Source organism: Pseudomonas sp. NPDC089406 (assembly GCF_044900265.1).
In the GTDB taxonomy this organism is placed as follows: domain Bacteria; phylum Pseudomonadota; class Gammaproteobacteria; order Pseudomonadales; family Pseudomonadaceae; genus Aquipseudomonas; species Aquipseudomonas fakonensis.
On sequence record NZ_JBJDNC010000003.1, the window covers coordinates 176,038 to 231,401 of the forward strand.

53 protein-coding genes (2 of these 53 only partly in view) are annotated in these 55,364 nt (G+C 64.7%); 18 read left to right on the forward strand and 35 right to left on the reverse strand.

Translation table 11 applies throughout. The annotated features are described in order from the left end of the window. On the forward strand, window positions 1-1,208 hold the 3' portion of the coding sequence (locus ACI2KK_RS03415) for an HDOD domain-containing protein (RefSeq protein ID WP_404667870.1). The gene continues 154 nt to the left of window position 1, outside the view; only the last 1,208 of its 1,362 coding nucleotides appear in the window; the start codon falls outside the window, past its left edge; the stop codon is at window positions 1,206-1,208. Between the two features lie 169 nt (window positions 1,209-1,377). Here ACI2KK_RS03415 and ACI2KK_RS03420 read toward each other — a convergent pair whose 3' ends face one another. Together ACI2KK_RS03420 and desA are read right to left on the reverse strand one after the other, a co-directional pair. Next, on the reverse strand, window positions 1,378-2,361 hold the full coding sequence (locus tag ACI2KK_RS03420; protein WP_404667927.1) for a GGDEF domain-containing protein: 984 nt from the start codon (window positions 2,359-2,361) through the stop codon (window positions 1,378-1,380). Window positions 2,362-2,502: 141 nt separating this feature from the next. Further along, entirely contained in the window at window positions 2,503-3,687 is a 1,185-nt protein-coding gene (gene desA / locus ACI2KK_RS03425; RefSeq protein ID WP_217887104.1) for a delta-9 fatty acid desaturase DesA, read from the reverse strand. 151 nt (window positions 3,688-3,838) lie between these two features. Here desA and dibA point away from each other — a divergent pair, with 151 nt between their 5' ends. Continuing rightward, a complete protein-coding gene (gene dibA, locus ACI2KK_RS03430; RefSeq protein ID WP_369988632.1) occupies window positions 3,839-5,734 on the forward strand; it encodes a phosphodiesterase DibA in 1,896 nt (631 codons plus the stop codon). 5 nt (window positions 5,735-5,739) lie between these two features. Here the strand turns inward: dibA and ACI2KK_RS03435 are convergent, their stop codons facing one another. The 11 genes from ACI2KK_RS03435 to tcyJ all read right to left on the reverse strand — a co-directional run bounded on the left by ACI2KK_RS03435 (window position 5,740) and on the right by tcyJ (window position 16,390). Beyond that, window positions 5,740-6,975, reverse strand: a complete 1,236-nt coding sequence (locus ACI2KK_RS03435) for a HipA domain-containing protein (RefSeq protein WP_404667871.1) — start codon at window positions 6,973-6,975, stop codon at window positions 5,740-5,742. Between the two features lie 14 nt (window positions 6,976-6,989). Then, a complete protein-coding gene (locus ACI2KK_RS03440; RefSeq protein ID WP_404667872.1) occupies window positions 6,990-7,217 on the reverse strand; it encodes a helix-turn-helix domain-containing protein in 228 nt (75 codons plus the stop codon). Window positions 7,218-7,366: 149 nt separating this feature from the next. Beyond that, window positions 7,367-8,011 carry a methionine ABC transporter permease gene (locus ACI2KK_RS03445; protein WP_125466000.1) on the reverse strand — a complete coding sequence of 215 codons (645 nt, stop codon included), beginning with the start codon at window positions 8,009-8,011 and terminating at the stop codon, window positions 7,367-7,369. Next, complete coding sequence (locus tag ACI2KK_RS03450) at window positions 8,001-9,110, reverse strand: methionine ABC transporter ATP-binding protein (RefSeq protein ID WP_404667873.1); 1,110 nt, start codon at window positions 9,108-9,110, stop codon at window positions 8,001-8,003. Before ACI2KK_RS03450 ends, ACI2KK_RS03445 begins: the two co-directional genes overlap by 11 nt. A 1-nt stretch (window position 9,111) precedes the next feature. Further along, window positions 9,112-9,912 (reverse strand): MetQ/NlpA family ABC transporter substrate-binding protein, encoded by an 801-nt coding sequence (locus tag ACI2KK_RS03455; protein ID WP_404667874.1) that lies wholly within the window; start codon window positions 9,910-9,912, stop codon window positions 9,112-9,114. After that, window positions 9,905-11,293 (reverse strand): LLM class flavin-dependent oxidoreductase, encoded by a 1,389-nt coding sequence (locus tag ACI2KK_RS03460; RefSeq protein WP_404667875.1) that lies wholly within the window; start codon window positions 11,291-11,293, stop codon window positions 9,905-9,907. The genes ACI2KK_RS03455 and ACI2KK_RS03460 overlap by 8 nt, the downstream gene beginning before the upstream one ends. Then, window positions 11,293-12,474, reverse strand: a complete 1,182-nt coding sequence (locus ACI2KK_RS03465; RefSeq protein WP_404667876.1) for an SfnB family sulfur acquisition oxidoreductase — start codon at window positions 12,472-12,474, stop codon at window positions 11,293-11,295. Before ACI2KK_RS03465 ends, ACI2KK_RS03460 begins: the two co-directional genes overlap by 1 nt. Before the next feature lie 146 nt (window positions 12,475-12,620). Next, window positions 12,621-13,862 (reverse strand): SfnB family sulfur acquisition oxidoreductase, encoded by a 1,242-nt coding sequence (locus tag ACI2KK_RS03470; RefSeq protein WP_404667877.1) that lies wholly within the window; start codon window positions 13,860-13,862, stop codon window positions 12,621-12,623. 306 nt (window positions 13,863-14,168) lie between these two features. Further along, window positions 14,169-14,927 carry an L-cystine ABC transporter ATP-binding protein TcyN gene (gene tcyN, locus ACI2KK_RS03475; protein ID WP_369988626.1) on the reverse strand — a complete coding sequence of 253 codons (759 nt, stop codon included), beginning with the start codon at window positions 14,925-14,927 and terminating at the stop codon, window positions 14,169-14,171. Between the two features lie 3 nt (window positions 14,928-14,930). Then, window positions 14,931-15,599 (reverse strand): cystine ABC transporter permease, encoded by a 669-nt coding sequence (tcyL, locus tag ACI2KK_RS03480; protein ID WP_217840855.1) that lies wholly within the window; start codon window positions 15,597-15,599, stop codon window positions 14,931-14,933. Beyond that, window positions 15,596-16,390: a cystine ABC transporter substrate-binding protein gene (tcyJ, locus tag ACI2KK_RS03485; protein WP_404667878.1), complete on the reverse strand. Its 795-nt coding sequence runs from the start codon at window positions 16,388-16,390 to the stop codon at window positions 15,596-15,598. Before tcyJ ends, tcyL begins: the two co-directional genes overlap by 4 nt. Before the next feature lie 365 nt (window positions 16,391-16,755). Between tcyJ and epsC the strand changes: the two genes are divergently transcribed. Both epsC and betT read left to right on the forward strand, forming a co-directional pair. Further along, complete coding sequence (gene epsC, locus ACI2KK_RS03490) at window positions 16,756-17,694, forward strand: serine O-acetyltransferase EpsC (RefSeq protein WP_404667879.1); 939 nt, start codon at window positions 16,756-16,758, stop codon at window positions 17,692-17,694. A 312-nt stretch (window positions 17,695-18,006) separates the two neighbouring features. Then, window positions 18,007-19,968 carry a choline transporter BetT gene (betT, locus tag ACI2KK_RS03495; protein ID WP_404667928.1) on the forward strand — a complete coding sequence of 654 codons (1,962 nt, stop codon included), beginning with the start codon at window positions 18,007-18,009 and terminating at the stop codon, window positions 19,966-19,968. Between the two features lie 119 nt (window positions 19,969-20,087). Here the strand turns inward: betT and tauD are convergent, their stop codons facing one another. From tauD to tauA, 4 genes are all read right to left on the reverse strand, one after another. Then, window positions 20,088-20,921 carry a taurine dioxygenase gene (tauD, locus tag ACI2KK_RS03500; protein WP_404667880.1) on the reverse strand — a complete coding sequence of 278 codons (834 nt, stop codon included), beginning with the start codon at window positions 20,919-20,921 and terminating at the stop codon, window positions 20,088-20,090. A 164-nt stretch (window positions 20,922-21,085) separates the two neighbouring features. Beyond that, window positions 21,086-21,925 carry a taurine ABC transporter permease TauC gene (tauC, locus tag ACI2KK_RS03505; protein ID WP_404667881.1) on the reverse strand — a complete coding sequence of 280 codons (840 nt, stop codon included), beginning with the start codon at window positions 21,923-21,925 and terminating at the stop codon, window positions 21,086-21,088. Next, window positions 21,922-22,710: a taurine ABC transporter ATP-binding subunit gene (gene tauB / locus ACI2KK_RS03510; RefSeq protein ID WP_404667882.1), complete on the reverse strand. Its 789-nt coding sequence runs from the start codon at window positions 22,708-22,710 to the stop codon at window positions 21,922-21,924. Before tauB ends, tauC begins: the two co-directional genes overlap by 4 nt. A 116-nt stretch (window positions 22,711-22,826) precedes the next feature. Beyond that, window positions 22,827-23,798, reverse strand: coding sequence for a taurine ABC transporter substrate-binding protein (tauA, locus tag ACI2KK_RS03515; RefSeq protein WP_404667883.1), 972 nt, complete (start codon window positions 23,796-23,798; stop codon window positions 22,827-22,829). 570 nt (window positions 23,799-24,368) lie between these two features. Here tauA and ACI2KK_RS03520 point away from each other — a divergent pair. The 8 genes from ACI2KK_RS03520 (at window position 24,369) to ACI2KK_RS03555 (ending at window position 31,597) form a co-directional block, all read left to right on the forward strand. Continuing rightward, complete coding sequence (locus ACI2KK_RS03520; protein WP_404667884.1) at window positions 24,369-25,703, forward strand: OprD family porin; 1,335 nt, start codon at window positions 24,369-24,371, stop codon at window positions 25,701-25,703. Between the two features lie 165 nt (window positions 25,704-25,868). After that, window positions 25,869-26,507 carry a peroxiredoxin gene (locus ACI2KK_RS03525; protein WP_217887120.1) on the forward strand — a complete coding sequence of 213 codons (639 nt, stop codon included), beginning with the start codon at window positions 25,869-25,871 and terminating at the stop codon, window positions 26,505-26,507. A gap of 347 nt (window positions 26,508-26,854) precedes the next feature. Then, window positions 26,855-27,448 (forward strand): NADPH-dependent FMN reductase, encoded by a 594-nt coding sequence (ssuE, locus tag ACI2KK_RS03530; RefSeq protein WP_369988614.1) that lies wholly within the window; start codon window positions 26,855-26,857, stop codon window positions 27,446-27,448. Between the two features lie 95 nt (window positions 27,449-27,543). Then, complete coding sequence (locus ACI2KK_RS03535) at window positions 27,544-28,509, forward strand: sulfonate ABC transporter substrate-binding protein (protein ID WP_404667885.1); 966 nt, start codon at window positions 27,544-27,546, stop codon at window positions 28,507-28,509. Window positions 28,510-28,568: 59 nt separating this feature from the next. Then, window positions 28,569-29,717, forward strand: coding sequence for an FMNH2-dependent alkanesulfonate monooxygenase (gene ssuD, locus ACI2KK_RS03540; protein WP_404667886.1), 1,149 nt, complete (start codon window positions 28,569-28,571; stop codon window positions 29,715-29,717). Window positions 29,718-29,727: 10 nt separating this feature from the next. After that, the gene (gene ssuC / locus ACI2KK_RS03545) at window positions 29,728-30,525 is read left to right on the forward strand and encodes an aliphatic sulfonate ABC transporter permease SsuC (protein WP_404667887.1); all 798 of its coding nucleotides are present in this window, start codon (window positions 29,728-29,730) and stop codon (window positions 30,523-30,525) included. Next, window positions 30,525-31,337: an aliphatic sulfonates ABC transporter ATP-binding protein gene (ssuB, locus tag ACI2KK_RS03550; protein ID WP_404667929.1), complete on the forward strand. Its 813-nt coding sequence runs from the start codon at window positions 30,525-30,527 to the stop codon at window positions 31,335-31,337. The genes ssuC and ssuB overlap by 1 nt, the downstream gene beginning before the upstream one ends. Before the next feature lie 44 nt (window positions 31,338-31,381). Next, window positions 31,382-31,597: a molybdopterin-binding protein gene (locus ACI2KK_RS03555; RefSeq protein ID WP_008095172.1), complete on the forward strand. Its 216-nt coding sequence runs from the start codon at window positions 31,382-31,384 to the stop codon at window positions 31,595-31,597. A gap of 142 nt (window positions 31,598-31,739) precedes the next feature. Here ACI2KK_RS03555 and ACI2KK_RS03560 read toward each other — a convergent pair whose 3' ends face one another. From ACI2KK_RS03560 to ACI2KK_RS03575, 4 genes are all read right to left on the reverse strand, one after another. After that, window positions 31,740-32,375: a TetR/AcrR family transcriptional regulator gene (locus ACI2KK_RS03560; protein ID WP_404667888.1), complete on the reverse strand. Its 636-nt coding sequence runs from the start codon at window positions 32,373-32,375 to the stop codon at window positions 31,740-31,742. Continuing rightward, on the reverse strand, window positions 32,375-33,952 hold the full coding sequence (gene gshA / locus ACI2KK_RS03565; RefSeq protein WP_404667889.1) for a glutamate--cysteine ligase: 1,578 nt from the start codon (window positions 33,950-33,952) through the stop codon (window positions 32,375-32,377). The genes ACI2KK_RS03560 and gshA overlap by 1 nt, the downstream gene beginning before the upstream one ends. Before the next feature lie 241 nt (window positions 33,953-34,193). Then, entirely contained in the window at window positions 34,194-34,577 is a 384-nt protein-coding gene (locus ACI2KK_RS03570) for a PaaI family thioesterase (protein ID WP_404667890.1), read from the reverse strand. Continuing rightward, on the reverse strand, window positions 34,577-36,904 hold the full coding sequence (locus tag ACI2KK_RS03575; RefSeq protein WP_404667891.1) for a Tex family protein: 2,328 nt from the start codon (window positions 36,902-36,904) through the stop codon (window positions 34,577-34,579). Before ACI2KK_RS03575 ends, ACI2KK_RS03570 begins: the two co-directional genes overlap by 1 nt. A gap of 228 nt (window positions 36,905-37,132) precedes the next feature. On the opposite strand from ACI2KK_RS03575, the gene ompR reads away from it, so the two are divergent. Next, complete coding sequence (ompR, locus tag ACI2KK_RS03580) at window positions 37,133-37,873, forward strand: two-component system response regulator OmpR (RefSeq protein WP_217887130.1); 741 nt, start codon at window positions 37,133-37,135, stop codon at window positions 37,871-37,873. Window positions 37,874-37,977: 104 nt separating this feature from the next. After that, a complete protein-coding gene (locus ACI2KK_RS03585; protein ID WP_369988602.1) occupies window positions 37,978-39,291 on the forward strand; it encodes an ATP-binding protein in 1,314 nt (437 codons plus the stop codon). A 276-nt stretch (window positions 39,292-39,567) separates the two neighbouring features. Here the strand turns inward: ACI2KK_RS03585 and rimK are convergent, their stop codons facing one another. Then, complete coding sequence (rimK, locus tag ACI2KK_RS03590; protein WP_084942096.1) at window positions 39,568-40,473, reverse strand: 30S ribosomal protein S6--L-glutamate ligase; 906 nt, start codon at window positions 40,471-40,473, stop codon at window positions 39,568-39,570. Then, window positions 40,470-40,952 carry an ATP-dependent zinc protease gene (locus ACI2KK_RS03595; protein WP_217840835.1) on the reverse strand — a complete coding sequence of 161 codons (483 nt, stop codon included), beginning with the start codon at window positions 40,950-40,952 and terminating at the stop codon, window positions 40,470-40,472. The genes rimK and ACI2KK_RS03595 overlap by 4 nt, the downstream gene beginning before the upstream one ends. Window positions 40,953-41,061: 109 nt before the next feature. Here ACI2KK_RS03595 and ACI2KK_RS03600 point away from each other — a divergent pair, with 109 nt between their 5' ends. Then, window positions 41,062-41,463 carry an RNA-binding S4 domain-containing protein gene (locus ACI2KK_RS03600; protein WP_217840834.1) on the forward strand — a complete coding sequence of 134 codons (402 nt, stop codon included), beginning with the start codon at window positions 41,062-41,064 and terminating at the stop codon, window positions 41,461-41,463. 118 nt (window positions 41,464-41,581) lie between these two features. Here ACI2KK_RS03600 and ACI2KK_RS03605 read toward each other — a convergent pair whose 3' ends face one another. Next, a complete protein-coding gene (locus ACI2KK_RS03605; protein ID WP_404667892.1) occupies window positions 41,582-42,382 on the reverse strand; it encodes a phosphatase PAP2 family protein in 801 nt (266 codons plus the stop codon). A 109-nt stretch (window positions 42,383-42,491) separates the two neighbouring features. Here ACI2KK_RS03605 and hslO point away from each other — a divergent pair, with 109 nt between their 5' ends. Both hslO and ACI2KK_RS03615 read left to right on the forward strand, forming a co-directional pair. Further along, window positions 42,492-43,391 (forward strand): Hsp33 family molecular chaperone HslO, encoded by a 900-nt coding sequence (gene hslO / locus ACI2KK_RS03610; RefSeq protein WP_404667893.1) that lies wholly within the window; start codon window positions 42,492-42,494, stop codon window positions 43,389-43,391. 179 nt (window positions 43,392-43,570) lie between these two features. Beyond that, window positions 43,571-45,118, forward strand: a complete 1,548-nt coding sequence (locus tag ACI2KK_RS03615; protein WP_404667894.1) for a phosphoenolpyruvate carboxykinase — start codon at window positions 43,571-43,573, stop codon at window positions 45,116-45,118. Between the two features lie 302 nt (window positions 45,119-45,420). Here the strand turns inward: ACI2KK_RS03615 and ACI2KK_RS03620 are convergent, their stop codons facing one another. Then, entirely contained in the window at window positions 45,421-45,864 is a 444-nt protein-coding gene (locus tag ACI2KK_RS03620; protein WP_404667895.1) for a hypothetical protein, read from the reverse strand. Window positions 45,865-45,992: 128 nt separating this feature from the next. Here ACI2KK_RS03620 and ACI2KK_RS03625 point away from each other — a divergent pair, with 128 nt between their 5' ends. Beyond that, window positions 45,993-46,427, forward strand: a complete 435-nt coding sequence (locus ACI2KK_RS03625) for a thioesterase family protein (RefSeq protein WP_217887136.1) — start codon at window positions 45,993-45,995, stop codon at window positions 46,425-46,427. Here the strand turns inward: ACI2KK_RS03625 and ACI2KK_RS03630 are convergent. The 10 genes from ACI2KK_RS03630 to ACI2KK_RS03675 form a co-directional block, all read right to left on the reverse strand. Beyond that, entirely contained in the window at window positions 46,417-47,070 is a 654-nt protein-coding gene (locus ACI2KK_RS03630; protein WP_404667896.1) for a response regulator, read from the reverse strand. The two genes, ACI2KK_RS03625 and ACI2KK_RS03630, sit on opposite strands and share 11 nt — an antisense overlap. Window positions 47,071-47,222: 152 nt before the next feature. Then, window positions 47,223-48,296: a chemotaxis response regulator protein-glutamate methylesterase gene (locus ACI2KK_RS03635; protein WP_404667897.1), complete on the reverse strand. Its 1,074-nt coding sequence runs from the start codon at window positions 48,294-48,296 to the stop codon at window positions 47,223-47,225. Then, window positions 48,293-49,093, reverse strand: coding sequence for a CheR family methyltransferase (locus tag ACI2KK_RS03640; RefSeq protein ID WP_404667898.1), 801 nt, complete (start codon window positions 49,091-49,093; stop codon window positions 48,293-48,295). The genes ACI2KK_RS03635 and ACI2KK_RS03640 overlap by 4 nt, the downstream gene beginning before the upstream one ends. Before the next feature lie 3 nt (window positions 49,094-49,096). Then, a complete protein-coding gene (locus ACI2KK_RS03645) occupies window positions 49,097-49,609 on the reverse strand; it encodes a chemotaxis protein CheW (protein WP_404667899.1) in 513 nt (170 codons plus the stop codon). A 12-nt stretch (window positions 49,610-49,621) separates the two neighbouring features. Then, window positions 49,622-51,241, reverse strand: a complete 1,620-nt coding sequence (locus ACI2KK_RS03650; RefSeq protein ID WP_404667900.1) for a methyl-accepting chemotaxis protein — start codon at window positions 51,239-51,241, stop codon at window positions 49,622-49,624. Beyond that, entirely contained in the window at window positions 51,220-53,220 is a 2,001-nt protein-coding gene (locus ACI2KK_RS03655) for a chemotaxis protein CheA (RefSeq protein ID WP_404667901.1), read from the reverse strand. Before ACI2KK_RS03655 ends, ACI2KK_RS03650 begins: the two co-directional genes overlap by 22 nt. A 4-nt stretch (window positions 53,221-53,224) precedes the next feature. Then, complete coding sequence (locus ACI2KK_RS03660) at window positions 53,225-53,554, reverse strand: STAS domain-containing protein (RefSeq protein WP_404667902.1); 330 nt, start codon at window positions 53,552-53,554, stop codon at window positions 53,225-53,227. Then, complete coding sequence (locus ACI2KK_RS03665; protein WP_217840820.1) at window positions 53,554-53,919, reverse strand: response regulator; 366 nt, start codon at window positions 53,917-53,919, stop codon at window positions 53,554-53,556. The genes ACI2KK_RS03660 and ACI2KK_RS03665 overlap by 1 nt, the downstream gene beginning before the upstream one ends. 20 nt (window positions 53,920-53,939) lie before the next feature. After that, window positions 53,940-55,028: a methyl-accepting chemotaxis protein gene (locus ACI2KK_RS03670; protein ID WP_404667903.1), complete on the reverse strand. Its 1,089-nt coding sequence runs from the start codon at window positions 55,026-55,028 to the stop codon at window positions 53,940-53,942. A 330-nt stretch (window positions 55,029-55,358) separates the two neighbouring features. After that, window positions 55,359-55,364 carry the 3' end of a glycine zipper domain-containing protein gene (locus ACI2KK_RS03675; RefSeq protein ID WP_217840818.1) on the reverse strand. The gene runs 474 nt beyond the window's last position, so the window shows 6 of its 480 coding nt (coding positions 475-480); the start codon falls outside the window, past its right edge — the gene reads right to left on this strand; it ends in the stop codon at window positions 55,359-55,361.

Below are 55,364 nucleotides of genomic sequence, written 5' to 3' on the forward strand. Positions count from 1 at the left end.
GCAAACCGGACCTGATCATCGCGGCCCGCGAATTGCCCAGTGGTGATGGCCTGGACCTGTTGCGCAAGGTGCGCTCCGGCACCGACAAGCCGAGTTTGCCGTTCATCCTGCTGAGCGAGCGCAGCGACCCGGCGAGTGTGAAGGAGACCCTGCGCTTTCACCCGACCGAGTACCTCAGCAAACCGGTGAACCTGGACAAGCTGCGCAAGCGCCTGGAGGTGCTGCTGGTGGGCGAGGGCGAGGCGGTCGCCTGCCCGGTGCCGGCGTTATCGCCCGGGGCCAGGCTGGCGGATTACCTGGAGCAGCGCCGGGCCACGGCCGATGGCGGCCCGCTGTTCGCCGATGTGCAAAAAGCCATCAAGCGTGCGCTAGACCCCCAGGGGCTGAACCTCAAGGTACTCGAAGAGGAAGTGCGCGATGACCCGCAGATCACCGCCGTGCTGATCGCCGCCGCCAACAGTGCAGCCTTGCACCGCGACGCCCCCGCGCAGACCTTGTTGCAGGCACTGAACAAGCTGGGCAGCACCCAGAGCATGAACCTCATCCTCGGCCTGACCCTCAAGCGCAGTGCGCGCCTGAGCGACCCGCTGCTGTCGCAGCATGCCGCGCACTACTGGAACCTGTCGCTGCACACCGCCGAGTACGGCCGCACCCTGGCGCGCCTGCTGGAAGTGGATGAAGGGCGCTGTTATTGCGCCGGGCTGCTGCATTGCCTGGGCGATTTGGCGGTGCTGCGAACCCTGCAGGAGTGGCGCCTGGCAGGGGGCGAGCTGGACGAGGACCAGGTGCAGCTGTCGCTCAACGAGTTCGGCGCGCCGTTCGGTTCGGCGCTGCGTACCCGCTGGCGCCTGCCGCTGAACCTGCGCGAGCTGATCGCTGCGGTGTACCAGCTCGGTGGCGGGGTATATTCCCGGGAGATCCTGGCCATGAACCTGTCCGGGCAGATGGCCCGGCTCAAGCCCAGTGAAGGGCTGGAGAAGGTCGCAGGTGGCAAGACTGCGCGGCTGCTCAAGCTCGGGTTGCCCGAGTTGACCCGGCTGCGCAAGGTCAACCCCCATGCGGTTGCCGAGGAAGAAGCGGCCAAGGCCAAGGCGGCTGCCGAGGAGGACGCCGCGCGGCTGGCCAAGGCTGCTGAGCCGGAGGAGGCCGAGACGCCGCCGCCTGAAGCTGCGCCAATGCCCGAAGAGGGTGACGGCAAGCAGGTGTGAAGATGCAAAAAACCCGGCCATGGCCGGGTTTTTTGTAAGTCCCTCAAGGGGGGTAAAACGCTGAGTGCCTCGGAGGGCTACGGGGCGACGATAGAAAATCCAGATAAGGCTGTCAAATCTTCAGTTGTGGGCTCGCAGGTCAGTTCTTATGCCTGTCCGCTTGTAGCCATCAGCCTCTGATGATCTGGTTCTTGCCCTGCCGCTTGGCCTGGTACATCGCCGCATCGGCCCGGGCGAACAGGGTGTCGAGGGTTTCGTCGTCGTCGGTCAGCCCGGTCAGCCCCTGGCTCACGGTCACCCCGTAGGTCTGCTGCCCGTGGGTAAAGCTCAGGCGCTGGATTTCGCGCTGCAGGCGTTCGGCGATCTGCTCGGCCACCTGGGCGCTGCAGCCAGGGAAAACAGCCGCGAACTCTTCACCGCCAATGCGCCCGAACAAGTCGCCACGGCGTAACACGGCCTTGCCGCTGTCGGCGATGCGTTGCAGTACCTGGTCGCCTTCCTGGTGGCCGTAGCTGTCGTTGATCTGCTTGAAGTCGTCGATGTCCAGCAGCAGGAACGCCATGGGCGTGCCGTCTTCGCGGGCGTTGTCGAAGGCTTGCTGGGCACATTCGAAGAAGTGCCGGCGGTTGCTGCTCTGGGTGAGTACGTCCGTGGTGGCCAGGCGCTGCAGTTCGCCTTCGAGCTGTTTCTTCTCGGTGATGTCCTCGGCGATGCCGACGATGATTACCCGCTGGTCACCTTCGCGCTGCTGGTTGATGTAGCACTTGTCGCTGAGCCAGCGCACTTCACCGGCGGCATTGAGAATGCGGTACTCGCGGTCCTCGACCGTACCTTTGACCAGCACCTGGGCCAGGCTGTGCTCGGCGTACTCGAGGTCGTCCGGGTAGATCGCGTCGCGCCACTCGTTGTAGTCGGCCAGCACCAGGCTGGCCGGGCGGCCGAAAATGCGTTCGAAGGCCGGGCTCACGTAGAGCACCTGGCGGGTTTCCCAGTCGAAGGCCCACAACACCGCGTTGACGCTGTCGAGCAGCGAGGAATACAGCTGCTCGCGCTCGCTCAGGCGCGCCACTTCACCTTGGGCGTGGAGCAGGGCGAGCAGGGTCTGGGCGGCTTCCGGGCGGGGAGTGCCGGTGGTGGGGTGGTCTTTGGCCATGAGCACGAAACAGGTCTCGACAAAGGGCGTGCGGCCACTGACCGGCCCGCCACGCTGGGCGATATGCCGAGTTTGAGTCGTATTTCGGGGGGGAAGTTCCGCTTGGCACGCCCCATGACGGGGCGTGCCGATCAACGGCGGTCAGGCGCCGGTAGGGCGCAGCGAGTAGGTTTTCAGTTGGGCGGCGAAATCGCGCAGCGACTGGATGCCACTGGCCTCGGCTTCGTGGACCCAGTCTTTTATGGCCGCGAGCATGTCGTGGCCGTTGGCGCTGGTACGGGCCCAGATTTGCTGCAGCGCCAGGCGTTTCTCGTAGATGGTCTTGAGCGCCTGGCTGTGGGCCAGCATCGACTCGATGCGCAAGTGGTGGCGGTCCTGCAGCAGGCTGGTTTCCCGCGACAGCAGGCGCTTGGCGCGGCGGAAACGGTGGCGCACCGAGGCGTCTACCTTGTCCAGCTCTTGCTTGACCAGCGGGCCGATCACCAGCTTGCGGTACTGGGCCATGATCTGGAAGCGGTTGTTGAGGATGGCCATGGCGGTGTCCATGTCCAGCGAAGCCTTGCCCTCGACCCGGTGGGCGATGGGCGCGACACGCTGCACCTTGGCCAGGCGCAGCAGGCTCAGCAGGCGGATCCACATCCAGCCCATGTCGAACTCCCAGCGGCGCACCGACAGCTTGGCCGAGTTGGGGTAGGTGTGGTGGTTGTTGTGCAGCTCTTCACCGCCAATGATGATGCCCCAGGGCACCAGGTTGGTGGCCGCATCGCGGCACTCGAAGTTGCGATAGCCCACCGCGTGGCCCAGGCCGTTGACCACACCTGCGGCCCAGAACGGGATCCAGGCCATTTGCACTGCCCAGATGGTGATGCCGATGGTGCCGAACAGCAGCAGGTCGATCACCGCCATCAGCGCGATGCCGCCGAGCTTGTAGCGCGAATAGACATTGCGCTCGAGCCAGTCGTCCGGGCAGTTCTTGCCGTAGATGCGCAGGGTTTCTTCGTTGCGCGCCTCTTCGCGGTACAGCTCGGCGCCCTTGCGCAGCACTGTGGCCAGGCCTTTGTGTACCGGGCTGTGGGGGTCGTCGGGGGTTTCGCACTTGGCGTGGTGCTTGCGGTGGACGGCGGTCCACTCGCGAGTGTTCTGCGCCGTGGTCAGCCACAGCCAGAAGCGGAAGAAATGCTTGAGGCCTGCGTTGAGCTCCAGCGCGCGGTGCGCCGAATAGCGGTGCAGGTAGATGGTCACGCTGACGATGGTCAGGTGAGTCATCAGCAAGGTGACGCCGACCAGTTGCCAGGCCGACAAGTCGAGCAAACCGTAGTACCACATGGCGGGAAAGACCCTCGGAAACACAGGGGAAACAACGTCGGCATTATCCCTTGGCAGGCAAATAAAACCAGTCGCCCTTTTTGATAGGAAGTCACAGGGTGTTTCAGCCTTTATAATGCCCCTTCCTTTTTCATGGGCTCATCCACCCGACATGTCTGTTTCCGTTCGCGACGCCTTGCGCATGGCCGCGCTCTACCTGGTGCTTTCGATGCTCTGGCTGGGGCTGTCCGAGCTTGTGTTGCAGAGCATGTCCGATGACCCGTTGGCGCTCACCGTTGGTCGGCAGATCAACGTGGTGGTGTGGGTGCTGCTCAGCGCCTTGCTGATTTTTGTCTCGCGCGCCCGCCTGCTCAACTTCATCGGCATCGGTGCGCGCCTGCGCAGCGAGGACCGTGAGCGCCTGCGCATGGCCGCCGCGGTGTTCGACAGCACGCTGGAAGGGGTGCTGGTGACCGACCGCAATGGCCTGATCGTGCACGTGAACCGGGCTTTCATGCGCATCACCGGCTACCAGCAGGACGAAGTCATCGGCCAGCGGCCGAACAAGTTCAAGTCGGGCCGCCATGGCGCGCCGTTCTACCAGCAGATCTACGCCACCCTGAGCGAGAAGGGAGAATGGAGCGGCGAAATCTGGAACCGCCGCAAAAGCGGCGAGATCTACCCGCAATGGCAGACTATCTGCGCCATTCGCGACGATGGCGGCGACCTCAGCCACTACGTGGCGGTGTTCAGCGACATCAGCGCGATCAAGCACAGCGAGGAAGAGCTGGCCTACCTGGCCCACCACGACCCGCTGACCGGCCTGCCCAACCGCCTGCTGTTCAACGACCGGGTCGAGCAGGCGCTGGCGGCAGCGCAAGCGAACAAACGCGGTTGCGCCCTGCTACTGCTTGACCTCGACCATTTCCAGAGCATCAACGACGGCCTTGGCCACACCATTGGCGACCAGTTGCTCAAGCAGGTGGGCGAGCGCCTGCGCGAGGTGCTGGGCAGCGGTGTGACCCTGGCCCGGCTCGGCGGCGACGAATTCGGCGTGCTGGCCGAGAACTGCCAGCAGGTGGGCCAGGCCGGCAAACTGGCCCAGGCCATCATCGAACGGCTGCGCGAACCCTTCGAATGCGACGACCACCGCCTGTTCATCAGCGCCAGCATCGGCATCAGCCTGTTCCCCAGCGACGCGCTGGGCGCCGAGCAACTGCTGCGCAACGCCGACTCGGCGCTGTTCAAGGCCAAGGGCAATGGCCGCGCCTGCTATGCGTTGTACACCGAGGAACTGACCGCCCATGCCCAGCACCGGGTGGAAACCGCCGGCGAGCTGCGCCGGGCGCTGGAGCAGGAAGAGCTGCGGGTGTTCTTCCAGCCAGTGCATGACCTGCGCAGCGCGAAGATGATCGGTGTCGAGGCCCTGGTGCGCTGGCAGCACCCCTCGCGCGGGCTGGTGCCGCCGGGGGAGTTCATCCCGATCGCCGAGCGCACCGGGCTGATTGCCGAGATCGATGCCTGGGTGCTGCGCCAGTCGTGCCGGCAAATGGTGCGCTGGCAGGCCGAAGGCAAGCGCCTGGACTTCGTTGCGGTGAACATCTCCAGCCGGCTGTTCGGCCAGCACGAGCTGTACCGTCAGGTGGCCGAGGTGCTGCACGAAACCGGCCTGGACCCGGCGTTGCTGGAGCTGGAAGTCACCGAAAGCGCGGTGATGGAAGAGCCCGAGGTGGCACTGGAGCAACTGCACCGCCTGCGCGAACTGGGCATCAACCTGGCCATCGACGACTTTGGCACTGGTTATTCATCGCTGCTGCGCCTCAAGCGCCTGCCGGTGCAGAAGCTCAAGATCGACCAGGGCTTCGTCGCCGGCCTGCCGTTCGACGATGACGACATTGCCATTGTGCGGGTGATCATCGCCCTGGCCCGCAGCATGGGCATGCAGGTGCATGCCGAGGGGATCGAACAGGCCGAGCAGGCCAGTTTCCTGCTGGAGCAGCAGTGCCAGCTGGGGCAGGGGTATTGGTTCGGGCGGCCGGTGCCGGCTGCGGATCTGCACTGGGGCTGACGGGGTCAGGCGCTCAGGCGTTGTGTCATGTCCCGTATCACTCCGTGGACGATTCGCCTGAGCAAGCGGGCCTCTCCGGCGTTCAGGGTGTGTACATGGGTTTCGAGAAGCTGCCTGGCCGCGTTCTCAACCCCCGGAACCAGTTCGTCGATGATCCGCTTCCCAAGGGGAGCGCTGATGCCAATGGCCTCGCCCAGGCTCAGTGCACTGGCCCTGGTGAGCTGTTCATGGGTGCGCACGCCATCAGGTTTCCATACCAGTTCTGCGTCCAGCCAAGGGGCGGCAGTGTTACCGTACACTGCGGTGCACAACAGGTCGTAGTGGGGTGCGAGATAGCACGCGTCGGCCTGTACGAAAAACGAAAGGTTCTTCAAGTGAGCGTCGTTGTTCCCCACCAGCAGATTGAATATCAGCCAACGGAACAGCCGAATTCGGGTCCTGGCCTTGTCACGTACATGTCCCAGTATCTCGCGCAGCGTTGCGACGGTTGCCCGCTGGTATTTGAAACCCTTGTCCAGGGAAAGCAGCTGGCAGGCATCCAGCACATGCAGCCGTTCCAGCTGGTCGTGCTGCCAGTGGCGATCAAAGCGCTCGATCAAGTAGACCGCCTCGGGCACGCGTTTTAGTGAAACATCGGGGACATCGAGCTTCATTTCCCGTGCCAGGCGCATCACGAACCATTCGTTGGCGGCGGTCGCATCGTACAACTCGCGTTGTGGATGGTCGGGTTTGAGAATGTGGGTCGAAGGTGTGCAGCCTTCCGGCTCGAACAAGCCGCTTTCGCCGATCACCAGGGCCAGCTTGTGCTGCGCGCCGGCCAGTGACATCCGTTTCGGTGCGCCGGTGGTCAGGGCTACCCGCGGCAGGTTGCGAATTCGTGCGCTGAGTTCTTCGTCGCTCAGCGGCTTGAGCCCCTCTTGCTGAGGCGTCTCGGGGTTGCCGAGCAGGGTTATCGCGCCTGCAGATTCTGCCCCGTAGTAACCGAGCAAACCAAAGGCATCGGCAAATTCGAGCCTGGCATCGCTCGCCAGCAACTGGCGTGCATGTTCCTCGGGCAAAAGGTTGTCGAAAAACCACTGCACAGGGCGTTGTGACGAACCATCGACAATCTGCGCTGAAGATCGGGGGAGTGCCGGCGACAAGTCGAATGCGTTGCTGTCCGAGAGCCACCCTGCGGTGTACTCCAGGCTCCATACGCCGGCATCGTCGCGCAGTGTGGCGACATGCCGGGCGTTGATCATGATCTGGAGCGTTCTCATTGCTCAGGGAGATCCACGTAGAGACGTATTCCGAGCTCCTCAAGGACCTGGAGCACGCTGGCAATGGACACGCTGCCTTTGCCTTTCTCGATGTCCCTGAGCAGTACATGGCTCTTGCCGATGACCAATGCCAGGTCGGACTGGGTGATGCCTTGGGTTTTTCTGACTGTTCGCACGGCGTTACCCAGGTCGCTGGCAGTGCCGATCTGTCTGAGCGAATTCATGGGGGCGATCTCGGGTTCAACGAAAGAATAGCTTCGATTATGTCGGTTGATTCGGCGATTTCAAGAAAAGCGAAATTTTAATTTAGGTTTTGTCTGCAAAAAGCCTTGGCGGCCATTAAGCGAAATAATAATTTAGTTTTAGCGGTTCCTCAGCGCTTGTTCAACCCTTTGGCCAACCGGTCACCACCCAGCTGTATCACCGCCACCAGTGCCACCAGCATGACGATCACGGTCAGCATGATCTGGCTGTCGAAGCGCTGGTAGCCGTAGCGGTAGGCGATGTCTCCCAACCCGCCGGCGCCGATCGCCCCGGCCATGGCCGAGGAGTTGATCAGGGTCACCAGGGTGATGGTGAAACCGCCGACGATACCCGGCAGCGCCTCGGGCAGCAGCACGTGCCAGACGATGTGCCAGCGCCGGCAGCCCATGGCCTGGGCGGCTTCGATCAGGCCGTGGTCGACTTCGCGCAGGCTCACTTCGGCAATGCGCGCGAAGAACGGCGTGGCCGCGATGGTCAACGGCACCACCGCCGCCCACACACCATAGGTGGTACCGACCACCAGGCGGGTGAAGGGGATCAGCGCCACCATCAGGATCAGGAACGGGATCGAGCGGAACAGGTTGACGATGGCGCCCAGCACCCGGTTCAGGGCCGGCGCCTCGAAGATGCCGCCCTTGTCGCTGGTGACCAGCAGCACCGCCATGGGCACGCCCACCAGCAATGCCACCAACGACGACACGCCGACCATCAGCAGGGTGTCGAGCAAGCCTTGCAGCAAGCGGTCAATCCACATGGCCCAGTACCTCCACATCGGCCGCCCGGCGGCGTGCGCGTTCCAGTAGTTGATGAGGGGCCAGCGGCGAACCGCGCACCGACAGGATCAGCTGCCCCAAGGCGTGCTCGCCGATGGTCTGCACGCCACCCTGCAGCAGGCGCACCTGGCCGCCGAGGTCGTTGAACAGGGCGCTCAGGTCTGGTTCGCCGAGCACCTGCAGGCGCAACACCACGGCCGCGTCGCGGCTCACCGGGCTGGCCCGCAGGCTGGCCTGCAAGGCCGCCGGCAGTTTCGCCTGCAGCGGCGCCAGCAGGGTGCGGGTGACCTCGTGGCGCGGTGTGCCGAACACCTGCCAGACCTCGCCTTGCTCAACCACTTCACCGCGTTCCAGCACCACCACGCGGTGGCAGATGTCACGGATCACCGCCATCTCGTGGGTGATCAGCACCACCGTCAGGCCCAGGCGCTGGTTGATGTCGCGCAGCAGGTCGAGGATGGAGGCCGTGGTTTCCGGGTCCAGCGCCGAGGTGGCCTCGTCGCACAGCAGAATCTCGGGGTCATGCACCAGCGCGCGGGCGATGCCGACGCGCTGCTTCTGCCCGCCGGATAACTGCGCGGGGTACACCTGATGCTTGTCGCCCAGCCCCACCAGCTCCAACAGTTCACGCACCTTGCGCTGGCGCTCGGGCTTGCCGACGCCGGCCACCTTCAGCGGCAGCTCGACGTTCTGCCACACGGTCTTGGCCGACATCAGGTTGAAGTGCTGGAAGATCATGCCGATGCGCCGGCGCAGGGCCACCAGTTGGTCTTCGTTGAACGGCGCGATGTCCACCTGGTCGATCAGCACCCGGCCCTGGCTGGGTTGCTCCAGGCGGTTGATGGTGCGCAGCAGCGACGACTTGCCGGCGCCGCTGCGGCCGATGATGCCGAAGATTTCGCCGCGGCGGATGTTCAGGTCGATGCCATGCAGCGCAGGCTGCGCCTGGCCGGGGTAGGTCTTGCCCAGGCCGATGAAGCGCACCTGGGCTTCATTGACCTCAGGGCGCAGGGCCTGCTCCCGTGCCGGTGGCGGCGCAGCTTGCGTGACGGGTGCGCGCAGGGCGCTGGCCTGGCTCATGTCAGCCTTCCCAGCCGGCCTGGTACAGCGTGCCATGGGCCTTGTCCAGGGCGGCGCGTACGGCGGGCGAGTGCTGGTAGATGTCGATGAACCTGGCCAGGCGCGGGTCGTTTTTCTCTTGCGGGCGGATGACGAACTGGATCACGTACTCCTTGTTTTCCAGGCCGTCGAACAGCAGCGCGGAGGTGGCATCGAAGGTGTTGGCCAGGCGGATGTAGGCCGGGTAGCCCTGCACCAGGTCGGCGTCGTCGTAGGCGCGCACCAGTTGCACGGCTTCGACCTGCAGAATCTTGATCTTCTTCGGGTTGGCGACGATGTCGTCCTCGGTGGCCTTGTAGCCGACACCCGGCTTGAGGGTGATCAGCCCGGCCTTGGCCAGCAGTTGCAGGCCACGGCCGCTGTTGATCGGGTCGTTGGCGATGGCCACGCTGGCCCCTTCGGGCAGTTCGGCGAAGCTTTTGTACTTCTTCGAATACAGGCCGACATTGTTGATGATGCCGGGGGCGTAGGGCACCAGGTCGAAGCCGGCGGCGGCCTTGGCGTTTTCCAGGAACGGGATGTGCTGGAAGTAGTTCACGTCGATGTCGCCGCTGTTGAGGCTGACGTTGGGCGCGATCCAGTCGCTGAACTCGATCAGCTTCACTTCAAGGCCCTGCTTGTGGGCCTCTTCGACTGCGGCTTCCAGCGGGATGGCAAAGGCCGCTGTGGTACCGATCTTCAGCGGTTCGGCCGCCAGCGCAGTGGCGGACAGGCCGAGGGCCAGGGCGATGGCCGCGACGGGCCGGAACAGTTTTTCAAGCATGGCGCAGGGCTCCAGTCGGGGCAGGGGTATGGGTGTTGCGGTAGCCGGCGCCGGGGTGGTCGGCGGGCAGGTGCGGTTGGTTGGCGAACAGCTTTTCGCGCAGGGTGCCGTCGGCGTAGGCGGTCTTGTAGCGGCCGCGCTGCTGCAGTTGCGGCACCACAAGGTCGATGAAGGCTTCGAAGCTTTCCGGGGTGACGGTGCGGGTCAGGTTGAAGCCGTCCAGGCCGGTGTCGTCGACCCAGCCGATCAGTTGCTCGGCCACCTGCTCGGGCGAGCCGATGAGGGTCACGTAGCGCCCGCCCAGGGCGTGCTGTTGCAGCAGGCGGCGGCGGGTCCAGGCGTTGTCCTGCAGCTGGCGGGTGGCGGACTGGATGGCGTTGCCCTGGCTGAAGCCGATCGGCTCGTCCAGGCCGTAGGCGGCAAAATCGATACCGGTAGAGGCGGCGAAGTGGGCGACGCCGGCCTCGGGGCTGGCATGGCGCAGGTACTCGGCGTGCAGCGCCTGGGCCTCATGCTCGGTGGGCGCGACGATCACCGTGATGCCCATGAACACCTTCACCGCCTGCGGGTCGCGGCCGGCTGCGGCAGCGGCGGCGCGCACCTTGTCGACCTGGGCGCGGGTGGCGGCCTTGTCCTGGCCGCTGATGAACACGCACTCGGCGTGGTTGCCGGCAAACGCCAGCCCGCGCGCCGAGCTGCCGGCCTGGAACAGCACCGGGGTGCGCTGCGGCGAGGGTTCGCACAGGTGGTAGCCCTCGACGTCGTAGAACTCGCCGTGGTGGCTGACCTTGTGCACCTTGTCGGGCTGGGCGTACACCCGTTGCGCGCGGTCGGCGACCACCGCGTCGTCCTCCCAGCTGCCTTCGAGCAGCTTGTACAGCACCTGCAGGTACTCGTCGGCCTGGTCGTAGCGCCGGTCGTGCTCGGGCTGCTGGCGCAGGCCCATGGCCCGGGCGGCGCTGTCGAGGTAGCCGGTGACGATGTTCCAGCCCACCCGGCCGTTGCTCAGGTGATCGAGGGTGGAGAGCCGCCGGGCGAACAGATAGGGCGCCTCATACGTGAGGTTGGCGGTCAGGCCGAAGCCCAAATGCCGGGTGACCGCCGCCATGGCCGACACCAGCAACAGCGGGTCGTTGACCGGCAACTGGATCGACTCCTTCAGCGTCACGTCCAGCGACTGGCCGTAGATGTCGTAGGTGCCGACGATATCGGCGATGAACAGCCCGTCGAACAGCCCGCGCTCCAGCAGTTGGGCCAGGTTGGTCCAGTAATCGAGGGTCTTGTACTGGGTCGAGGTGTCCCGCGGGTGGGTCCACAGGCCGTGGTTGATGTGCCCGATGCAGTTCATGTTGAAGGCATTGAGCAGTATCTGCTTGGCCATCAGATGGTCCCCCGACGCGGCGGCTTCTCGTCGTTGAGGTAGTAGTTGCCGATGGCGTGGTACTTCCAGCGCACCGGGTCGTGCAGGGTGTGCACCCGGGCGTTGCGCCAGTGGCGGTCGAGGTTGTGCTCGGCCAGGGTGGCCTGGCTTCCGGCCAGTTCGAATAAGGTGGTGCCGGCCGCAAGCGAAATCTCGGTGCTGATCGCCCGGGCTTCTGCCACGGCGATGGACGCAGCGGCGAGTGTCTCGGCGTTGCTGTCGGCCTGGGCCACATCGAGGATTTCACCGGCCCGCTCCAGCAGCGCTTCGGCCGCGTGCAGGCGGATGGCCAGGTGGCCGAAGCTCTTGAGCGTCAGCGGGTCGTCGCTGGCTTTTTCGAGCCCCGAGTCGACCCAGGGCCGGCTGCGGGTGCGCACGAAGTGCAGGGCATCTTCGAAGGCGGCGCGGGCGATGCCGGTGTCGATGGCGGCGTGGAGAATCTGCGCCAGCGGGCCGACCGTGGTCGGGCGCTCGAAGGCGCTGCCGAACGGCACCACGTCTTCGGCGGCCACCGCCACGTTGTCGAACAGCACCGAGCCGCTGCCGGTGGTGCGCTGGCCGAAGCCGCTCCAGTCGTCGATCACTTCCAGCCCTGGGCTGTTCGCAGGCACGAAGGCCAGGTGCTGGGCATCGTGCTCGTCGAGTACCAGGGTGGGGATGCGCTGGGCGTACAGCGCGCCGGTGCAATAGAACTTGCGGCCGTTGATGCGAAAGCCTTCGCCGTCGCGGGTCAGGCGGGTGCTGCGCTCGTGAGCGGTCTTGGTGCCGATTTCGGCCAGGGCGTTGCCGAAGCGCCGGCCGGCCAGCACTTCGGCGTACAGGCGCTGTTGCTGCTCGGGGCTGGCATTCACCCGCAGCACTTCCAGGGCGTAGTAGTGGTTCTGCGGGATCTGCCCGATCGAGGCGTCGGCCTGGGCAATGCGTGCGACCACCTTGGCCAGGGTGGCGCTGGATACGCCAGCGCCGCCAAAAGCTTTGGGCACACTGATGCCCCACAGCCCGGATTGCACGAACAGGTCGAGTTCGGCGTGGGGCAGGCGGCGTTCGCGGTCGCGGGTGGCGCTTTCGGTGCGCAGTTGCTTGGCGATTTCTTCGGCGACTTCCAGGGCCTGGGCGTCGCTGGTGATAAGGGATGCGGTCATGGTGCTCTCCGGGCACAGGGGGCGCTTTGCGCCCCTTCGCGGGTAAACCCGCTCCCACAGGTACAGCACTGCTTTCAGGATCGGTGCGATCACTGTGGGAGCGGGTTCACCCGCGAAGGGCTGCGCAGCAGCCCCAAGGCTTTCAATCAGATCCAGGAATGGCGGGCGGGCAGGGTGCCGTTGAGGTAGTAGGCGCCGACCGCGTGGTACTTCCAGCGCACCGGGTCGTGCAGGGTGTGCACCCGGGCGTTGCGCCAGTGCCGGTCGAGGTTGAACTCGGCAAGGGTCGCGCGGCTGCCGGCCAGCTCGAACAGCTTTTCGCTGGCCTGCAGGGCAATCTCGGTGGTGAGCACCTTGGCTTCGGCCACGGCAATCGAGGCGCGGGCGGCGGCAGCGGCGTCGACGGGGCCGGCATTGACCTCGTCGAGCACCCGCGCGGCCTTGCGCAACAGCGCCTGGGCGGCATGCAGGTCGAGCTTCAGGCGGCCGATGTCGGCGATCACGTAGGGGTCATCGCTGGCGCGCTCGACCTTGGCCTCGATCCATGGCCGGGATTTTTCCCGCACGAATTGGATGGCATCGTCGATGGCGGCCTCGGCAATGCCGGCATCGATGGCGGCCTGTACCAGTTGCGAGGTGGCGCCCTGGATGTTCGGCACATCGCGCTGGCGCCAGTTGTCCAGCACCAGGTCGGCATCCACCGGCACCTGGTCCAGCAACACGGTGCCGCTGGCGGTGGTGCGCTGGCCGAAGCCCGACCAGTCGTCGACGATGCGCAGTCCCGGGCTGCCCCGGCGCACGAAGGCCAGGCGCTGGCGGCCTTCATCGTCCAGCGCCTTGACCGTCACCCAGTGGGCGAACAGGGCGCCGGTGGAATAGAACTTTTCACCGCTGATGGCAAAGCCCTCGCCCTTGCGGGTGATACGGGCTTTGAGCGTCAGGGTGTCCTTGGTGCCGCGCTCGGGCCCGGCATTGCCGATGCGCCAGCCGTCGAGCACGCTGCGGAAGATGGCTTCTTTCTGCGCCTCGGTGGCGGTCAGGCGCACCAGCTGCAGCATGCCGAAGTGGTTCTGCGGGATCTGCCCCAGGGCCGGGTCGGCGGCGCTGATCAGGCGAAATACTTCGGCGGTGGTTTCGAAGGAGACTTCCGGGCCGCCATAGGCCTTGGGCACGCTGATGCTGCCCAGGCCACTGCGGGTGAACTGCTCGATTTCAGCCCAGGGCAGTTTGCGCTGCTGGTCGCGGCGGGCGGCCTGCTGGCGGGCGACCTCGGCCAGTTCGCGGGCGGCTTGCAGGGCCTGGGCGTCATTGCGCAGCACCTTGGCCGGCAGCAGCAGGGGCGAGCTGTCGATATCGCTGGTAAACGGGGTAGTGGGTTGGCTGGACATCAGTGCCGCTCCCTGGCTGCACTCAATGCCCTGGCGTTGCGCACTGGGGTGATTGTGATCCTGACCATCGGTGACCTCACAAAATAGTTGGCGTCGCCTGGTGGTGGCGACGGACGATTGGTGGTCCGGTGGTCCGGTTCATATACCCTAATGGCTTATTAAAAGTTTATGAATTAACTTTTTGGAATATTGATAGAAGGGGAGTGGTGATGGGCGTGAGGGCCAAATCGCCGGCAAGCCGGCTCCTACAGGGGTACTCGATTCCACTGTAGGAGCCGGCTTGCCGGCGATGAGGGCGGTACAGGCTTACTCGGAGGCGGCGGTGCCGAGGAACTTGCTGAGGAACTGCCGGGTACGCTCTTGTTGAGGGTTGGCGAACAGCGCCTTGGCCTCCCCCTGCTCGACGATCACGCCCTTGTCGAAGAAGATCACCCGGTTGGCCACATCCCGGGCAAAGCTCATTTCGTGGGTGACGATGACCATGGTGCGTTTTTCTTCGGCCAGGCCGCGGATAGTCGCCAGCACCTCACCCACCAGCTCCGGGTCCAGCGCCGAGGTGGGTTCGTCGAACAGGATCACCTCCGGCTCCATGGCCAGCGCCCGGGCAATCGCCACGCGCTGTTGCTGGCCGCCGGACAGGCGCCGCGGGTAGGCGTCTTCGCGCCCGGCCAGGCCGACCTTGGCCAGCAGTTGCCGGCCCAGGGCGATGGCTTTTTCGCGGGGGGTCTTCTTGACGATCACCGGGCCCTCGATGACGTTGTCCAGGGCGGTGCGGTGGGGGAACAGGTTGAAGTTCTGGAACACGAACCCGGCCTGCTGGCGCAGGCGGCGGATCGCGTTCTGCTGGCCGCCCAGCGGGCGGTTGGCATCGATGCTGATGTCGCCGATCTGGATACGCCCGGCGTCGGGGGTTTCCAGCAGGTTCAGGCAGCGCAGGAAGGTGGTCTTGCCCGAGCCGCTGGGGCCGATGATGGCCACCACTTCGCCGGGCTGCACGGTCAGGTCGATGCCGTTGAGCACGGTCTGGCCCTTGAACCGCTTGGTCAGGCCTTCTACTACGATCATCTGTCAGTGCTCCTGGTCGTGCTGGTTGACCCGCGCTTCCATGCGGTTCTGGAAGTGCGCGAGGATGCTGCAGAGCACCCAGTAGATCACGGCCACCGCCACGTACATGGTGAACACTTCGAAGGTGCGCGCGGTAATCAGCTGCGCCTGGCGGAACAGCTCGGGCACCTGGATGGTAGCCGCCAGGGCGGTATCCTTGACCAGCGAGATGAAGCTGTTGCCCAGCGGCGGCAGCGCGGTGCGCAGCGCCTGGGGCAAAATCGCCCGGCGCATCGCCTGGGTGCGGGTCATGCCGATGCTGGCGGCGGCTTCCCACTGGCCGCGGTCGATCGAGGAGATCGCCGCGCGCAGGATTTCGCAGATGTACGCCGCCATGTTCAGCGACAGGCCGATCAGCGAGGCCGGGATCGGGTCGAGCTCGATACCGATCTGCGGCATGCCGAAGTAGATCACGAACAATTGCACCAGCAGCGGCGTGCCGCGAAAGAACGACACGTAGATACGCGCCAGCCAGTCCAGCGGCAGGATCTTCGACAGGCGCATCAGTGCCAGGGCAAAGCCCAGCAGCAGGCCGAAGAACATGCCGCCGACGCTGAGCAGCACCGTGTAGCCCGCGCCCTTGAGCAAAAAGGGCGCGGAGTCTTGAACGAGTTGCAGGCTCTCAGCAATCATTTGGTGACATCGGCACCAAAGTATTTCTCGGACAGCTTGGCCAGGGTGCCGTCAGCCTTGAGCTTGTCGATAGCCTTGTTGATGGCCGCCAGCAGCTCGGGCTCGCCCTTGCGCAGGGCCACGCCGCTTTCCAGGCGCGAGAAGGCTTCGCCGGCAAGCTGGGTGTCCTTGGCTTTTTGCGCGTATTCCAGCGCGGCCAGGCGGTCGATCAGGATGGCGTCTATACGGCCGTTGCGCAGGTCGGCGAACTTGCTCGGGTCGTCTTCGTAGGTGCGCACGTCAGCCTGCGGCACGTCCTTTTTCACCCACTGCTCGTAGTTGGTGCCCAGGCCCACACCGACCTTCTTGCCGGCCAGGTCTGCGGCTTTCTGGATGTTCAACTGCTCGGCCTTTTTCTTCAGGATCAGCGCCTGGATGCCAGAGATGGTGTAGGGCTCGGAGAAGTCGTACTTCTTCTTGCGCTCGTCAGAGATGGTCACCTGGTTGATCACCACGTCCAGGCGCTTGGACTCGAGTGCCGCGAGGATGCCGTCCCACTTGGTCGGCTGGACCTTGGCCTTGACTCCCAGCTCCTTGGCCAGCAGCTGCGACAGCTCCACTTCGAAGCCGGTCAGCTTGCCGTTTTCGTCCTGGAAGCTGAACGGTGGGTAGGTGCCTTCCAGGCCGACGTTGATCACGCCCTTTTCCTGGATGGTCTTCAGCTGTTCGCCGGCGAAGGCCTGGCCGAGCAGGCCGGTGCCCAGCAACAGGGCGAGGCTGGCGTTGAGAAGAGGTTTGGCGAATCTGGACATGTGTGGCCCCGCGCTTGTTGTGGAAGTAGTGGGTGGCAACTATAAAGCTGGGCCCTATAGGCCCGGAAATAATAAAAAAGCCGGTTGTTATTCCATGACTGCAGATTGCCATCCCGTGGCAGGGTTGAGGGTAGCCACGAATGGGCGCCCCGTCAGCGTTGCTTATGCCTGACTTAGCGCAGGATGGAATAAAGCGTTGTTTTTTCCAAGAGGGGGAATTGACGTATCGTGCATTGCATGTGGTCAGTTCCGGCCCTTTCGCGGGCAAGCCCGCTCCCACAGGGATCGTGTGGGAGCGGGCTTGCCCGCGAAAGGGCCGGTACAGGCAATAACAAGACAGATTGCCCACCCGGCAGGAGAACACCGTGAGCGAACACCCATCAACCGGCCAATGGCAGTTGCCCGGCATTGTCAGTGGCCTGCGCAGCGCCCGTGAGCAGTGGCGCAGCCGCAATGGCCGCAGCAGCGGCGAGCAGGGCGGGCGCGAGCTGCCGTCGCGCGAGGCGCTGCGCCAGATCCTCGAGCAACTGTGCGGTGCGCTGTTCCCCATGCGCCTGGGCCCGGTGGACCTGCGCGAAGAGAGCGAAGACTTTTACGTTGGCCACACGCTGGATACGGCGCTTACCGCGCTGCTGGCCCAGGCGCGCCTGGAACTGCGTTACGCCGCCCGCCACGGCAACACCGAGGTGGCGGACGTGGACGCCCACGCCCTGCGCCTGATCCAGGATTTTGCTGCCGCCCTGCCGGGCCTGCGCGTGCTGCTGGACACCGACGTGCTGGCCGCCTACCACGGCGACCCGGCGGCGCGCAGCGTCGACGAGGTGCTGCTGTGCTACCCGGGCATCCTGGCGATCATCCACCACCGCCTGGCGCATCACCTGTACCGCGCCGGCCTGCCGCTGCTGGCGCGTATCAGCTCGGAGCTGGCGCACTCGGCCACCGGCATCGACATCCACCCCGGCGCGCAGATCGGCCAGAGCTTCTTCATCGACCATGGCACTGGGGTGGTGATCGGCGAGACCGCGATCATCGGGGAGCGGGTGCGCATCTACCAGGCCGTTACCCTGGGCGCCAAGCGCTTCCCCAGCGACGAGTCGGGCACCCTGCACAAGGGCCTGGCACGCCACCCGATCGTCGAGGACGACGTGGTGATCTATGCCGGTGCGACCATCCTTGGGCGCATCACCATCGGCCAGGGTTCGACCATTGGCGGCAACGTCTGGCTGACCCGCAGCGTGCCGGCAGACAGCAACATTACCCAGGCCAATCTGCAGCTGGATTGTGAGGGCAAAAAAGCGCTCTAGCCTGGTGGGTATGGCACGTGGGAGCGGGCTTGCCCCGCGATTGTGATGGTCGGCCTGACATCGCAATCGCGGGGCAAGCCCGCTCCCACAATGTATCTGGCGCATCGCTCCGCCCGGCGGCATTGGGTCGCATTGAAATCCATTCCATGTTTAACTTGAACGCTTGTTCAATGAAAAACGCTGGTCCATTGCCGGTGTTCAACAGGAGGGATTGCCTTTGCTGAACCCGTTCAATCCGTACCTTACGTCGTTCGACGGGGTGCGCCACCCATGAGTGCACCAACCCCATCCCTTGCCAGCGGCAAGATCCGCATGAACCCCCCGGTGTTCTACTTCGCGGCAAGTTTCATCCTCATCTTCGGCCTGGTGGTCATCGCCTTCCCGCAAGCCTCCGGCGAGTGGCTGCTGGCCGCGCAAAACTGGGCGGCCAACACGGTCGGCTGGTACTACATGCTGGCCATGACCCTGTACCTGGTGTTCGTGGTGGTCACCGCGCTGTCCGGTTACGGCAAGATCAAGCTGGGCGCCGACCATGACGAACCCGAGTTCAGCTACCTGTCCTGGGCCGGCATGCTGTTTGCCGCCGGCATCAGCATCACGCTGTTCTTCTTCTGCGTGTCGGAACCTCTGACCCACATGCTGCAGCCGCCGGTGGGCGAGGCCGGCACGGCCGAGGCCGGGCGCCAGGCGATGCAGATCCTGTTCCTGCACTGGGGCCTGCACGGCTGGGGCGTGTTCGCCTTCGTCGGCATGGCCCTGGCCTACTTTGCCTACCGCCACAACCTGCCGCTGGCGCTGCGCTCGGCGCTGTACCCGCTGATCGGCAAGCGCATCAATGGGCCGATCGGCTACGCGGTGGACGGCTTTGGCATCATCGCCACGGTGTTCGGCCTGGGCGCCGACATGGGCTTTGGTGTGCTGCACCTGAACGCAGGCCTGGACTACCTGTTCGGCATCAGCCACAGCCAGTGGGTGCAAGTGCTGCTGATCACCCTGATGATGGGCGCGGCGGTGGCCGTTGCCGTGGCCGGGGTCGAGAAAGGCGTGCGGGTGATGAGCGACATCAACTTGTTCCTGGCCTGTGCGCTGCTGCTGTTCGTGCTGTTTGCCGGGCCCACCCAGCACCTGTTCAACACCCTGATCCAGAACCTCGGTGACTACCTCGGTGCCTTGCCGCGCAAGAGCTTCGATGTGTACGCCTATGGCGAGCAGCGCGACTGGCTGGGCGGCTGGACGGTGTTCTACTGGGCCTGGTGGATTGCCTGGGCGCCGTTCGTGGGGCTGTTCATCGCGCGTATTTCCCGCGGGCGCACCATCCGCGAGTTCGTCTTCGGCGTGCTGCTGATCCCGCTGGGCTTCACCCTGGCGTGGATGTCGATCTTCGGCAACAGCGCCCTGGACCAGGTGATCAACCACGGCATGGCTGCGCTGGGCCAGTCGGCCCTCGACAACCCGTCGATGAGCCTGTACCTGCTGCTGGAAACCTACCCCTGGAGCAAGACGGTGATCGCCGTGACGGTGTTCATCAGCTTCGTGTTCTTCGTCACCTCGGCCGACTCCGGCACGGTGGTGCTGTCGACGCTGTCGGCCAAGGGCGGTGGTGCGGATGAAGACGGCCCGAACTGGTTGCGCATCTTCTGGGGCGCCATGACCGCGCTGATCACCAGCGGCTTGCTGTTCGCTGGGAGCATCGATTCGCTGAAATCTGCCGTGGTGCTGACCTCGCTGCCGTTCTCGCTGATTTTGCTGTGCATGATGTGGGGGCTGCACAAGGCCTTCTACCTCGAGAGCCAGCGGCAGATCGCGCAGATGCACTCGCTGGCACCGTTCGCCCAATCGCGGCGCGGCCGCGGCGGCTGGCGCCAGCGCCTGAGCCAGGCGGTGCACTTCCCGTCACGGGACGAGGTGTACCGCTTCATGGACGACGTGGTGCGCCCGGCGATTACCGAGGTGCGCGAGGTGTTCGAGCAGAAGGGCCTGGTGCTGGTGACCCAGGACGACCCGAGCCACGACAACGTCAGCCTGAAGGTTGGCCATGGCGAGGAGCAGCCGTTCATCTACCAGGTGCAGATGCGCGGCTACTTCACCCCGTCGTTCGCCCTCGGTGGGCTGGGCACCCAGGACTTGAAGAACCGCCGCTATTACCGCGCCGAGGTGCACCTGAGCGAAGGCAGCCAGAACTACGACCTGGTGGGCTACAGCAAGGAGCAGATCATCAACGACATCCTCGACCAGTACGAGCGGCATATGCAGTATCTGCATCTGGTCCGCTAATACCTGTACCGGCCTCTTCGCGGGCAAGCCCGCTCCCACAGGAAACGCACAGTTCCTGAATGCTGTGCAACACCTGTGGGAGCGGGTTTACCCGCGAAGAGGCCGGAACAGGAAACGCTTCAGAACGGCGCATCCCCCAGGATCGTCGCCCGGTGCATCACCCGCCGATTGGGCCGGTAGTCATCCACCGCAAAATGCTGGGTCACGCGGTTGTCCCAGAACGCCACGTCGTTCTCCTGCCAACGCCAGCGAATGCTGAACTCCGGCCGCGTGGCGTGGGTGAACAGCAGCTTCAGCAACGCCTCGCTTTCCAGCTCGCTCAATTCGTTGATCCGCGTGGTGAACCCCTCGTTGACGAACAACGCCTTGCGCCCGCTCACCGGGTGGGTGCGCACCACCGGGTGCGACAGCGGCGGGTTGTTGCGCCGGGTGGCTTCCCAGCGTGCCAGGTCTTCGGCGGTGGTGCCGAAGCGCTCCAGCGGGAACGACTTGGTGAAGTCGTGGGTGGCGGTGAGCCCGTCGAGCAGTTGCCGTAGCGGCGCCGACAATGCCTCGAAAGCCGCGATGCCGCTGGCCCACAGGGTGTCGCCGCCAAAGGCCGGCAGCTGCTTGGCACTGAGCACCGCACCCAGCGCCGGGGTTGGCAGGAAGGTCACATCGGTGTGCCACACGGCGTTGTCGCGCACGTCGGTCACTGCGGTGTCGAGGATCAGCACCTGTGGCGTTTCCGGCACGTTGGGGTAGATCGGGTGAATGTGCAGGTCGCCAAAGCGTGCGGCGAAGCGTGCCTGCTGCTCAGGGGTGATCGGTTGGTCGCGGAAAAACAGCACCTGGTGCTGCAGCAGCGCTTGTTCGATGGCGTCGCGCTGGGCTGCGGTGATTTCGCGGCTGATGTCGACGCCGCTGATTTGCGCGCCGAGGGCGGGGCTCAAGGGGGTGATGGTCAGGCTCATGCTCGGTCTCATCTGAAATTGTGCAGTCTTTGTAGGAGCGGCCTTGTGTCGCGAAAGGGGCGCGCAGCGCCCCCAGGTTTTCAGCATCGCAGCAGAAAATGCCGGGGCCGCGTTGCGGCCCTTTCGCGACACAAGGCCGCTCCTACACCGGGTCGATCCAGGGGTCAGTGGCTCTGGCCGTGCCAGGGCACCAGCTTGCGCTGCAGGGCGCGCAGGCCCATTTCCAGGGCGAAGGCGATCAGCGCAATCAGCAGGATGCCCAGCACCACCACGTCGGTGACCAAAAACTGCGCCGCCGACTGCACCATGAAGCCCAGGCCGCTGGTGGCGGCGATCAGTTCGGCGGCCACCAGGGTCGACCAGCCCACACCCAGGCCGATGCGGATGCCGGTGAGAATGTCCGGCAGGGCGCTGGGCAGGATCACGTGGCGGATCAGCTGCGCCTTGCTGGCGCCCAGCGACTGCGCGGCGCGCAGCTTGGCCGGGTCGACCGTGCGCACGCCGGTGGCGGTGGCGATGGCGATCGGGGCAAAGATCGCCAGATAAATCAGCAGCACCTTCGACAGCTCGCCGATGCCGCACCAGATCACGATCAACGGCAGGTAGGCCAGCGGCGGGATCGGCCGGTAGAACTCGATCAGCGGGTCGAGGATGCCGCGGGCCACGCGGTTGTAGCCGATGGCGATGCCCACCGGGATGGCAGTCAAGGTTGCGGCTATCAGCGCCAGGCCGATGCGCCCAAGGCTTGCGCCCAGGTGCTGCCACAGGCTGGCATCCATGTAGCCCTGGGTGAGCAGGCTCCAGCCCTTGGCGGCGATGTCGGCGGGCGAGGGCAGGAACAGCGGCTCGACCCAGCCGGCGGCGGTGACCAGCCACCAGGCCACCAGCAGGCTGGCCAGGGTCAGGGTGCTGATCCAGCGGGTGGACAGGCTGCGCGCCGGCTTGGCAGCAGGCGGCAGGTGGGGTTCGCGTTTGCCGGCAAGCGGCAGGTCCAGGCTGCTCATGGGCGCTCCTGCAGGCTTTGGCGTTGGGAGAACACGCGGGCCAGTACGTGCTCGCGGGTTTCGATGAAACGTGGGTCGGACTTGATCGCCCGGGCCGGTTCACCGGCGGCGTAGCGCTGGCCGAAGTCCAGTCGCAGGCGCTCGACCACGCGCCCCGGGTTGGGCGCCAGCAGCACCAGTTCGGTGGCCAGGAACACCGCCTCTTCGATGTCGTGGGTGATCAGGAACACCGGCTTTGCGGTGCGCTGCCACACCTGCAGCAGCAGCTCTTGCATCTGCTCGCGGGTGAAGGCGTCGAGGGCGCCGAATGGCTCGTCCATCAGCAGCACTCGCGGGTCGGCGGCCAGCGCCCGGGCCAGGCCCACGCGCTGTTTCTGCCCGCCAGACAGCTGCCAGATGCGTCGTTCGGCGAAGCCGTCCAGGTCGACCAGCTTGAGCATTTCGCGGGCCTTGGCCTCGCGCTGCGGGCGGGGCACGCCGGCAAGCTGCAGGCCGAAGGCGACGTTGCCCAGCACGTTCTGCCAGGGCAGCAGGGCGTCGTCCTGGAACACCACACCGCGTTCGGCGCCGGGGCCTTGCACCGGCACGCCGTCCAGGCTGATGCGCCCGGCGCTGGGGCTGACGAAACCGGCGATCAGGTTGAGCAGTGAGGTCTTGCCGCTGCCGGAAGGCCCGAGGGCCACCAGCAGCTGGCGAGGGCCCAGCGCGAGGTTGATGTCGGCCAGCACCGGGGTGCTGGCGCCGGGGTACTGTGCGCTGATGCGCTCCAGCTCGAGCAAGGCCATGACGGGCTCCGGTCTTCGGGCGAAAGGTCGCCGGTCTGAAGTGATTTCAATGGGGCTGCTTTGCAGCCCTTTCGCGGCGCAAGGCCGCTCCTACATCAGGCCGTCGCGGCCTGGGTTCAGTTGGGCAGGTACTGCTTGCTGACGTAGGGCGCGTAGTCCGGCAGCACCGCGTCGACCTTGCCCTGTTGCTTGAGGAAGGTGGCAGTGTCGGTCAGCGCCTGGGTGGTCGGCGCGCCGAGGGCGTTGGCCTGGTCGGCGGCCAGCGGGTAGACGTTGCCTTGCAGCAGCAGCGGGATGTCAGCCGGCTTGGCGCCGGACAGCTTGGCCAGCTTGGCGACGTTGTCCGGGTTGGCCAGCCAGGCTTGCGGGTCCTTTCGGTAGTCGGCGTAGGCGTCGAGGGTCACCTTGGCGAAGGCCTTGACCACGTCCGGGTGTTTGGCGGCGAAGTCCTTGCGCACGATCCAGGCGTCGAAGGTGGGCGCGCCTTTGGCGGCCAGTTCACCCGAGGTGATCAGCACCTTGCCGTTTTCCTTGGCCACGCCCAGGGCCGGGTCCCACACGTAGGTGGCGTCGATGTCGCCGCGCTTCCAGGCGGCGATGATCGCCGGCGGGGCCAGGTTGAGGATCTGCACCTTGGACGGGTCGATGTTCCAGCTCTTGAGCGCAGCCAGCAGGCTGTAGTGGCCGGTGGAAACGAACGGCACGGCGACCTTCTTGCCGATCAGGTCCTGCGGGGTCTTGATGCTGTCGCGGGCCACCAATGCTTCGCCTGCGCCAATCTGCGTGGCGATCAGAAAGGTTTCCACCGGCAGCTTGCGGGTGGCGGCGGCGGCCAGGGGGCTGGAGCCGAGGTAGCCGATCTGCACGTCGCCGCTGGCCACCGCGGTGATCACATCGGCGCCGTTGTCGAACTTGCGCCAGTCGATGCTGGCCTTGCTGGCTTTTTCGTAGTCGCCGTCCACCTGGGCCACCTTGGCCGGGTCGACGGTGGTCTGGTAGGCGACGGTCAGGTCGGCAGCCTGGGCCAGCCAGCTGGCGCTGGCGAGGGTCAGGGCGGCGAACAGGCGCAGCGGAGTGTGCGGGATCATGGTGGACCTCTCGTCAGGCAATTGGGTTGGATGACGAAAAGGCTAAATGATCTAATAAATGTAAAATAAATAACTTTTTTGCATTAGCTTAAAAGCCAATAGCTGTAGCGCTGTGGGCTGCATCTGTGGGAGCGTGCTTGCCTCGCGACGGGGCCGGCAAAGGCGCTATCGCGGGGCAAGCCCGCTCCCACGATGCGCCTTTCGGGTGGCGTAACCGGGAGACCCTGCTAGCCTCTTTCGGCCGTGCCTTGGGGATCCTGGCGCACGCCAGGCAGGCAAACGTTTTCACATAACCTAAAGGTATGATTGACCTCGTCGATACAACTTTAGGTAGTAAAGGTTCCAAAGTTATTCCGTAAAAATCTTAGAGATTCACAAAACGGTCATTTTGGATTTATAGGATTGTCATTATCCTGTAGCGCAGGTGGCGGGTTAGACCAAAGTCGCGAATCGACCGTTAGCGGTTGACTAAGCGGTCACGCTTTTGGGCTAAATCGCCAATCCGGGTGAGTGGGGCCTCAGATCCTGCCACTTGAGACGCACAAAAATTAGAACGTAGAGGAGCAAAGCATGTACAAGTCCAGCCTGGCCCTGGCCGTGGCAATGGGGGTTCTCGCCCAACAAGCAGGCGCTGCCGGTTTCATCGAAGACAGCAAGCTGTCGGTGAGCTCGCGCACCATGTACTTCAACAACGACACTCGCGAAAACAACGTGAAGGACAACCGTGAGTCGGGTCAGGGCTTCAAGCTCGACTACATCTCCGGTTTCACTGAAGGTACCGTTGGTTTCGGTGTCGACGCTCAGGCTCTGTGGGGTATTCACCTCGACGGCGGCCGTGGCAAGCACCCGGACAACAGCAGCTTCTTCCCAAGCGACAGCGACGGTTCGGCCGCCAGCCAGTGGGCTCGTTTCGGTGCCAACGCCAAGGCTCGCTTCTCGAAGACCGAAGCTCACTTCGGTAGCGCTCTGGCGCCAATGCTGCCAATCCTCGTTTCCAACGATGGTCGTCTGCTGCCGCAAACCTTCGAAGGTGCAACCATCACCTCGAAAGAAATCGACAACCTGACCATCAACGCCGGTCAGCTGACCCACGCCATGGGCCGTGCTTCGAGCAACCGTACTGGCCTGTCGGTCAACGGCGCGACCGCTGACAGCAACAAGTTCCGCTACGGCGGCCTGGACTACAAGCTCACTCCAGACCTGACCCTGCAGTACTACTACTCGAACCTGGAAGACTTCTACAAGCAGCACTTCCTGGGTGCTACCCACGTCTTCAAGATCGCTGACGACCAGTCGTTCAAGACCGACCTGCGCTACTTCGACAGCAGCAGCGACGGCAAGAACGGCGACGGCGGCGCCTACGCCTTCAACAATAACAGCGGCTATGCCAAGCACGCCGGTGAAGTTGACAACAAAACCTGGTCCGCCATGTTCACCTACACCTTGGGCGGCCACGCGCTCATGCTGGGTCACCAGCGTGTCAGCGACGACGGCGGCTTCGTCTGGCTGAACCAAGGCTCTGTGCGCGACGGTAACGGCCGTCCGGAAGGCGCCGGCGGTGCGAGCTTCTACCTGTTCACCGACAGCATGATCAACCAGTTCGCCAAGGCCGGTGAAAACACCACCTTCGGTCAGTACTCGTATGACTTCGCTGGCCTGGGCGTACCTGGTCTGAAGGCTTCGGTTGCTTACCTGCGTGGTGAAGACGGCCGCAATGCCAACGGCAACGGTACCTTCAGCGAGTGGGAACGCGACGCGCGTATCGACTACGTGCTGCAGCAAGGCACCCTCAAAGGCCTGGGCTTCAGCCTGCGCCAGGGCGTCTACCGTGGTACTGGCGCCAGCTCCCTGGCTGACCAGGACCAGACCCGCTTCATCGTGAACTACACTTACAGCTTCCTGTAAGCCGTAGCCTCACAAAAAAAGCCTCGCCTAGTGCGAGGCTTTTTTGTGCCTGCGTTTTCGTATGCAATTAAGTTATAAATAAATCGATATTTATTCTTTTTGTTTTCATTCGAGAACAGGCACATTGAACCCATACAGGCCAGACACAGCACAGGAGCCGCTTCCATGAGCCTCAAACTCGGCGACATCGCCCCAGACTTCGAACAGGATTCCAGCGAAGGCAAGATCCGTTTCCACGAGTGGCTGGGCAACAGCTGGGGCGTGCTGTTCTCCCACCCGGCCGACTTCACCCCGGTGTGCACCACCGAGCTGGGCCTGACCGCCAAGCTCAAGGATGAATTCGCCAAGCGCGGGGTCAAGGCCATTGCCCTGTCGGTGGACCCGGTGGACTCGCACCACAAGTGGATCGAGGATATCAACGAGACCCAGAACACCGTGGTCAACTTCCCGATCATCGCCGACGCCGACCGCAAGGTGTCCGACCTGTACGACCTGATTCATCCCAACGCCAGCGACACCCTCACGGTGCGCTCGCTGTTCGTCATCGACCCGAACAAGAAGGTGCGCCTGACCATCACCTACCCGGCCAGTACCGGGCGCAACTTCAACGAGATCTTGCGGGTGATCGACTCGCTGCAACTGACCGACAACCACAAGGTGGCCACGCCAGGTAACTGGCAGGACGGCGACGACGTGGTGATCGTGCCGTCGCTCAAGGACGAAGACGAAATCAAGCAGCGCTTCCCGAAAGGTTACCGGGCGGTGAAACCCTACCTGCGGCTGACCCCGCAACCGAATCGTTGATGCATTCCTCGTTGTATTGCTCTTAGCCATAGCAGGGATTTTCGGGCCGTTTCGACGGCCCTTTTTTATGGCTGGACGCCGGACCCTCTGTAGGAGCGGCCTTGTGTCGCGAAAGGGCCGCGAAGCGGCCCCGAGATCTTGGTTTCATGCAGGATCGTCGGGGCCGCTTTGCGGCCCTTTCGCGACACAAGGCCGCTCCTACAGTGATTGATCTGTATAGTCTGTAATCGAATAAACAAATGAAAAAATATGATTTATAGATATATATAACAAGCTGTTAATGTCACTTCCATCCAGCGGGGCCAACCCCTCGCGGCCCTGCAAACGAATCGAAGGAAGCGCTTTCAATGCTGGTTGTTTCTGTCGGTGGTAGCCCCAGTCTTCGTTCACGCTCCGGCGTGCTGCTCGAGCGTTCGCGCGACTGGCTGCAAGAGCGCGGCGTTGAAGTGGTGACCTTCCAGGTGCGCGAATTCAGCGCCGAAGACCTGCTGCACGCGCGCTTCGACAGCCCGCAGGTGCGCCACTTCAACGAGCTGGTGGCCCAGGCCGATGGCCTGGTGGTCGCCACCCCGGTGTACAAGGCCTCGTTCGCCGGCGCCCTTAAGACCCTGCTCGACCTGCTGCCCGAGCGCGCCCTGGAGCACAAGGTGGTGCTGCCGGTGGCCACCGGCGGCAGCATCGCCCACATGCTCGCCGTGGACTACGCCCTCAAGCCCGTGCTGTCGGCCCTCAAGGCGCAGGAGACCCTGCAAGGGATCTTCGCCGACGACAGCCAGATCGCCTACGGCGAAGGCGGCAAGCCCGCACAGTTGTCGCAAGCGCTGGAACAGCGCCTGCTGGATTCGCTGGAAACCTTCCACAGCGCCCTGGCGCGCCGGCCCAAGCCGGTTGCCCCGGGCGTGTTGAACGAACGCCTGCTCAGCGCCCGCTGGAGCATCTGAGCCACCGCCACACCCGCTTCACCGTTGTCCCACCTTACTCGCCCGTCAACGAGGCAAGCAGGTGCTACCCGAACCCACTCGCACAGGAGAGCGCCATGCGCACAGTCTTCTTGCGTCGCGGTCTGGTCGCCCTGTTTGCGGCGGCTGTGTCCTTCGGCGCCATCACCCAAGCCCAGGCCGAGAGCCTGCGCATCGGTTACCAGAAATACGGCACCCTGGTGCTGCTCAAAGCCAAGGGCTCGCTGGAAAAGCGCCTGAAAGCGCAGGGCATCGACGTGCAATGGACCGAGTTCCCCGGCGGCCCGCAGCTGCTCGAAGGGCTCAATGTCGGTTCCATCGACTTCGGCGTTACCGGCGAAACCCCGCCGGTGTTCGCCCAGGCCGCTGGTGCCGACCTGCTGTACGTCGCTTATGAGCCGCCAGCGCCCCACAGCGAGGCGATCCTGGTGCCCAAGGGCTCGCCGATCCAGTCGGTGAAGGAGCTCAAGGGCAAGAAGGTCGCCCTGAACAAGGGCTCCAACGTGCACTACCTGTTGGTGCGCGCCCTGGAAGACGCAGGCCTGAAATATAGCGACATTCAGCCCGTGTACCTGCCACCGGCCGACGCCCGCGCCGCCTTCGAACGTGGCAGCGTCGATGCCTGGGTGATCTGGGACCCGTACCAGGCCGCCGCCGAACAGCAGCTGCAGGCCCGCACCCTGCGTGATGGTAAGGGCCTGGTCGACAACCACCAGTTCTACCTGGCCACCCGCAACTACGCCACCCAGCACCCGGCGGTCATCAGTGCGCTGATCGACGAAGTACGTGCGGTGGGCGAATGGTCCCAGGCCAACCCGCAGCAGGTCACCGACCAGGTGGCGCCGCTGCTCGGCCTGCCCGCCGACATCACCCTGACCTCGGTGAAACGCCAGGGCTACGGCGCTGCGCCGCTGACCCCGGAGGTGATCGCCGCACAGCAGAAGATCGCCGACACCTTCCAGGCCCTGAAGCTGATTCCCAAGCCCTTGAGCATCAAGGACGTGATCTGGACACCCCCGGCCAAGGTCGCCAGCGCGCCTTGAACCCTTTGCCTGCGCCGGGGCGCCGCCCCGGCCTTGCCACCCTTGAGGAGACAACTCCAATGAGCCTGAACATCTTCTGGTTTCTTCCCACCCACGGTGACGGCAAGTACCTGGGCACCAACGAAGGCGCCCGCGCCGTCGACCATGGCTACCTGACGCAGATCGCCCAGGCCGCCGACCGCCTCGGTTTCGGTGGCGTGCTGATTCCCACCGGGCGGTCCTGCGAGGACTCCTGGCTGGTCGCCGCGTCGTTGATCCCGGTGACCGAGCGCCTGAAATTCCTCGTGGCCCTGCGCCCGGGCATCATTTCGCCGACCGTTGCCGCGCGCCAGGCCGCGACGCTTGACCGCCTGTCCAATGGCCGCGCGCTGTTCAATCTGGTGACCGGCGGCGACCCGGACGAGCTGGCCGGCGACGGCCTGCACCTGAACCACCAGGAGCGCTACGAAGCTTCGGTCGAGTTCACCCGCATCTGGCGCAAGGTGCTCGAAGGCGAGGTGGTCGACTACGACGGCAAGCACATCCAGGTACAGGGCGCCAAGCTGCTCTACCCGCCGATCCAGCAACCGCGCCCGCCGCTGTACTTTGGTGGCTCGTCCGACGCCGCCCAGGACCTGGCTGCCGAGCAGGTCGAGCTGTACCTGACCTGGGGCGAGCCGCCGGCCGCCGTGGCCGAGAAGATCGCCCAGGTGCGCGAGAAGGCCGCAGCCCAAGGCCGTGAAGTACGTTTTGGCATTCGCCTGCATGTGATCGTGCGCGAAACCAATGAAGAAGCCTGGGCCGCCGCCGACAAGCTGATTTCGCACCTGGACGACGACACCATCGCCCGTGCCCAGGCCTCGCTCGCACGCTTCGACTCGGTAGGCCAGCAGCGCATGGCCGCCCTGCATGGCGGCAACCGCGACAAGCTGGAAGTCAGCCCCAACCTGTGGGCCGGCGTCGGCCTGGTGCGCGGCGGTGCCGGCACCGCGCTGGTCGGCGATGGCCCGACTGTGGCGGCGCGGGTCAAGGAGTACGCCGCCCTGGGCATCGATACCTTCATCTTCTCCGGTTACCCGCACCTTGAAGAGTCGTACCGCGTGGCCGAGTTGCTGTTCCCGCACATCGACGTGAACCGCCCTGAGCAACCCAAGAGCGGCGGCTATGTGAGCCCGTTCGGCGAAATGGTCGCCAACGACATCCTGCCCAAAGCCGTGTCGCAGAGTTGAGGGCGGGGTCATGAGCAGTTCAACTTCTAACACCTGGTCCAAGCGCCTGGCGCCCTGGGCCCTGCCGTTGGCGCTGCTGGCGGTCTGGCAACTGGCCGTGAGTGCCGGCTGGCTGTCGACGCGCATCCTGCCGGCCCCAAGCGCTGTGATCAGCGCCGGCGTGGAGCTGGTGCGCAGCGGCGAAATCTGGACCCACCTGGCCATCAGCGGCTGGCGTGCCGGCGTCGGCTTTGTCATCGGTGGCAGCCTGGGGCTGCTGCTGGGCTTTATCACCGGGCTTTCCAACTGGGGCGAGCGCCTGCTGGACAGCTCGGTGCAGATGATCCGCAACGTGCCGCACCTGGCGCTGATTCCGTTGGTGATCCTGTGGTTCGGCATCGACGAGTCGGCAAAGATCTTCCTGGTGGCGCTGGGGACCTTGTTCCCCATCTACCTCAACACTTATCACGGCATCCGCAACGTCGACCCGGCGTTGGTGGAGATGGCGCGCAGCTACGGGCTGTCGGGCTTCTCGCTGTTCCGCCAGGTGATCCTGCCCGGTGCGCTGCCTTCGATCCTGGTCGGCGTGCGCTTTGCCCTGGGCTTCATGTGGCTGACGCTGATCGTGGCCGAGACCATTTCGGCCAGCTCCGGCATCGGCTACCTGGCGATGAACGCCCGTGAGTTCCTGCAAACCGACGTGGTGGTGCTGGCCATCGTGCTCTATGCCGTGCTCGGCAAACTGGCCGACCTGGCCGCCCGCGGTTTGGAGCGTGTGTGGCTGCGCTGGCACCCGGCGTACCAGGTGGCGAAAAAGGAGGGCGCATGATGACCGTGCTCAACGAACAGCCGCCACGCCTGCTGCGTGGTATCCCGCTGGCCGCGAACGGCCTGCGCAAAACCTTCGGCCAGCGTGAAGTACTGCGGGGTATCGACCTGCACATTCCGGCCGGGCAATTCGTCGCCATTGTCGGGCGCAGCGGTTGTGGCAAGAGCACCTTGCTGCGCCTGCTGGCCGGGCTCGACCTACCCAGCGCCGGCGAGTTGCTGGCCGGTGCCGCGCCGCTGGCCGAGGCCCGCGAGGAAACCCGCCTGATGTTCCAGGATGCACGCCTGCTGCCGTGGAAGAAGGTGATCGACAACGTTGGCCTGGGCTTGTCTGGCGACTGGCGCCAGCGCGCCCTGGACGCCCTGGAAGCCGTCGGCCTGGCCGACCGCGCCAACGAGTGGCCGGCGGCGTTGTCCGGTGGCCAGAAGCAGCGCGTGGCCCTGGCCCGGGCGCTGATCCACCAGCCGCGCCTGCTGCTGCTGGACGAGCCGCTGGGGGCGCTGGATGCCCTGACCCGTATCGAGATGCAGCAACTGATCGAGCGCCTGTGGCGCCAGCACGGCTTCACCGTGCTGCTGGTCACCCACGACGTCAGCGAAGCCGTCGCCGTGGCCGACCGGGTGATCTTGATCGAGGACGGCGCCGTCGGCCTGGACCTCAGCGTCGACCTGGCAAGGCCCAGGGCGCGTGGTTCGCACCGCCTGGCTGCGCTTGAAAGCGAAGTGCTCAACCGTGTTCTGTCCGCCCCGGGCACCCCGCCCGAGCCGGAACCTGTAGCCCCTTTGCCCACGCAACTGCGTTGGGCGCACTGAATGACTCACTCAACAGACCGAAGCCAAACAGAAGGAATGAGACCATGACCATCAAAGCCATCAACGTACGCAACCAGTTCAAAGGCACCGTGAAGGAAATCCTCGAAGGCCCGGTACTGTCGGAAATCGACGTGCAGACCGCCTCCGGTATCGTCACCTCGGTAATTACCACCCGTTCGGTGAAGGAGCTGGAGTTGCAGGTGGGCAGCGAAGTGATCGCCTTCGTCAAATCGACCGAGGTGTCCATCGCCAAGCTGTGATGGTGCTGAGAGAAGCCGGGGCTGCGTTGCAGCCCTTCGCGGGCAAGCCCGCTCCCACAGGGCTGACGACAGGTCTGAAACCTGCGCTGAACCTGTAGGAGCGGGCTTGCCCGCGAAGGGCCGCAAAGCGGCCCCTGCAATTTCAGGCTGGGCGCTTGGCCAGAAACGGTGGCAGGTACAGCCCCAGGTACGCCTCGAACACGCGCATGCCTTCCTCGGCCATACGTGGGGTGATCTGCTCGTGCAGCTGCATCGAGCGGGCATACACCCGGTCGCTCAGCTCCATGGCCAGGGCGAACACGTCGACATCGGTCGGCATCACCGGCAAGTGGAAGTGCTGGCCGAACAGCTTGTGCATCAGCTCGCCCAGTTCCATGTCGTGCTGGCGGTCGGCCTGCACCACTTCGCTCAGGCCATGCTGGGCGAGGATCAACTGCCGCGCAGCGGCATCCTCGTTGTAGATGTCCAGCATGCGCTGTTCGATCAGCCGCGACAGGCCGTGCCAGGTGCTGAATGCGGCACTGTCGATGGGTGCGCTCAAGGCCTCACGGAAGGCCCGATGCACGTCGGCAGTCAGCGCCTCGAGCAACGCCGGCACGCTGGCGAAGAAGTGGTACACCGACGACGGCGGGATCTGCGCCCGTTCCGCCACGCTGTAGATCGACAGCCCCGCTACCCCTTGCCCGGCCAGCAGCTCGCGCGCTGCCGCCAGGATCGCCTCGATCCTGGCCTGGCTGCTGGCGCGCGGTTTGCGCGGGGTAGGGGCAGGGCGGTTCATCAGTTGCTGATGGCCAGGATGCTGGCCTGGTAGGCACCGACGAACAGGTCGAAGTCACCGACTTCTTCCTGCTCGAGCTCCGACTGCTTGGCCAGCGATTCGCGGGCCAGGGTTTCGAAAGCCTGTTGCTGCTCGATGCTCAGCGGCTGCTCGCGGAAGGTTTCGGCATGCAGGCGGCTTTGGCGCAGGGAGAACTGCACGAAGGTCTCGTCGTGTTCGGTCATGCGCGCCAGCACCTGGGCGGACGGGGTCAGCGAGGCGTCGTCGACCTTGGCTTGCTGGGCCTCCAGGGCCTTGGCGTGCTCGGTGCCGCCTTGGGCCTTGTCGAGCAGGTCTGCCAATTGGCCTATGCGACCGATCAGGTCGGTGGCCCATTCGCGCAGGCCGACAGACTGGCCGTCACGCTGCAGCTCGAGGCCCGGGCGGCGGCCTTCCTTGACCACGGTCAGGAAGTTGTTGGTGCACTGGCCGCATTCACCGTTGTCCAGTTGCGGGCTGTCTTCCAGCGCGCAGAACAGCAGGAAGGCGTCGAGGAAGCGCGCCTCGGTGATATCGATACCCACCGGCAGGAACGGGTTGATGTCCAGGCAGCGCACTTCGACGTATTGCACGCCGCGCGAAGTCAGGGCCTGGATCGGCCGCTCGCCGGTGTAGGTGACGCGCTTGGGGCGGATGTTCGAGTAGTACTCGTTCTCGATCTGCAGGATGTTGGTATTCAGCTGCACCCACTCGCCATCCACGTGCGTGCCCACCTCGACATAGGGCGGGTACGGCGTGCCGACGGCCTTGCGCAGGCTGTCGGTGTAGCTGGCCAGGTTGTTGTAGCAAGGCGTAAGGCCCGCCTGGGCGTTGCTCTGGTAACCCAGGTCGCTCATACGCAGGCTGGTGGCGTAGGGCAGGTACAGGGTTTCGCCGTCCAGCTCTTCGAGCTGGTGCGGGCGGCCACGCAGGAAGCCCTTGTCCAGCGTGGGCGATGCGCCGAACAGGTACATCAACAGCCAGCTGTAGCGGCGGAAGTTGCGAATCAGCGCGATGTACGCCGAGGACTGGTAATCGCGGTCGTCTTCACTGCTGCCTTCTTCGGCGCGCAGCAACGGCCACAGCGCTTCGGGCAGCGAGAAGTTGTAGTGAATGCCGGCGATGCACTGCATGGTGCGCCCGTAACGCAGGGCCAGGCCCTTGCGGTACACGTGCTTGAGCTTGCCGATGTTGGAGGTGCCGTACTCGGCGATCGGGATGTCTTCCTCGGCCGGCAGGGCGCAAGGCATCGACGGGCTCCACAGGTATTCGTCGCCCAGCTTGCTGTAGACGAAGCGGTGCACCTGCTCGAGGCTTTCGAGCACCTGGGCAGGGTCGGCCAGGGCCGGAGTGATGAACTCCAGCAGCGACTCGGAGTAGTCGGTGGTGATCTGTTCGTTGGTCAGCGCCGAACCCAGGGCTTCGGGGTGCGGGGTCTGGGCCAGGCGACCGTCGTGGGTCACGCGCAGGCATTCGCGCTCAATGCCGTGCAGGCACTGCTTGAGCAGGTCGAGGTTGTCGCCGAGCAAGCTCAGGCGGCGGTTGAGGAGGTCGCTCAAGATGGATTCCTTCACGCGTCAGTCGCCCCAATATGGGGGTGGAGGTGACGGTCTACAAGGGTAGTTGGGAAAGGAACTGGCGTTGTCGCCTGGTTTACGCGGTTCCGGCAACGGACCGGGTTGCAGCCATCGCCGGCAAGCCGGCTCCTACACTGATCCCTGTAGGAGCCGGCTTGCCGGCGATGGGCCGCAAAGCGGCCCCACAATGCTGCTGAAAATACCGCAGATTCTGCTACAGGAGCTAGAGAACCGCGAAGGTTCCCTGCGCCTTGGCCACCAGCTTGTCGCCCTGGAGCACGTCGGCGTCGACGACCAGGGTGCGGCGCCCGGCGTGCAGCACCCGGGCGGTGCAGAGCACTTCGCCGTCACTGACTGCGCGCATGTAGTTGATCTTGCACTCGATGGTCACGCTCTGCTGGTCGAAACCGTGGCTGGCCGAGCAGGCCAGGCCCATGGCGATGTCCACCAGGCTGAAGATCGCCCCGCCGTGCAGCTTTTGGCCGCGGTTGCGCAGGTGCGGTTCGAGCGCCAGGGCCACCTCGGCGACGCCTGTGTCCAGGCGTTGCAGGCGGCAGCCCAGCAGTTGGCTGAAGGCGCTCTCGACGTACTCCTTCGGTACGTCCATCACTTTTTCTTCAGCTGCTTGGCATTGGCGAACAGCGCGGCCATGGCGTTGTTGGCCGGGGCAGCGGTGGCGGTTTCACGCGGGCGTGGTGCCTGCTGCTGGCGGTTGCCGCCATTGCCGCCACGGTTACCACCGCGGTTGCCCTCGACCTTCTCGCCCGGGGTGTCGCCCATGCGCATCGACAGGCCCACACGCTTGCGCGGAATGTCCACTTCCATGACCTTGACCTTGACCACGTCGCCGGCCTTGACCGCTTCACGCGGGTCCTTGACGAACTTCTCCGACAGCGCCGAGATGTGCACCAGGCCGTCCTGGTGCACGCCGATGTCGACGAAGGCACCGAAGTTGGTGACGTTGGTCACCACGCCTTCGAGGATCATGCCCGGCTCCAGGTCCTTGAGGTCTTCGACGCCGTCCTGGAAGGTGGCGGTCTTGAACTCCGGGCGCGGGTCGCGGCCGGGCTTGTCCAGTTCCTGCAGAATGTCGGTGACGGTCGGCAGGCCGAAGGTCTCGTCGGTGAACTTTTTAGGGTCCAGGCGCTTGAGGAAACCGCTGTCGCCAATCAGCGAGCGGATATCGCGGTCGGTGCCGGCGGCGATGCGCTGCACCAGCGGGTAGGCCTCCGGGTGAACTGCCGAGGCGTCCAGCGGGTTGTCGCCGTTCATCACGCGCAGGAAGCCCGCCGCCTGTTCGAAGGTTTTCTCGCCCAGGCGGCTGACCTTTTTCAGTGCCGCGCGAGTGGCGAACGGGCCGTTGGCGTCGCGGTGGGCGACGATGTTCTGCGCAAGTGTGGCGTTCAGGCCGGAGATGCGGGTCAGCAGGGCCACCGAGGCGGTGTTGACGTCCACGCCCACGGCGTTCACGCAGTCCTCGACCACCGCGTCCAGGCCGCGGGCCAGCTTCACCTGCGATACGTCGTGCTGGTACTGGCCGACACCGATGGATTTCGGGTCGATCTTCACCAGCTCTGCCAGCGGGTCCTGCAGGCGCCGGGCGATGGACACCGCACCACGGATCGACACGTCCAGGTCGGGGAATTCACGGGCGGCCAGTTCCGAGGCCGAGTACACCGAGGCGCCGGCCTCGGAGACCATGATCTTGGTGATTTTCAGGGCTGGGTATTTTTTAACCAGTTCGGCCACCAGCTTGTCGCTTTCGCGGCTGGCGGTGCCGTTGCCGATGGCGATCAGCTCCACCGAGTGCTTGGCGCACAGTGCGGCCATGATCGAGATGGTGCGGTCCCAGTCGTTCTTCGGTGCGTGCGGGTACACCGTGGTGTGGTCCAGCAGCTTGCCGGTGGCGTCGACCACGGCGATCTTGCAGCCGGTACGCAGGCCCGGGTCGAAACCGAGGGTGGCACGCGGGCCGGCCGGGGCGGCCAGCAGCAGGTCGTGCAGGTTGTGGGCGAACACGTTGATCGCCTCGCCTTCGGCGTTGTCGCGCAGTTCGCCGAACAGGTCGGTCTCAAGGTGGGTGTACAGCTTGACCTTCCAGGTCCAGCGCACCACCTCGCCCAGCCACTTGTCGGCCGGGCGGCTGCGGTTTTCCACGCCAACGTGGTTGGCGATCATCACTTCGCACGGGTGCAGGGTGCCCGGCAGCTCTTCGCCGACTTTCAGCGAAGCGCTGAGCACGCCTTCGTTGCGCCCGCGGAAGATCGCCAGGGCGCGGTGCGAGGGGGCGCTGCGCAGCAGTTCGTCATGGGCGAAGTAGTCGCGGAACTTGGCGCCTTCTTCTTCCTTGCCGGCCACCACGCGGGCGCTGAGCACCGCGTCCTGCTTGAGGAAGCTGCGCAGCTTGTCGAGCAGGCCGGCGTCTTCGGCGAAGCGCTCCATGAGGATGTACTTGGCGCCTTCCAGCGCGGCCTTGACGTCGGCCACGCCTTTTTCGGCGTCGACGAAGCGCGCGGCTTCGGCTTCAGGGGCCAGTTGCGGGTCGTTGAACAGGCCGTCGGCCAGCTCGCCCAGGCCGGCTTCCAGGGCGATCTGGCCCTTGGTGCGGCGCTTTTGCTTGTACGGCAGGTACAGGTCTTCGAGGCGGGTCTTGGTGTCGGCCAGCTTGATTTCGCGGGCCAGTTCCGGGGTCAGCTTGCCCTGCTCCTCGATGCTCGAGAGGATGCTGGCGCGGCGCTCGTCGAGTTCGCGCAGGTAGCGCAGGCGCTCTTCCAGGTGGCGCAGTTGTGTGTCGTCCAGGCTGCCGGTCACTTCCTTGCGGTAACGGGCGATGAAGGGCACGGTCGAGCCTTCGTCCAACAGGCCCACGGCCGCCTCGACCTGTTGTGGGCGAACGCCCAGTTCCTCGGCGATACGGCTGTTGATGCTGTCCATGTAAACCACCTGACAATTGTGAAAACGGGGGCCGCAAGAGGGGCCTGGGCCCGGCGGCGCTGGATGAAAGCCGCGCATTATACCCATCGCGCCGGGGTTGCGGTGATAGCCCGGCGCCAGCGGGCAGCGGCATGGAAGTGGCAGCGTGGGAAAAATCTGCTAACAATGCACACGGCACGCATTGCAATGGCTACGCCATAATGCGCGGCGATCTTAGAGGAGTGACAGATGACCAGCACCGCAAACAACGCTGAAGGCGAAAAGATTCTCATCGTCGACGATGACCCGGGCCTGAGCAGCCTGCTGGACCGTTTCTTCACCAGCAAGGGCTACCGCGTACGCACCGTACCCAACGTCGAACAGATGGACCGCCTGCTGGCCCGTGAAGTATTCAACCTGGTGGTGCTCGACCTGATGCTGCCCGGCGAAGACGGCCTGTCCGCGTGCAAGCGCCTGCGCGCCTCCAACAACCAGATCCCGATCATCATGCTCACCGCCAAGGGCGATGAGCTCAGCCGCATCAAGGGCCTCGAACTGGGTGCCGACGACTACCTGGCCAAGCCGTTCAACCCTGACGAGCTGGTGGCCCGGGTCAAGGCCGTGCTGCGCCGCCAGGCCCCGAGCGTACCGGGCGCGCCCGGCAGCGAGGAAGAAACCGTCACCTTTGGCGACTACGAGCTGTCGTTGGCCACCCGCGAACTCAAGCGCGGCGACGAGACGCACATGCTGACCACCGGCGAATTCGCCGTGCTCAAGGCCCTGGTGATGCACGCCCGCGAGCCGCTGACCCGCGACAAGCTGATGAACCTGGCCCGTGGCCGCGAATGGGACGCCCTGGAGCGCTCCATCGATGTGCAGATCTCGCGCCTGCGCCGCATGATCGAACCCGACCCGTCCAAGCCGCGCTACATCCAGACCGTATGGGGCGTGGGCTACGTCTTCGTGCCGGACGGAAACGCCGCCAAATGAGCCTGTCGGCTCGGCATGGCGCAGCAGGGCGGCTCCACGGGGCCGCCCTGTTTTCGTCTGCGCCGCCCGGCTTTTTCGCTGCCCTTGCAAGTTAGTAGTCATTGATGAAAACCCCTCTCTGGTTCCCGCAAAGCTTCTTCGCCCGCACCCTGTGGCTGGTACTGATCGTCGTGCTGTTTTCCAAGGCGCTGACCCTGGTGTACCTGTTGATGAACGAGGACGTGCTGGTGGACCGCCAGTACAGCCACGGCGTGGCGCTGACCCTGCGCGCCTACTGGGCGGCGGATGAAGAAAACCGCGACCAGATCGCCGAGGCTGCCGGGCTCATTCGGGTGACGGGCTCGGGGGTGCCCGAAGGCGAGCAGCACTGGCCTTACAGCGAGATCTACCAGCGCCAGATGCAGGCCGAGCTGGGCGAGGACACCGAGGTACGCCTGCGCATCCACGCGCCGCCGGCGTTGTGGGTCAACGCGCCGAGCCTGGGCCCGGGCTGGCTGAAGGTGCCGCTGTACCCACACCCGCTGCGCGGGCAGAAGATCTGGAACGTGCTGGGCTGGTTCCTGGCCATTGGCCTGTTGTCCACCGCCTCGGCGTGGATCTTCGTGCGCCAGCTCAATCAGCCGCTCAAGCGCCTGGTGTTCGCCGCCCGCCAGCTGGGCCAGGGGCGCAGCGTGCGGCTGCCGATCAGCGACACCCCCAGCGAGATGACCGAGGTGTACCGCGCCTTCAACCAGATGGCCGAGGATGTCGAGCAGGCCGGGCGTGAGCGCGAGCTGATGCTGGCGGGGGTCTCCCACGACCTGCGCACGCCGCTGACCCGCTTGCGCCTGTCGTTGTCGCTGATGGACCATGAGAGCGACCTGAGCGATGACATGGTGCGCGACATCGAGGACATGGACGCGATCCTCGACCAGTTCCTGGCGTTCATCCGCGACGGGCGTGACGAGCCGGTGGAAGAGGTCGATTTCAGCGAGCTGATCCGCGAGGTGGTGGCGCCCTACAACCAGCCCGACGAACGGGTGCGCCTGTGTCTGGAGCCGATCCCGCCGTTCCCGCTGCGCCGGGTTTCGCTCAAGCGCATGTTGGGCAACCTGATCGGCAACGCCCTGCACCACGCCGGCAAGGGCGTGGAAGTGGCGGCCTATGTGTCGGGTGAGCAAAGCGCGCCGTACGTGGTGCTCAGCGTGCTGGACCGCGGCACCGGCATCGACGAGTCGGAGCTTGAAACCATCTTCAACCCGTTCATCCGTGGCGACCGCGCCCGTGGCGGCAAGGGCACCGGGCTGGGGCTGGCGATCGTCAAGCGCATTGCCGCGCAGCATGGCGGCAATGTCGAGCTGCGCAACCGTTCAGGTGGCGGCATCGAGGCGCGGGTGCGCTTGCCGTTGGGGTTGTTGCTGCCGCGCGATGCTGTTTGATCGTTGTTGTTTGTGCCGGCCTCTTCGCGGCTAAAGCCGCTCCCACAGGTAAGGCGCTTGGTTCGGGCTTCGCACGATCCTGTAGGAGCCGGCTTGCCGGCGATCACCGGCACAGCCGGTGCCAGCATTCGCTTGTGCCGGCCCTATCGCCGGCAAGCCGGCTGCTACAGGGGGCGCGCTAGATTTTAGAAACTGAACAAGACAGTTGCTCCCACAGGGGGCATACAAAACCCTGTGGGAGCGGCTTTAGCCGCGAAGAGGCCGGTACAGACACCATCAGCCCTTGCCTTTGGTCCGGGTCTGATTAGGCCCGCCGTTCTTTTCCAGGTGCTCGATGATCATCCCGGCCACATCCTTGCCGGTGGTCACCTCGATGCCCTCAAGGCCCGGTGAGGAGTTCACTTCCATCACCAGCGGCCCGTGGTTGGAGCGCAAGATATCCACCCCGGCCACGCTCAGCCCCATCACCTTGGCCGCGCGGATGGCGGTCATGCGTTCTTCGGGGGTGATCTTGATCAGGCTGGCCACGCCGCCGCGGTGCAGGTTGGAGCGAAACTCGCCCGGCTTGGCCTGGCGCTTCATCGAGGCGATCACCTTGTCGCCGACCACGAAGCAGCGAATGTCGGCGCCGCCGGCCTCCTTGATGTACTCCTGCACCATGATGTTCTGCTTCAGGCCCATGAACGCCTCGATCACCGATTCGGCGGCCTTGGTGGTCTCGCACAGCACCACGCCGATACCCTGGGTGCCTTCGAGCACCTTGATCACCAGCGGCGCGCCGTTGACCATCTGGATCAGGTCGGGGATGTCGTCCGGTGAATGGGCGAAGCCCGTGATCGGCAGCCCGATGCCGCGACGCGACAGCAATTGCAGCGAGCGCAGCTTGTCCCGCGAGCGGGCGATGGCCACCGATTCGTTGAGCGGGTAGACGCCCATCATCTCGAACTGGCGCAGCACCGCGCAGCCATAGAACGTTACCGAGGCGCCAATGCGCGGAATGACCGCATCGAAACCCTCCAGCGGCTTGCCGCGGTAGTGGATCTGCGGCTTGTGGCTGGCGATGTTCATATAGGCCCGCAGCGTGTCGATCACCACCACTTCGTGGCCCCGTTGGGTGCCGGCCTCGACCAGGCGGCGGGTGGAATACAGACGCGGATTACGCGAAAGCACAGCGATCTTCATGCAGCACCTGTGACAGGGGAAAGGGTGGCCGGGAAGGCCGGTTTGTCCTGGACGTACTTGACGCCGGGGTTGACCACCAGTTGACCGTGGACCAGGGCTTTCGACCCCAGCAACAGGCGGTAGCGCATGCTCTTGCGACAAGCCAGGGTGAACTCCACCTCCCACACCCGGTCGCCCAGGGCCAGCGGCGTGCGGATCACGTAGCGGGTCTGGGCGTGGCCGTTGGAGCTCTTGATGGTTTTCATGGTCACCAGCGGCGCCTCGCAGCGGCGGTGGCGCAGTTGCACCACGGTGCCCAGGTGCGCATTGAAGCGCACCCACGGCTGGCCGTCGCGTTCGAAGGTTTCGATTTCGGTTGCATGCAGGCTGGAGGTGCTGGCACCGGTGTCGATCTTGGCCCGCAGGCCGGCGACGCCGAGGTCGGGCAGGGCGACCCACTCGCGCAGGCCGATCACAGTCAGGTGGTCAAATGTCTTCACTAAGCGTGCCCTGCGGATGAGGTGGTGAACTGTAATGACGGCACGGATTTTTTGCATCCGTCAGTCACGGTAGTACAGTTCCGTGAAAGACAGAATGCGAGGAAAAACCATGGCACAAAAGCCTGAAGACGACGACAAGGTGCGCCTGGACAAATGGCTGTGGGCGGCGCGTTTCTACAAGACCCGCGCCCTGGCCAAGGCGGCCATCGAGAGCGGCAAGGTGCACTGGCGCGGCGAGCGTTGCAAGCCCGGCAAGGAGCCGCGAATAGGCGATGAGTATGTGCTGCGCACCGGCTTTGACGAGCGCACGGTGGTGGTCAAGGCGTTGTCAGTGGTGCGCCGTGGCGCGCCAGAGGCGCAGACGCTGTATGAGGAAACCCCGGAAAGCGTGAAGCGCCGTGAGCAGGCGGCCGAGTTGCGCAAGGCGGGGGCATTGGGCATGACCACCGACGGGCGGCCGAACAAGAAGCAGCGCCGCCAGATTCACCAGCTGCATGGCAGTTTCGAGTGATTCGCGGTCCTTGTAGGAGCTGGCTTGCCAGCGATTGGGGCCCCGATTGTCGTACGCATCCCGAAGGATGCATCGACAGGCCTGGCCTCATCGCCGGCAAGCCGGCTCCTACAGACGATCAGGCTGCGCGAATAACGCTCATCCGCCCGACCAGCGGCAGCTTGCCGAGCAAACCGAACAGCGGCGCGGTCCAGCGCACCAGAGCCGAGCTGGCGTGGGCCGCCAGCGGCGTGTGGCAGCTCCAGCCCAGGGCCAGCACCGCCATCAGCAGGCCGCCAATGTAGTCGTCCTGGCCCCAGTGGGCGCCGGCCACCAGGCGCGGCATCATGAACAGCAAGGCCAGCGCCCAGATCACCAGGTGCTGCATCAGGCGGCGGCTGAACAGGCTCATGAACAGCGCCCAGATCAGCAGCACCGAGGCGTGGTCACCCGGGAAACTCTGGCCGGAACGGTCCTTGAGCTCCCACTTGGCTTCCAGGTTCGGGTAGTAGTCGCTCAGGTGCACGGCGTCGTCGAAGTTCATCGACGGGCTGCTGTGTTGCCAGCCCATTGCACTGACCCACTTGGAAAACAGCGCGCGAATCACCACTAATAGCAACAGCGTGACCAGAAAACCGAAAAACGCCTGGCGCACCTGCACTGCCTTGAACACCCAGTCGCCGCGAACCAGCAGCGCCAGCATGATCAGGCCGACCAGGATGTCGAACGGGCGCAGGCTGCCGATGGCCCAGATGTTGCGCCAGGCGACGTTGTCGGCCAGCGGGGCGTTGAGGCTGTGGAACAGCCATTCGTCGAAAGTCAGGCAGAGGATCTGGCCAGCAGGCCATAACCAGAAACACAGTAGTGCGATGGGCAGCAGCGTGCAGGCTGCCAGCGGTCCCCAGGACCACCTCGCTTGGAACAGTGGTCGATTGTCCATAAGATACCTCGATCTCCTAAAGGGCTTGAGCGCCCTGAAAGCGCTCTGCAGCGGGGCTTTTTAGTCACCTGTTATTATTTTGTCATCATTTTCTGATACCCGGACACCCATGAGCGACTTGCCAGATACCGATTTCACCCAACGTTTCATCTTCGACGAGCGCGATGTGCGCGGCGAGTGGGTGTCTCTCGACGAAAGCTATGCCGCAGTGCTGGCCCGCCACGCCTACCCGAAACCGGTGCAGACACTGCTCGGCGAGTTGATGGCCGCGACCTCGCTGCTGGTGGGCGCGCTCAAGTTCGACGGCCTGCTGATTTTGCAGGCGCGCTCTGCCGGGCCGATCCCGCTGCTGATGGTCGAGTGCTCCGGTGACCGCGAAATCCGCGGCATGGCGCGCTACGAGGCCGAGCACATCGCAGGCGATGCCACCCTGGAACAACTGATGCCCGATGGCCACCTGACCCTGACCATCGACCCGATCAGGGGCCAGCGCTACCAGGGTACCGTCGACCTCGACGGAGCCGACCTGGCGGAGTGCTTCACCAACTACTTCGTCCAGTCGCAGCAGCTCAACACCCGTTTCTGGCTCAACGCCGAAGGCGGCAAGGCCCGTGGCCTGCTGTTGCAGCAACTGCCGCGCGACCGCCAGCCGGACGACGAAGAGCGTGAAGAAAGCTGGCAGCACGTGGTCGCCATGGCCAGGACCCTCAAGCCCGAAGAGTGGGCAGAAGGCAACGAAACCCTGCTGCACCGCCTCTACCACGAAGACGCCGTACGCCTGTTCGACATCCAGCCGCTGCGCTTCAACTGCAGCTGCTCGCGCGAACGTTCCGGCAATGCGCTGGTCAGTCTTGGCGAGCCGGACGCCAAGGCGCTGGTCGAGGAATGCGGTGGCACGGTCGAGATCGACTGCCAGTTCTGCAACGAGCGCTATTTCTTCGATGCCAACGATGTGGCGCAACTGTTTGCCGGTGGCGGCACTGACTCGGCGTCAGAAACTCGTCACTGAAACGTTAAAGTTCAGGGAAATCTCCTGTCGAATTGCGCAAAAACGCAGTTCTGACAGGAGGGGCCTACTTTTTTTGGGCGTTTCTGGCATAATCCGGCCACTTTTTTCGCTGTAGTAGTTTTTTCAAAGCAACTACAAAACGTTTGGAGCACTCGGCCTCGGGCCGGATGGGGTATCTCATGACGCAAGCCAACAACACCGTGTACACCGACCTGAGCGTCGATGAGCTGGTAAAAGAAGCGCTGTCCCGCGGTGAAGGCGTGCTGGCCGATACTGGCGCACTGGTGGTCGAAACCGGTCACCGTACTGGCCGTTCGCCGGCTGACCGTTTCATCGTCGAAGAACCTTCCACCCAGGACCAGATTGGCTGGGGCCCGATCAACCGCAAGTTCCCGGCCGACAAGTTCGATGCCCTGTGGGACCGCGTCGAGGCGTTCAACAACGCCCAGGATCACTTCGTTTCCTACGTTCACGTAGGGGCTGCCGCCGAGCACTACCTGCCGGTGAAGATGACCACCCAGACCGCCTGGCAGAACCTGTTCGGCCGTTGCCTGTTCATCAACCCGGAGCAGGGCCAGTTCAACCCGGCCAAGCGCGATCAGTGGCAGATCCTCAACGTCGCCAACTTCGTGTGCGAGCCTGAGCGTGACGGCACCAACTCCGATGGCTGCGTGATCATCAACTTCGCCCAGAAGAAGGTGCTGATCGCCGGCATGCGCTACGCCGGTGAAATGAAGAAAGCCATGTTCTCGGTGCAGAACTTCCTGCTGCCGGCCGCCGACGTGCTGCCGATGCACTGCGCCGCCAACATCGGCGAAGCGGGCGACGTGACCCTGTTCTTCGGCCTGTCCGGCACCGGCAAGACCACCCTGTCGGCCGACGAAAGCCGCTACCTGATCGGTGACGACGAGCACGGCTGGGGTGAGGGCGTGGTGTTCAACATCGAGGGCGGTTGCTATGCCAAGTGCATCGACCTGTCCGAGAAGAACGAGCCGGTCATCTGGAAAGCCATCAAGCACGGCGCTGTGCTGGAAAACGTCGTCATCGACGATGCCAAGCACGCCGACTACGCCGATGTCAGCCTGACCCAGAACAGCCGCGCAGCCTACCCGCTGGAGCACGTTGCCAAGGTCTCCGAGAAGAACCTGGGCGGCGAGCCTAACGCGGTCATCTTCCTGACCTGCGACCTGACCGGCGTACTGCCGCCAGTGTCGATCCTGAACAACGAGCAGGCGGCCTACCACTTCCTGTCCGGTTACACCGCGCTGGTCGGTTCCACCGAAATGGGCTCGGGCAGCGGCATCAAGTCGACCTTCTCCACCTGCTTCGGCGCGCCGTTCTTCCCGCGCCCGGCTGGCGTTTACGCCGAGCTGCTGATCAAGCGCATCAACGCTTTCGGCTCCAAGGTGTACCTGGTCAACACCGGCTGGACCGGCGGTGGCTACGGCGTTGGCAAGCGCTTCAGCATCCCGACCACCCGTGGCGTGATCGCTGCCATCCAGAGCGGTGCTCTGGTCGGCGCTGAAACCGAGCACCTGGACATCATCAACCTGGATGTGCCGAAGGCCGTTCCGGGCGTCGACACCGAGCTGCTCAACCCGCGCACCACCTGGGCTGACCAGGCTGCCTACGACGAAGCCGCCAAGGGCCTGGCCAAGCTGTTCACCGAGAACTTCAAGAAGTTCGACGTTTCCGACGCCATCAAGGCCGCTGGCCCGCAGCTGTAAGCTGCCAGCCGGTACGGAACAAAAAACCGCCCCTCGGGGCGGTTTTTTTATGCCTGGCTATTACCTGCTTCGCGAGTAAGCCGAGGCGCCGAACCGCCGTTCCCAGAGCGTCGGACAAAGCTCAATTCAGAGCTTCACCCGAGCAACTGTCTTGCTGACTTTCATGAAGCTGGCGCGATTCCTGTGGGAGCGGGCTTGCCCGCGAACACCGGCGCAGCCGGTGCCAGGCACCGCGTCGCTTGCTTCGCGGGCAAGCCCGCTCCCACAGGGTACGCGGTGTCTGGAGAAACGTTGAGCCGGTATCAGCGCTGGCTGGCCTTGAGTTCAGCGCGCCGGGCAGCAAAGAGCTTCTCGGCCTCATCGTCTTCCAGCGCAGGTGATGGATCTTGCAGGCTGGCTTCGACCTGTTCGGCGAACCAAGCGTCATAGGCAGCCGCTTCATGGGCCCGTTTGAGCGCCTGGGCCCGATCAGGCCGCTTGTAGGTGCTGATTTGTGCCGGGTTCCAGATCGAGCTGTCGACCTCGAAGTGGTCGATACCCAGTTCATGCAGGTAGCTGACCAGCGTTTCGAGTTTCTTGAACAACCTGATATCGCCGCTACGCTGCGCGGTGAGCACGTGCTCCTGATCGTTTATATCGACCTGGATGGCCCAGCCTCCGGGCTGTGCAACGATGTGGGTGGCATTGATGCGGCCACCTTCGGCCAGTCGGCTGAGGTTGGCATGGTCCAGTTGCTGGGTGGGCATGGGTGCGTGTCTCGGTTTCATTGGGTGCCGACCATCTTATGCAAACTATTGTTGATTGCGACTATAGGCGTTCCGAAGTCATTGTGGGAAGCTTCTGCAAATCATCTAGGAATGCTTAGGACGGCCCCATGACCGAATCCCCCCAACGCTCCGCCTTCTGCCACTTCCACCCCATCCTCACCCGCCCCCAGGACAACGGCCTCAACGGCCACCTGACGGGCTCCACGGTGCATGGCTTCTTCGAAACCGCTATCCAGGCGTTCCTCGTAGAGCAGGCCGAGCTGGACTTGCGTGACGGTGAGCTGGCGGCGTTCGTGGTCAGCTCGGCGGCCGACTTCTTCGCCTTGCCGGCGTTCCCGGATGTGCTCGAAGTGGGCCTGGGCGTGACCCGGCTGGTCGGCAGCACGGTGGAGTTTCGCCTGGCGTTGTTCCGCCCGGGTGATGCAGAGGCCTGTGCGGCGGGCACCTTGGTGCAGGTGTTCATCGAGCGGGCATCGGGGCGGCCGGTGGCGCTGCCGGAAACCTTGCGCCTGATTCTGGCGGGGCTGTCGCTCAATCGTTGAGGCGGATGATGCCCTCGCGCACGGCGAACAGCACCAGCCCCGGCACGTCGTGAATCTGCAGGCGGTGCATGATCTGCGCGCGGTGCGCCTCCACGGTTTTGACACTCAGGCCCAGGCCGTCGGCGATCGAGCGGGTACTCTCGCCGCGGGCGATCAGGCGCAGGATCTCCAGCTGGCGCGTGGTCAACTGCGTGGCCGGGTTACCCGCCGAGTGCTGGCGGGTGTGCTTCACCGCCTGGCCGATGACCAACGGCAATACCGCCGAGCACAGGTATTGGCCACCTGCCTGCAGTGACTGCAGGGCCAGCTCCAGCTCAAGCACCGTCGCGCTTTTCAGCAAAAAACCCTGGGCGCCCTGGCGCAGGCACTTCATCACGAAGTCCAGCTCGGAGCGCGACGACAGCATCAGCACCGCGCTTTCCGGCGCGCGCACCGACAGCTCGCGCAGGGTCTGTTCACCCTTTGAGGCAAGCGCGACGTCGAGCAGGATGATCTGCGGCCTGAACTGTTCGGCCAAAGCGACCGTCCCCAGGCTGTCACCTGCCTCGCCGACCACGGCATATTCCTGTTTTTGTTCCAGCAGCGCTCGCAGGCCTGCTCTGAACAGTGGCGAGTCGTCAGCAAGGAGTACACGGCAACGCATAGGCTGTAACCTGTCTTGCAAAATAGAGGGAGCGTTGTTGGCATGGCTCTGGCGGCTGCACTGCGCACAGCCGGCGGGGTTGCGCTCGCTTGTGGTGTGCCCGGGTACCCTTGGCAACAGTCGGTTGAACGTTCGGTATGGCGCAGCCCCTGTCATTCCTGGCCCGCAGGTTCGGCGAACTGGCAGATCAGCGCAGGCAATCGCTGCAGCGGCTCGACCTGCTGCGCAGCCCCCATCCTGATGGCTTCCTTGGGCATGCCGAAAACGACGCAGCTCGCCTCGTCCTGGGCGACGGTACTGGCGCCGTGTTCACGCATGGCGAGCAAGCCGCGTGCGCCGTCATCACCCATTCCGGTCATGATGATGCCCAGCGCCTGGCCGCCTGCATGGCGCGCAGCGGAGCGAAACAAGACGTCTACTGAAGGCTTGTGGCGATTGACCGCAGGGCCATCGATCACTTCGACCAGAAATTGCGAACCGCTGCGCTTGAGCTGCATGTGCAGGCCGCCGGGAGCGAGCAGTGCCAACCCGCTCTGCACGCGATCCAGGTGCCTGGCTTCGCGTACTTCGATCTGGCAGAGGCTGTTGAGCCTGCGGGCAAAATCGGCGGTGAATTTCTCTGGCATGTGTTGAACGATCACAATGCCGGGGCAGTTGCCTGGCAAGCGTCTGAGGATGTACTCCAGCGCCAGGGTGCCGCCTGTCGAACAGCCAAGTGTAACGATTCGCTCACAGCTTTTGAGCCCATACGTCGCAGCGGCCGCAGTTTTTTTTTCGTCCTTTGGCTTGTTGGCAGGTGCACGTGCCGGCAAGGCTCGCGCGGCGTTCTCGACACAGCTCACCAGCTCGCCCTCGAGGTCTTCGAGGGCCTTGCGCAAGCCAAGCCTGGCCTTGGTGAAGATGCCGGCCGCACCGGCCTTCAGGGCCTGCTCGACCAGCGCCGTACCGGGCTCGGCCAGGCTTGAGCAGATGATGGTCGGCGTGGCGCGCTCGCTCATCACCTGGCGCAGGAAGGTCAGCCCGTCCATGCGCGGCATCTCGAGGTCGAGAATCAACACGTCGGGCCAGTCCTTGCGCAACTTGTCGATTGCGTACAGCGGGTCGGCGGCCATGCCGATGACGCGAATGTGCGGGTGTTTCTCCAGCAGTTGCGTGAGCACCTGGCGCACCAGTGCCGAGTCATCGACGATGAACACGCGGATCGGCTCCTTGCCTCGTGTACTCATACCCGCTCGAACACCGATGGCTGCGCCAGGCGCAAGGGCAGGTCGAAGCCGTGAATGCTTTCGGCGTGGCCGATGAACAACAGCCCGCCCACGCGCAGTTGCCCGACGATCCGCCGGACGATCTCCTGCTTTTGCGCAGGCTCGAAGTAGATCAGCAGGTTGCGCAGGAAAATCACGTCGAAGGTGCCCAGGTCTTCGGGCAGTGGCCGGACCACATTGACCTCGCGAAAACGTACCCGTGAGCGCAGGTTGGCCTGGATACGCAGGCGCCCTTCCATGTCGCCGACGCCGCACTGGGCGTGGCGGCGCAGCCAGCCATCGGGGAAGTAGCGGCTCTGTTCCATGCTGTAGATGCCGCGCTCGGCCAGTGCCAGCATGCTTTGGCTGAGGTCGCTGGCCAGCACCGACCAGTCGCCGCCCAGATGCTCGGCGGCGACCATGGCCAGGCTGTAGGGCTCCTCGCCCGACGAGCAGGCCGCACTCCACAGGCGCACGGGCGCGCGCTGCTGCGCCAGCCACTGGCCGAGAAACTCGAAGTGCGGGTGCTCGCGAAAAAAATACGTTTCGTTGGTGGTCAGCAAGTCCACCACCAGGCGGCGTTCGCGCTGGTGAGCCGGCTCGGCGATCAGCGCCAGGTACTGGTCGTAGTTGTTGAACTGAAAATGCCGCAGGCGGCGCATCAGGCGCCCGGCCACCAGCGTGCGTTTGTTGCTGGCCAGGTGAATGCCCGAGGCGTCCTGCATCAGGCGTTGCAATTGCTTGAACTGGGCTTCGCCAAGCTTGGGCAGGCTGAGCATGGGTCAGTCTGCCGCCCTGGCCTGGGCCAGATCGAGCAGGTCCTGGGTCGACAGCACCTGCAGCAGGTTGAGGATGATCAGAAAACCTTGCTCCTGCTGGGCCATGCCGGCAATGAAGTCGACGCGGATCTGCGCACCGAAGGGCGGCGGCGGCAGTACCTGGCGGGTATCGATGTCATGCACGGCGTCCACGGCATCGACCACCAGGCCGAGCCGCTGGCGGGTGTCTTCCAGGGCCAGCTCGGTGATCACGATGCAGGTGCGTTTGCCCGGCGCGGTGCGGCTCAGGCCAAAGCGCGCGGCCAGGTCCAGCACCGGGACGACGTTGCCGCGCAGGTTGATCACCCCGTGGATGTACTCCGGCATCATCGGCACCCGGGTAACCTCGGCGTATTCGATGATCTCGCGCACCAGGTCGATGGGCAGGGCGTAGCCGGCCTGGCGCACCCGAAAGCTCAGGTGCTGGATGCATTGGGCTTCGGCCAGGCTGCCGAACGAGGCTTGCATTGCGGTCATGGCACGCTCCGGTCAGGAGAAATTGACGAACTGGTGGTCGTCCAGGCTGGCCTTGCGCATGGCTTGCAGCGGCTCGGGCAGCGGCTCGACCGGCCGTTGCAGGCGTGGCAGGCCATCCTGTTGGAAGCGGAAGAAGGCGATCAGTTCCTGCAACTGCTCGGCCTGGGCGTTCATTTCCTCGGCGGTGGCGGCCAGTTCTTCGGAGGCCGAGGCGTTCTGCTGGGTGATCTGGTTCATCTGGCCCATGGCAATGTTGACCTGGCCGGCTGCGCTGCTCTGCTCCTGGGACGCTGCGGTAATTTCCTGCACAAGGTCCGAGGTGCGCTGAATGTTGGGGACGATTTCGCCCAGCAACACGCCGGCTTTTTCCGCCAGTTGCACGCTGCTGGAGGCTACCTGGCCGATTTCCTGGGCGGCGATCTGGCTGCGCTCGGCCAGCTTGCGCACTTCGGCGGCCACCACTGCGAAGCCCTTGCCGTGCTCGCCGGCGCGGGCGGCTTCGATGGCCGCGTTGAGGGCCAGCAGGTTGGTCTGGTAGGCGATGTCATCGATGATGCCGATCTTGTCGGCGATCTGCTTCATTGCCAGCACCGTGTCGCCGACCGCCGTGCCGCCCTGGCCGGCATCGTTGGCGGCCTTGCCGGCGATGTCGTCGGTGAGCTTGGCGCTTTCGGTGTTCTGGGCGATGGAGGCCGACATCTGCTCGATCGAGGCGCTGGTCTGCTCGACGCTGGCGGCCTGTTCGCTGGCGGCCTGGCTGAGCGACTGGGAGGTCGAGCTGACTTCGGCCGAGGCCGACGACAGCGCATCGGCGGCGCTGCGCACATCACCGAGGATGCTGCGCAGGCGAACGGTCATGTTCTGCATCGAGCCGAGCAATTGCCCGGTTTCGTCGCGGCGGTTGACCACCAGGTCGTGGCTCAGGTCGCCGGCGGCCATGCGGTCGGCGGCCAGCACCGCGCCACTGAGCGGGCGGGTGATGCTGCGGGTCACCAGCACGCCGATCAGCAAGCCGGCCAGGGTGGCGACCGCGACCAGGGTGATCATCTGCACGCGTGAACTGTCGGCAATGGCAGTGATGTCGCTGTTGGCTTCGCCTGCCCGGTCCTGTTTGTTCTGGCTGGCCATGCCCAGCAGTTGGTCCAACTCGGTTGCCGAGGCGATGACCCGTGGCAGCAGTTCGAGGGTCGGGGTGCTGATTTGCAGTTCGCCGGACTGCTGGTGGGTGGCGAGCAGCAGGGTGGCGGCGTTGACGTAGTCCTGCAGGCGCGTGGTGATGTTGTCGACGCTGGCCTTGCCCTCGGGCGTCAGGTGGTAGTCCTTGGCCTTGAGCAGTTGCTCACGGGTCTTGTCCAGGGCCGCGCGGGCATCGGCCGCGGCTTTGTCGCGCTCCTCGCGGGATACCGCCAGCAAGCTCTGGCGCAGCGAGCGCCCGGCGGTGACCAGCTGGATATTGGCGTTTTGCAGGGTGCTAAGGCCCTGGATATCGACATCGAACATGCGGTCCGAGAGCTGGTCGACCTGGTCCAGGTTACGAATCCCGATGAGGCCGATGATGGCGGTGAGCGCCACTACCACGATGAAACCCAGGGTCAGGCGCGCCCCGATTTTCATGTTGCTGATCCACTGCATGTCTCGTCTCCGGAAAGGGTTGCCATCGCCGCAGAGGGGCGATGCTTGGGTTCGTTGCGCTGTTGCAGGTCGCGGAACAGGCTGGCGATATCGAGGATCAGCGCCACCTGGCCTGAACCGAGGATGGTCGAGCCACTGATGCCATTGAGGTGGCGAAACAGCTGCCCGAGCGGTTTGATCACGGTTTGCAGCTCGCCATACAGGCGGTCGACGATCAGGCCGACCTGTTGCCGGCCTTGGCTGACCACCACGATGTTGCGTCGGCTGACCGGTGGCGCGCCCAGGGCAAAATGCGTGGTCAGGTCGATGCACGGCAGCGGCTTGCCGCGCAGGTTGAGCGGACCGCTGGCATCTGAAGGGGCTTCCATGCACTCGGTGACCATGTCCAGCGGGATGACGAAGCGCTCAAGGCCGGCCCCCACCAGAAAGCCGTCGATGATCGCCAGGGTCAGCGGCAGGCGGATGCGGAACAGGCAGCCCTGGCCCGGCGCCGATTCGATTTCGATGGTGCCGCGCAGTTCGTCGATGGCGCTGCGCACCACATCCATGCCGACCCCGCGCCCGGACAGGTTGGACACCTGTTCGGCGGTGGAAAAACCGGCCTCGAAGATCAGCATGTGGATATCGCTGTCCGGCAGCAGGCTGTCGGCATCGAGCATGCCGCGGGCAATGGCTTTTTCGCGGATTCTGGCGGTGTTCAGGCCGCGCCCGTCGTCCTGGATTTCCAGCACGATCATCCCCGAGTCATGGCCGGCCCGCAGGCTCAGGTTGCCCTGCGCCGGCTTGCCTGCCGCCAGGCGCTCCTCGGCGCCTTCGATGCCGTGGTCGATGGCGTTGCGCACCAGGTGGATCAGCGGGTCGGCGATGCGGTCGATCAGCGTCTTGTCCAGCTCGGTGTCGCCGCCGTGCAGGTGCAGCTGGATCTGCTTGTTCAGCGTCAGGCTGACGTCACGCACCACCCGGTGGAAGCGATTGAAGGTTTCGCCGATTTCGACCATGCGCAGCTTCAGGGCGCGCTCGCGGATCTGCTCGACGTGCTGGTGCACCGCCTGCACCCGTTCGATGCAGTCGCTGTCACCGCTGTGCATGGCCTGCATCTGCGCGCCGGCGGTGCTGATGACCAGCTCGCCGACCAGGTTGATCAGCTCGTCCAGTTTGTGCGCCGCGACCTTCACCAGGCTGCTGGCGGCATGAACCGTGCGCGGTTCCTCAGTGGCTTGAACGGGCGACAACGTTTGCGCAGGCCCGCTTGCAGGCGCCCTGTCGGGCAGTGCCTCGGGCGCTGTCTGGCAGGTCAGGCTCAGCTGGTAGAAACCATCGGCGAGGCTGAACACCTCTTGCAGCGCTTCGCGGCTGGCGAGGGTGCTCAGGGTGATGTCGAAACCCAGGTAGCATTGCTCGGGGTCCATCTGCTCGAGTGTGGGCAAGGCATCGGTCAGGGTGTGCACGGCAAGCAGGTCGCCCAGCCGCGCCAGGTAGCGGATGAACGCGCAGGGGTCGAAACCGTTACGCAGCAGTTCGGCATCCAGGCGCAGGCTCAACTGCCAGACCGCCGGGCTTTCGATGGTTGCTACCGGGGGGCTGTCAACCGCTTCGAGCGCAGCCAGCAGCTCGGCCTGGCGGGGTGTATGCGGCGCCAGGGTGGCGGTGTGCGGGTCGATGCTGCGCACCATGGTATTGAGCTCGTCCATGCACTGCAGCATCAGCGAGCTGAGGCTGTCGTTGAGCGCGCACTCGCCATCGCGCACCTGCATCAGGCGGTTTTCCAACTGGTGGGCCAAGGCCACCAGAGGCTCCAGCGAGAAGATCCCGGCCGAGCCCTTGAGGGTGTGTACCGAACGGAACAAGGCGTTGATCGCCTCGCTGTCGCTGGGGCTGCGCTCAAGAATCAGCAGGCAGTCCTCGGCCTCCCTGAGCAGGTCGTTGGCCTCTTCGAGAAACCCCTGAAGTAACTGCTGCCACTGTTGTGCGTCGAGCATGGGGTCATCCTGCGCAGGCAGCTTGGAGGTCGAGCGCCAGCTCTGCCGGGCGCAACAGGTCGATAAGAGCGGCGGCTTGGTCAGACAATGCCACCACCTGCAGCGCGTGGGCCTCGCCACCGAGCTGCCTGGCCAGGGCCAGCAGCAACTGCAGCCCGGCACTGTCGAGCTCGCCCAGTGCGCCCAGGTCGAGCGACCAGGGGCCGGGGTGCTCGGCCAGTAGTGCCAATAAGGCGGTGTGAGTGTCGCGCGCCTCGAAAATGGTCAGGTCACCGGCGAGGGCCAGGCACGCAGGCAGGTTTTCGGTACCGGGGCGCAGCGTGAGGCTGGCCATCAGCCCACCAGCTTTTCTACGGCAGCCAGCAACTGCTGCGGCTGGAACGGCTTGACCATCCAGGCTTTGGCTCCGGCGGCCTGGCCCTCGGCTTTCTTGCTCTGCTCGCTTTCGGTGGTGAGCATCATGATTGGCGTGAAGCGGTATTCGTTACGCGCCTTCAACGCCTTGACCAGGCCGATGCCATCCAACCGGGGCATGTTCACGTCGCTGATGATCAGGTTGACCTTCTGCCCGGTCAGCTTGGCCAGCGCATCCTGCCCGTCGCACGCTTCGATGATGGTGTGGCCGGCGCCGGCGAGGCTGATGCGCACCAGTTGGCGCATGGAGGCCGAGTCGTCGACGATCAGAATGGTTTTGGCCATGGTGAGGGTTACCTGAGGGGTTAGAAGAAGGTGAGTTCGGCGGCATCGCTCGGGGAGTGCCGGCCGCTGCGCTCTTCACGGGTGGTGAAGCGCTCGCGCTGGCCGCGCAGCCAGGCGTCGATGTCGGCCAGCTTCGGGTCATTGGCCGCGAGGGCGGCCAGCAGCTCGCCAAGGTCGATGGCGACATGGTCGAGCACCTGGTCCACGCGGTCCTGGAACTGCAGGTTGACCAGAATCGCCTGGATGTCCTGTTGGGTGGTGCGGGTGTCCTGCTGCAATTCCCTGGAGGCCTGGTCGAGGGCCTTGAGGTTGCCGCCCAGGCCTTCGATCACCTCGTCGAGCAGTTGCTGCAGGTGCGCAAGGTCTGCCTGGTCGTGGGCGCTGAGCGCCTCGGCCGATTCGATGCTGGTCTGGATGGCGTGGTTGATTTCACCGACCTTGGCATCCATCGACTGCCCGGTGGTGGCCGACAGTTGCGACAGTTTGCGCACCTCGTCGGCCACCACCGAGAAGCCCCGGCCATAGTCGCCGGCGCGGGCCGCTTCGATGGCGGCGTTGAGGGCCAGCAGGTTGGTCTGGTTGGCGATTTCCTGGACATGCCGTGCCATCTGCTGCAACTGGCCGGTGTAGCTGTCCAGGTGGCTGATGCTTTGCAGCACGGCGCTCTGGCGCTGGCCGCGGCTGGCGAAGGCGTCGGTCACCTGTTGCAGTTGCCCGCTGCAGCGGCGCAGGCCGTCGCCGACACCGTCCTGCTCGGTGCTGCGGGCGGCGGCATCGAGCGAGGCGTCCAGGCGTTGGTGGATGGCCGCAAAGCGCTCCAGCAGCCCGCCGATGTTGTCGGCCACCAGCAAGCGGCTTTGTTGCAGGCCGTCAGTCCAGGCAGCAGCAGCTTGCGGCAGCAGCTGTAACAGCGGGTGTTGGTGGCCAGGGGGGGCCTCAGCCGGCGCGTTTTCCAGGGCGGGGTTGGCGTAGGCCACCGGGCGGGGGCGCAGCAGCAAGGTTGCAAGCACGATGGCGGCCAGCGCGAACAGGCCCAGCCAGAGCATGCCGGTGAACAGTGCCGTGGCGCATAGCGCTGTGCCGATCCATATGACGAGATACATCCGCATTCCGCTGCGCTGCCTTTTTCAGGTTACGAGTGCGGATGGTACAAGCTGACTTTTGACGTCAAAATCGGGACAGCCCTTAATCCGACCGAGCAGTCATGCAAGCATGGCCGGCCAGGGGAGCGCCTTTTAATTGATTGACTGGTCAGGTAAATCGCAGGGGAACGCCAGTGGCTGCGGAGTACGGGCTGACGCGTTTTGTCGCAGGGGAGGGGGCAAGATCGCTTAAGGGTTAGGAGTATGGCTTAAGCCATTGGTGTGGTGGCAATGTGCCTGACCACTTAAGCAAAACGCCTGCGGTGGGCGCCGCAGGCGTTCGTGACAACCGGCCGATCAGTC

Coding starts and splice junctions, on each gene's coding strand:
- ACI2KK_RS03440 (WP_404667872.1), bottom strand. CDS start 7,217: ATGAATTCGCTCAGACAGATCGGCACTGCCAGCGACCTGGGTAACGCC.
- ACI2KK_RS03615 (WP_404667894.1), top strand. CDS start 43,571: ATGACGCAAGCCAACAACACCGTGTACACCGACCTGAGCGTCGATGAG.
- ACI2KK_RS03585 (WP_369988602.1), top strand. CDS start 37,978: ATGAAAACCCCTCTCTGGTTCCCGCAAAGCTTCTTCGCCCGCACCCTG.
- ACI2KK_RS03655 (WP_404667901.1), bottom strand. CDS start 53,220: ATGCTCGACGCACAACAGTGGCAGCAGTTACTTCAGGGGTTTCTCGAA.
- ACI2KK_RS03450 (WP_404667873.1), bottom strand. CDS start 9,110: ATGAGCCAGGCCAGCGCCCTGCGCGCACCCGTCACGCAAGCTGCGCCG.
- ACI2KK_RS03455 (WP_404667874.1), bottom strand. CDS start 9,912: ATGCTTGAAAAACTGTTCCGGCCCGTCGCGGCCATCGCCCTGGCCCTC.
- rimK (WP_084942096.1), bottom strand. CDS start 40,473: ATGAAGATCGCTGTGCTTTCGCGTAATCCGCGTCTGTATTCCACCCGC.
- ACI2KK_RS03445 (WP_125466000.1), bottom strand. CDS start 8,011: ATGTGGATTGACCGCTTGCTGCAAGGCTTGCTCGACACCCTGCTGATG.
- ACI2KK_RS03465 (WP_404667876.1), bottom strand. CDS start 12,474: ATGACCGCATCCCTTATCACCAGCGACGCCCAGGCCCTGGAAGTCGCC.
- betT (WP_404667928.1), top strand. CDS start 18,007: ATGAACCCCCCGGTGTTCTACTTCGCGGCAAGTTTCATCCTCATCTTC.
- ACI2KK_RS03520 (WP_404667884.1), top strand. CDS start 24,369: ATGTACAAGTCCAGCCTGGCCCTGGCCGTGGCAATGGGGGTTCTCGCC.
- ssuD (WP_404667886.1), top strand. CDS start 28,569: ATGAGCCTGAACATCTTCTGGTTTCTTCCCACCCACGGTGACGGCAAG.
- ACI2KK_RS03605 (WP_404667892.1), bottom strand. CDS start 42,382: ATGGACAATCGACCACTGTTCCAAGCGAGGTGGTCCTGGGGACCGCTG.
- ACI2KK_RS03670 (WP_404667903.1), bottom strand. CDS start 55,028: ATGCGGATGTATCTCGTCATATGGATCGGCACAGCGCTATGCGCCACG.
- tcyN (WP_369988626.1), bottom strand. CDS start 14,927: ATGATCGTAGTAGAAGGCCTGACCAAGCGGTTCAAGGGCCAGACCGTG.
- ACI2KK_RS03630 (WP_404667896.1), bottom strand. CDS start 47,070: ATGCGTTGCCGTGTACTCCTTGCTGACGACTCGCCACTGTTCAGAGCA.
- ACI2KK_RS03660 (WP_404667902.1), bottom strand. CDS start 53,554: ATGGCCAGCCTCACGCTGCGCCCCGGTACCGAAAACCTGCCTGCGTGC.
- ACI2KK_RS03555 (WP_008095172.1), top strand. CDS start 31,382: ATGACCATCAAAGCCATCAACGTACGCAACCAGTTCAAAGGCACCGTG.
- ssuE (WP_369988614.1), top strand. CDS start 26,855: ATGCTGGTTGTTTCTGTCGGTGGTAGCCCCAGTCTTCGTTCACGCTCC.
- ssuB (WP_404667929.1), top strand. CDS start 30,525: ATGACCGTGCTCAACGAACAGCCGCCACGCCTGCTGCGTGGTATCCCG.
- tcyL (WP_217840855.1), bottom strand. CDS start 15,599: ATGATTGCTGAGAGCCTGCAACTCGTTCAAGACTCCGCGCCCTTTTTG.
- ACI2KK_RS03560 (WP_404667888.1), bottom strand. CDS start 32,375: ATGAACCGCCCTGCCCCTACCCCGCGCAAACCGCGCGCCAGCAGCCAG.
- ACI2KK_RS03620 (WP_404667895.1), bottom strand. CDS start 45,864: ATGCCCACCCAGCAACTGGACCATGCCAACCTCAGCCGACTGGCCGAA.
- ACI2KK_RS03645 (WP_404667899.1), bottom strand. CDS start 49,609: ATGACCGCAATGCAAGCCTCGTTCGGCAGCCTGGCCGAAGCCCAATGC.
- ACI2KK_RS03665 (WP_217840820.1), bottom strand. CDS start 53,919: ATGGCCAAAACCATTCTGATCGTCGACGACTCGGCCTCCATGCGCCAA.
- ACI2KK_RS03635 (WP_404667897.1), bottom strand. CDS start 48,296: ATGAGTACACGAGGCAAGGAGCCGATCCGCGTGTTCATCGTCGATGAC.
- ACI2KK_RS03460 (WP_404667875.1), bottom strand. CDS start 11,293: ATGGCCAAGCAGATACTGCTCAATGCCTTCAACATGAACTGCATCGGG.
- tauA (WP_404667883.1), bottom strand. CDS start 23,798: ATGATCCCGCACACTCCGCTGCGCCTGTTCGCCGCCCTGACCCTCGCC.
- dibA (WP_369988632.1), top strand. CDS start 3,839: ATGTCTGTTTCCGTTCGCGACGCCTTGCGCATGGCCGCGCTCTACCTG.
- tauD (WP_404667880.1), bottom strand. CDS start 20,921: ATGAGCCTGACCATCACCCCCTTGAGCCCCGCCCTCGGCGCGCAAATC.
- ACI2KK_RS03570 (WP_404667890.1), bottom strand. CDS start 34,577: ATGGACGTACCGAAGGAGTACGTCGAGAGCGCCTTCAGCCAACTGCTG.
- ompR (WP_217887130.1), top strand. CDS start 37,133: ATGACCAGCACCGCAAACAACGCTGAAGGCGAAAAGATTCTCATCGTC.
- ACI2KK_RS03535 (WP_404667885.1), top strand. CDS start 27,544: ATGCGCACAGTCTTCTTGCGTCGCGGTCTGGTCGCCCTGTTTGCGGCG.
- tauB (WP_404667882.1), bottom strand. CDS start 22,710: ATGGCCTTGCTCGAGCTGGAGCGCATCAGCGCACAGTACCCCGGCGCC.
- tauC (WP_404667881.1), bottom strand. CDS start 21,925: ATGAGCAGCCTGGACCTGCCGCTTGCCGGCAAACGCGAACCCCACCTG.
- desA (WP_217887104.1), bottom strand. CDS start 3,687: ATGTGGTACTACGGTTTGCTCGACTTGTCGGCCTGGCAACTGGTCGGC.
- tcyJ (WP_404667878.1), bottom strand. CDS start 16,390: ATGTCCAGATTCGCCAAACCTCTTCTCAACGCCAGCCTCGCCCTGTTG.
- hslO (WP_404667893.1), top strand. CDS start 42,492: ATGAGCGACTTGCCAGATACCGATTTCACCCAACGTTTCATCTTCGAC.
- ACI2KK_RS03435 (WP_404667871.1), bottom strand. CDS start 6,975: ATGATCAACGCCCGGCATGTCGCCACACTGCGCGACGATGCCGGCGTA.
- ACI2KK_RS03625 (WP_217887136.1), top strand. CDS start 45,993: ATGACCGAATCCCCCCAACGCTCCGCCTTCTGCCACTTCCACCCCATC.
- ACI2KK_RS03600 (WP_217840834.1), top strand. CDS start 41,062: ATGGCACAAAAGCCTGAAGACGACGACAAGGTGCGCCTGGACAAATGG.
- ACI2KK_RS03650 (WP_404667900.1), bottom strand. CDS start 51,241: ATGCAGTGGATCAGCAACATGAAAATCGGGGCGCGCCTGACCCTGGGT.
- ACI2KK_RS03525 (WP_217887120.1), top strand. CDS start 25,869: ATGAGCCTCAAACTCGGCGACATCGCCCCAGACTTCGAACAGGATTCC.
- ACI2KK_RS03575 (WP_404667891.1), bottom strand. CDS start 36,904: ATGGACAGCATCAACAGCCGTATCGCCGAGGAACTGGGCGTTCGCCCA.
- ACI2KK_RS03640 (WP_404667898.1), bottom strand. CDS start 49,093: ATGCTCAGCCTGCCCAAGCTTGGCGAAGCCCAGTTCAAGCAATTGCAA.
- ssuC (WP_404667887.1), top strand. CDS start 29,728: ATGAGCAGTTCAACTTCTAACACCTGGTCCAAGCGCCTGGCGCCCTGG.
- ACI2KK_RS03420 (WP_404667927.1), bottom strand. CDS start 2,361: ATGGCCAAAGACCACCCCACCACCGGCACTCCCCGCCCGGAAGCCGCC.
- ACI2KK_RS03470 (WP_404667877.1), bottom strand. CDS start 13,862: ATGTCCAGCCAACCCACTACCCCGTTTACCAGCGATATCGACAGCTCG.